A 56,477-nucleotide genomic window follows, 5' to 3' on the forward strand; every position below is an offset into this window, starting at 1 on the left:
CCTCCAGCGCGCGGCGATCCTCGGCATCGGCGTGCATTTCGGGCGAATAGAAGCGATGCACGCCCCGGCCATCGCCCTTGGCGGCATAAAGCGCGAGATCGGCGTTGCGGATCAGCGCATCGGACGTCACGCCATCCTGCGGACAGGCCGAAATGCCGATCGATACGCCGATGACGACGGCATTGCCCTCGATCGAATAGGGCTGGGCGAGCGACGCGATGATGGTCTGCGCCAACTGGCCCAGCACCGCCTGATCATGACGGCCGGGCAGGATCACCTTGAATTCGTCGCCGCCCTGACGACCGACAAGCCCCTTGTCGCCGATCACGCGCTGGAGCCGCTGGCTCACCTGCCGCAGCAGCGCGTCGCCCGCCGGATGGCCCATCGTGTCGTTGACGCTCTTGAACCGGTCCAGATCAAGCATCATCAGCGCGCAATCGCCAGGCTGGCCGCGCGTGCCGGCGACCGCCTGTTCCAGCGAACTGAGCATCTGGACGCGGTTAGCGAGGCCGGTCAGCGAGTCATATTGGGCCAGGCGCGCCACCTCCGCCTGGCTGCGGCGCATTTCCGTCAGGTCGGTGCCAGACCCTCTAAACCCGTGGAACTGGCCATATTCGGTAAAGACGGGCTGGCCGGAGATCGACCACCAGCGTTCGTCCCGGGCCATGGCGGCGCGCACGGCGATGTCGGAAAAGCCGGTGCGGGCCGACAGGTGAAAGCCCAGCGTGCGCTCACCGTCGCCCTGTTGACGGTCGCCGGGCCTGATGATCTCGGTGATCGGCAGGCCCACCAGCCTGTCGCCCGGGACATTCAGCGTTTCCGCCAGCGTTTGGGAAATATAGACCAGGCACCCCTGACGATCGGTTTCCCAGAACCAGCCCCGGCCCGATTGTTCATATTCCTGAAGCAGCCGGTCCGACCGCTGCGCCTGCGAATCTAGCTTGTGCCGTTCCACCGCGCGCTCGCGATCGGCCTTCGCCTGCCGCAGCGTCGTGATCATCATCACGCCCAGGCAGCTTATCAGCAGGCCGGTCTGGCCGAAACTGGCATGTTGCGTCACGGCGATCAGCACGGCGCCGAAGAAATAGCCGGTGCTTAGCAGACGGCGATTGCCGAACACGCAGATCGCAAGCACCGTGATCGCCATATTGGGAACGGTAAAGGGGCCAGAGGGCTGCGATGCGTAACCCAGCCAGCAGCTGAAGCTGAGCCCCGACAGAAAAACGGCGGGCAGGATCAGCCAATGCTGGTTATGGGGCCGTTGTCGTTGAAAAACCGATGTCCGTGGCGCAATCATCAGCAAGCCGTCCGCCAGCAGCATCAGGGCCAGAAGGGCCAGCGCGGCGGGATGGCCAGGGGCCAGAAGCTGCGCGCCCTCCAGCGTGGCGATGCACAGTTTCGCCAGCAGCATCAGCGGCCAGAGATTCGCCACCTGAATGAAGTCGCGGGCGATCCAGCTGGGCGATGCATCCGCGCCGCCTTCCGCCAGACCTAGCAGGGCCAGCAGCCCCAAAGGTCGCCCCTGCGGACCGGAAATAACTGTGCGCGAAACCGTCATGCGGCCGATGCTAAGCGCAACTTCTTGAAGGAAGATTACCCCACTGGCTCAAATGAACCATCTTCGACCGATTTGCGCCGGACTGGCGTAATCCACGTTAGTTCAGACGCGCATCGGCATCAGGACGTAGAGCGCCGAACTATGGTCGTTTTCGCGAATCAGCGTGGGCGCCGCCGCGTCGGCGAGATGCAGCTCGATCAGATCGCCATTCAGCTGCCCCAATATGTCGAGCAGATAGCGAGCGTTGAAGCCGATATCGAACCCCTCACCCTGAAACGCGCCGGGCACTTCTTCGGCCGCCGTGCCATTTTCGGGGCTGGTGACCGACAGCGTGATCTTGTCCCGGTCGAGCGACATCTTGACGGCGCGCGTCTTTTCGGTGGCGATCGTCGCGACCCGGTCCACACCCTCTTCAAAGCCGCGCGGGTCGATCTTGAGCAGCTTGTCGTTCGCCGTGGGAATGACGCGGCTGTAATCGGGGAAGGTCCCGTCGATCAGCTTACTGGTCAGGATCGCGCTGCCGAGGCCGAACCGGATCTTGCTGGCCGACAGCGATATCGCGACCGATCCGTCGACCTCGTCCAGCAGCTTGCGCAGTTCGGCGATGCATTTGCGCGGCACGATGATGCCGGGCATGCCGTCCGCGCCATCGGGGCGCGGGACGGTGACGCGGGCGAGCCGGTGCCCGTCGGTCGCCGCCGCCTTGAGCACCGGCTGACCATCATCGGACACGTGAAAATAAATGCCGTTCAGATAATAGCGGGTCTCTTCGGTCGAGATCGCGAAGCGCGTCTTGTCGATGATCTGCTTCAACGTATCGGCGGGCAGTTCGAAACTGGTCGGCAGGTCGCCTTCGGCAATCACCGGAAAATCATCGCGCGGCAGGGTCGACAGGTTGAAGCGGGCACGGCCGGCCTGGATCAGCATCTTGCCTTCGGCCGCCTGCAAGGATACCTGGCTGCCCTCGGGCAGCTTGCGGGCGATATCGAACAGGGTGTGCGCCGAAATCGTCGTCGCGCCCGCCTGTTCCACCTGCGCCGATACGCTTTCGACGATCTGAAGATCGAGGTCGGTGGCCATCAGCTTGATCGCGCCATCGGCGGACGCTTCGATCAGGACGTTGGACAAGATGGGGATAGTATTGCGCCGCTCGACCACCGACTGGACATGGCTCAGGCTCTTGAGCAGCGTTGCGCGTTCGATGGTGGCCTTCATATCCCTGGTCTGTCCGTTTCTTTTCTGCTTCGGCCGGGCAAGCGACGCTGGGTCGAATCCCGCCGACAATGAGGATGATTCTTCATAGCCGCTATGGCGGCGGCGGCAAGCTTTCCTCGCAGATGACTGGCGGGCGGGGGTTGCAAAAGGGCACGGACTGGGCTTTGCCGGGGCAATGAAACGCCATGGCATCCCGCTGCTGCTTGTAATGCTATGCTCCGGCGCGGCGCAGGCGCGTGATTCCCTCGGCATGTTCGACAATTGGGGCGCATTCCGCGATTCCGCCGTGCCGCGCTGCTATGCGATCGCCCAGCCATTGCCCATGCGTGGGTTGAAGGCCAGACCACCGGGGTTCGCTACGGTCGCGACCTGGCCGCGCGGGCATATCCGTGGGCAGGCGCATTTCCGACTGAGCCGGCCCCGCGCGCCGACCGCCCCCGTCGTCCTGAACGTCGACGACCGGCGATTCACCCTGGTGGCGGGACAAGCCGATGCCTGGGCGGCCGATGCGCGCGGCGACGCCGCGATCGTGGCGGCGATGCGGTCGGGCAGCAGCATGAGCGTGCAGACGCGGGCGAGCGACGGGCGCGGCTTTGCCGATACCTATGCGTTGCGCGGCGCGGCGACCGCGATCGATGCGGCGGCGTTGGGATGCGCACGACTGCGGTGACGGCTTGGGCCTAGGAAAAAGCGGTAAAATCGCGTATTGGCGCGGGCATGCATTCAGCCGCCAATCCCCTGATGCCCATTGCGGGCCATTTCGACCCTGTGCCCGTGCCCCGCGCCGTCACCCCGCGCGAGGATGGCCGGACCGACCTGATGGGCCTGTCGCGCCTTCAGATCAAAGATGTGCTCGATGAGGCGGGGCTTGACAGCAAGGCCGCGAAGTTGCGCTCCAAACAGTTGTTCCACTGGCTCTATCATCGTGGCGAGACCCAGTTCGACGCGATGACCGATCTCGCCAAGCCGATGCGGCTGTGGATGGCGGAGCGGTTCGTCGTCGGGCGGCCGCAGGTCGTGGAGGCGCAGCTTTCGAGCGATGGCACGCGCAAATGGCTGCTGCGATCGGACGACGGGCAGGATTATGAGATGGTGTTCATCCCGGACGCGGGCCGGGGCACGCTGTGCGTATCGAGCCAGGTGGGCTGCACGCTCAATTGCCGATTCTGCCACACCGGCACGATGCGGCTCGTGCGCAACCTGACGCCGGGCGAAATTGTGGGGCAGGTCATGCTGGCGCGCGATGCGCTGGGCGAATGGCCCAAGGGCAATATGGCCGCCAATGATATCGAGTCCGACGAGGATGACGATTCGCCACACTATTCGCCGGACGGGCGGATGCTGACCAACATCGTGATGATGGGCATGGGCGAGCCGCTCTATAATTTCGAGCATGTGCGCGACGCTCTGAAGGTCGTGATGGACGGCGAGGGCCTTGCCCTGTCGCGCCGTCGCATCACGCTGTCGACCAGCGGCGTCATCCCGATGATGGCGCGAGCGAGCGCGGAGATCGGCGTCAATCTCGCGGTGTCGCTCCATGCCGTGACCAAGGAGGTCCGCGACGAACTGGTGCCGCTCAACAAGAAATATGGCATCGAGGAGTTGCTTCAGGCCTGCGCCGACTATCCCAAGGCAAGCAACGCCCGGCGCATCACCTTTGAATATGTGATGATCCGCGACAAGAATGACAGCGATGACGATGCGCGCGAACTGGTCCGGCTGATCCGCAAATATAAGCTGCCGGCCAAGGTCAATCTGATCCCGTTCAATCCCTGGCCCGGCACCGATTATGAATGTTCGACCCCCGAACGCATCCGTGCGTTCAGCAGCATCGTGTTCGAAGGCGGGATTTCCGCGCCGGTGCGCACGCCGCGCGGGCGGGACATCATGGCCGCCTGCGGGCAGCTTAAATCAGCCTCTGAAAAGAAGAGCCGCGCCGAACTGGACCGGCTCGCGGCGGAAAAGCAGGCCGCGCTCGGCTGATCCGATAGCATGGAACAGACCGGACACCGCCATGACCGATGATGAGATCGATGAAATTGCGCGCGGCTTTTGCGCGCTGACGCTTCCCAAATCGCGGTGGACACATGGCGCGCATTTCGCAACCGCCTTGTGGCTGTTGCGCAAGCGGCCCGATCTGTCACCCGAACAGGCCATGCCCGACATGATCCGGCGCTATAATGAAAGCGTGGGCGGCGTAAACAGTGACAGCATGGGCTATCACGAGACGATCACGCAGGCGTCGCTTCGCGCGGCACGGGCGTTGCTGGCGACGTTGCCGGCGGACGTGACCCCCGGCGAGGCTTTCGCGGCGCTGATGGCCTCGCCGCTCGGTGACAAGGACTGGCTGTTCACGCACTGGTCGCGCGAGCGGTTGCTGTCCGCGCAGGCGCGCAGGCGTTGGGTGGAACCCGATATCGCACCCTTACCGGCATAGGAAAGGGCGGCCCCGTCGGGACCGCCCTTCTCATTCGAACCGATCGGAAAGGATCAGAAACGGATGCCGAGGCCGCCGACGATCTGCTGACGCTCGATATCGCCTTCATAGTTGGAATAGCGATACTCGCCCTTCACGAAGAGCTGGCCACCAACCTTATATTCGACGCCCGCGCCGACGCGCACGCCGTCGCCATTGTCGCCGCCGAAGCCTTCGGTCTTGATACGCGCATTGGTGTAGCCGGCCTTCACATAGACCAGCGCCTTGTCACCGGCGAGGAAGCCGGCGCGCGCGCCGACATAAAGGTCGCGTGCCGCTTCGACATCGGTGCCGAAGAAATTGCGCTTCGTGGTCGAATCGGCGACTTCGCCTTCGACACCCAGGACAGCGTTGCCGACCTGCATGTCATAGCCAAGGCCGATGCCGTACAGGAAGCCGTCGGGGTTGCCGAGGCCGCTGCCATTGGTGTCGAGCTTGTCGTAACCGACGATCACTTCGGCGCGCGGGCCGGTGAAGGGCGCGGCTTCCTGAGCGAAGGCAGGAGCGGACACGGCAAGAGCAGCAGCAGAAACAGCTGCGAAAATCACAGTCTTCATGAAAACCTCAATGTATAGTATATGCGCGGTGGAATACCGCGTTACAGGTCATAAATAATGCGCGGGAATCATAACGACCTAATATAATCAATCCCAAGCCTCACCCCGATTTTTATGGTGGTGAAACCAACGGTTGCATCAAACCGTCTGCGGCGCATTTAGGTTTGCTCGCACCGTTTGCAAAGAGGCAGATCGGCTATCTACCGCATATTTTGCACTTTTGTTGCAATGTGGCCACAGCGAGGGGCGTTGCCTATACTCTTTTCTCGCTCAAGCTCATCAGCGCCGCTCGTAAAAGGCTCTGGCAAAAATCGGTTAAAATTCTATTGTCGCCCGGTGAAGAGTTCACCCCCTTCCGATCCCCGGGACGTGAAGCGCCACAGGCTGTCGACGCGACTGTGGCACTGGATGAATGCGATCCTCCTCTATATTCTGTTCACCAGCGGCCTTGGCATCTTCAACGCGCATCCGCATCTCTATTGGGGGCAATATGGCGCGAATTTCGATTATCCCTGGCTGACGCTAGAGCGGTTCGGCGGATGGCTCACCTTGCCGGCCCATTATAATCTCGCCATGTCGCGGCACTGGCATCTGACGGCTGCCCCGCTCTTCGCCTTCGCCCTGCTGGGCTATATGATCTGGAGCCTGCGTAACGGGCATATCATGCGCGACCTGGCCTTCCGACGTGGCGAGATCGCGCCCGGCCACATCTGGCAGGATATCAGGGACCATGTCCGGCTGCGCTTTCCCACGGGCGTTGCGGCGCTGCGCTACAATGTCCTGCAAAAGGGCAGCTATATCGCGGTGATCTTCCTTCTGCTGCCCGTCCTCATCCTGACCGGCCTTACCATGTCACCGGGCATGAACGCGGCATGGCCCTGGCTGATCGACCTGTTCGGCGGGCGGCAATCGGCGCGGTCGATCCATTTTCTCGCCGCCTTCGGCCTCGTCGCCTTCTTCCTCGTGCATATCGCGATGGTCTTGCTGGCGGGGCCGGTGAACGAGGTGCGGGCGATGGTCACCGGCCGGTATCGCGTGCCCGGGGCACGGAAGTGATCATCACGCGCCGCGCATTGTTGATCGGCGCGGGCGCGACGCTCGCTGGATGCGACCGGCTGGCGCGCAATGACCTGGTGCGCGAAGCGCTCTTTTCCTCGGAGAATTTCCATAAATGGGCGCAGCGACGCTTGCTCGCCCGCGATGCGCTTGCGCACGAATTCCGCGCCGACCAGATTTCGCCGGTCTTTCGGGCCAACGGCACCGCCAATCCCAATACCGATGCTTATAAAATGCTTTGGCGCGGCGGGTTCGCCGACTGGCGATTGCGCGTGTCTGGCATGGTCGCCCGTCCGCTGTCCCTGTCGCTGCCCCAGTTGCACGCTTTGCCCCATCGCGAGCAGATAACGCGCCATGATTGCGTGGAAGGATGGAGCGCGATCGGCAAATGGCGCGGGGTGCCGCTCAAGCGCGTTCTCGACGCCGCGGGCCTGCGGGATCGCGTCCGCTATATCGTCTTTCGCTGTGCCGACCACATGGGTGACGGCCGGCCCTATTATGAAAGTATCGACCTGACCGATGCCTTCCATCCCCAGACGATCCTGGCTTTCGCGCTCAACGACCGGCCTTTGTCCGTCGCCAATGGCGCGCCGTTGCGGCTGCGAGTCGAACGGCAGCTTGGATATAAACATGCCAAATATCTGATGGAAATCAGCGCGGTCGAGAGCCTCGCCGGGATCGGCAAAGGCAAGGGCGGCTTCTGGGAGGATCATGCAGGCTATGACTGGTATGCCGGGATTTGACCGGTTCAAAGTGACCTGACAGGGTAGCGTCATGAATATGTTCGAGCGAATATTGAAGCGGCTGGTCACCCAGGGGCAGTTGACCGTCATCTATCATGACGGCTCCAGCACGACGGTGGGCGAGCCGGCGCCCGGCTTTCCGGCGCTGGCGCTGAAATTCCATGACCGGCGCGTGCCGTTCGACATCATGCGCGATCCGCGCCTGGGCATGGCGGAGGCCTATATCGACGGCCGCGTCAGCATCGAGGGCGGCGGGCCGATGGAGCTTGTCTCGCTGATCCGCGCCAACAATGCCTGGGAAAAAGGCCGGTCGATCAGCGCGAGGAACCCGTTCAAGCGCGGCTTCAAAAAAGTCCGGCAAAAATTGTGGCGCGCCAATCACCGCCACCGCGCCAAGGCCAATGTCGCGCATCATTACGACCTGTCGGCGGCGCTTTACGCGCTGTTTCTGGACAGGGATCGCCAGTATAGTTGCGCATATTGGCCCGACGCCGACAATGAGGCCGGCATCGGCCTCGAACAGGCACAGGAGGACAAGAAAGCGCATATCACCGCCAAGCTGGCGCTCAAACCTGGCATGCGCGTGCTAGACATCGGTTGCGGCTGGGGCGGAATGGCGCTGTATCTGCACCGCACCTGCGGCGTCGACGTGACCGGCATCACCCTGTCTGAAGAACAGCTCAAGATCGCGCGCGCGCGCGCCTTGGAGGCTGGCGTCGCCGATCATGTGCGCTTCGAACTGATCGATTATCGCGACATCGAAGGGCCGTTCGACCGGATCGTGTCGGTCGGCATGTTCGAACATGTCGGAACGGCCCATTACCGCGCCTTTTTCAATAAATGCCGCGACCTTTTGACGCCCGATGGCGTCATGCTGATCCACACGATCGGCAGGATCGAGGGTCCCGGCATCACCGACGCCTTCACCCAGAAATATGTCTTTCCCGGCGGCTATATACCAGCGCTGAGCGAGATGATCCAGGGCAGCGAAGGCACCAAGCTGATCGTCACCGATGTCGAGGTTCTGCGGCTGCATTACGCCCTCACCATCCGCGAATGGTACAAGCGCACGCTGGCGCACAAGGCCGAGATCGTGGCGCTGTACGACGAGCGCTTTTTCCGGCTGTGGACATTCTATCTTGCCGGCGCGGCCACCGTTTTCCAACATGGCGGCATGGTCAATTATCAGGTCCAATATACGCGGGACCGGCGCACCCTGCCCATTACCCGCGACTATATGCTGGATGCCGAAGCAGCGCTCAAGGGGCGCTAGCCGCTGAACCATTGCTGACAATGTTGTTCGCTGCCGGTTCAGTCGGGCAAGCGCATTCTCTTTTCATGGCCCGATCGGTGGAGCGCGGGCAGGATGAGGAGAAATATCATGAACCTGTTTTGGAAAGGTGCTGCGGTGCTGGGACTGGCCCTGACCGGCATCGGCGCGACGGCGGTCCCCGCTCAAGCGCAATATTATGGTGGCCGTGATGGCTGGCGCGGCGATCGCGATGGCGGGCGCGATAGCCGCTGGGAGCGCGAGCGTCGCTGGGATCATCGCCGCAACTGGCGCGACGAGCGGCGCTGGCGCGGCCATGGCGGCGGCTATTATCGCGGTCATGCCAGCTATCGTCAGCGCTGCTGGAGCGAATGGCGCTATGATCGCTATGCCGATCGGCGCGTACGCGTGCGCATCTGCCGCTGATTTAACCCCGCGATCCGCATCATGCGTGCGGGTCGCGGGGCCGCTCTTTGCGGGCGGCGGTTGACGCCGGGCGGGCCAAAAGGCTAGGCGGCGGCGGACAGCACAGGATCTTGCCAGCTATGAGCGATACGCCCCCCGACCGCCTTTCGACCAATCCCCGCAGTCCCCATTTCGATATGGATGTGCTGGAACGCGGCATCGGCATCCGCTTCAAGGAGCGCGAGCGCAAGGATGTCGAGGAATATTGCATTTCCGAAAACTGGATCCGCGTCGCCGCCGGCAAAAGCCGTGACCGGCATGGCAACCCGCTGACGATTAAACTCAGCGGTCCGGTCGAGGCCTGGTTCGAAAGGCCCGCAGAGGGTACGGACGAAGCTGCAGCCGAACCCGACGCCTGAGTCCGCTCAACGCAGCAGCCTGTCCCGTTTAACGTCTGCGATGATATCGCCGAGCGACCTTTTGGCAGGCGTATTTTCGGCATATTCAACGATGAAGGGGTCACTCGCGACCGTCGGTGTCGGCGCGGGGCGCGGCGGCGATCGCCGCGTGGACGTCCGAACTGGCATGGGTTCGCGCGGGCCGGCGCTGCGTGACGACGCCCAAATCGCATTAGTCTGCTGCGTGCTCGATCGGTAAGACGAGTCGCCCTCTTCTTTGCTATCTCGCCACTGGTCCGGGTCCACGCTGGCGAAGCGAACGCTGGTGCCCAGTGCCGGGTCGGCATCGAATTTATGAAGCTTCGCCCGGGCGGGGTAGATGAATCCGAAGGTCGGGTTGGTGCGTGCGCCCATCTGCGCGGTCGGGCTGTGCCAGACGCGGACCTGGCTCCAGTCGCCATCGGGCGACACGTCGAGCGCCAGCACATCTTCCTCGATCGCGCCGGGGGCCGACCAGTTCGCGTGGCGAATGAGAACCCGGCGATCGTCCAGCACCTTGCTGACAACGGCGACATGGCCCAGCGTCATAGGTCCCACGGGACGAAAAGCGAGGACCGCACCCTTTTTAGGCTTATGGCCGCGCTTGAAGCGATCTTGCGCCTGATCCCACCAGTTGAGCGCATCGCCATAGATATCGACGCCCGAAACGATGCGCGCGTAAGGCACGCATTGCAACGCCGTGGCGCCCAGCGCAGGCGCAGCGGTCAGACAGGCCAGCAGCAAGGCAGCCGGCCAGCGAAAAAATCGAGACATTAATGCGACCCCGACTGGAAGAATCGCCCCACCGGGAGCGACCCTAGGGCCCCAACTTTTAGGAAGAGGTTAACGCGTCAGAAAGCGCCGTGCGCGGCCGTGAGGGCAGCCATCGCGCCATCGGCAGAAGCGATGCGGACCGGTTCGGCCGGGGCCTGCGGCGCGTTGGCGTAGATGAATCCGCGAGCGTGATTGGAGCGCAGCCCAAGGTCGCCGATCGGCGCATACCATACCCGCACGTCGGTCCAGTCGTTGTTCGGGGACACGTCGACGGCGCGAACATTGCGCTCGATTCCGCCCCGGAACGACCAGTTGGCGTGGGTCAGCAGGACTTCGCGATCGCCCAATATCTTGCTGACCATCGCGACATGGCCGACGCGCATCGAACGGCTGGCGGCAAAGGCGAGGACGGCGCCAACGCGCGGCTGATGGCCCCGCTCATAGCGTCCCTCGGCCTGTCCCCACCAGGTATCGGCATTGCCGCGAAGATCGATGCCCGACACCTGCCGCGCAAAGGGCACACATTGCAGGACACCGGCAGAAGCAGGAGAAACCAGGAAAGCAGAGAGCGCAAGAACAGCCGTTGCGAACAAAGCGCGGAAACCACCGATCATGCGTTGCAAACCCCACTCTTATTTCAATTGTCGTTTCCCCGACGCGGGTTCTTAGGACAGAGCGAAGCGCGATTGGGAACCTTCGAGCGATAAAGCGTTGCAGCAATGCGTCATGTTGTGGAACGAAATATCTGCCCCGCTGTTATGGTCAACCGCGTCGCGACAGCCAACGCGTTGAAAAGGCTATCTTCCGTCCCGGTCATCCATATCTGGCTGCCCGTTTGTTCGAGACGCGCGAACAGCGCGGTGCGACGGGACGGGTCGAGATGAGCGGCAACTTCGTCAAGCAAAAGCACCGGGGGATGCCCCCGGTCGTCGCGGACCAGCGCCGCATGGGCCAGCAGGATCGATAGCAGCAGCGCCTTTTGTTCACCCGTGGAGCACAGTGCGGCGGGCTGGCTCCGGGCGATGTGGGTGACGATCAGGTCATCGCGGTGCGGACCAGCCAGCGTCCGCCCCGCCACGGCATCGCGCCGCCGACCCCGTGCCAGCCGCAACGGCAACGGATCATCGCCCCCCTCATCAGGGCCGTCGATCGCCATATGGGGCCGCGCGAAGGGCGTGTCGGGCTGATCGCGAAGCGCGTGGTTCAGCCTGGCGACGAGATCGACGCGGGCGCCCGCGAGCGCCGCGCCATGTTCCCCCATCTGCGCTTCCAGCGCGTCCAGCCACACTGGATCGGCCGAGCGCAGATCGTTCAGCAACCGGTTACGCGCCCGCATCGCCGCATCATAGCGGGCGCTGTGCACCGCGTGACCCGGATGCAGCGCGAGCGTCAGTCGATCCAGAAACCGGCGGCGGCCGCCCGGGCTGTCGAGGAACAGCCGGTCCATCGCCGGGGTCAGCCACATGATCGACAGATGGTCGGCCAGCGCATTGGCGGAGGCGGACGCGCCGCCGATCCTCACCTGTCGCCGGTCCGGCGTACCCGACAAGACGCCCGTGCCGAGCACGACGCCATCGACTTCCGCCGCGATGCCAAAGCCCCCCGCTCCGTCCTGCCGCCGCATTTCGCGCAGCGCCGCGCCGCGCAATCCGCGCCCCGGCGCCAGCAGCGAGACCGCTTCCAATATGTTGGTCTTTCCCGCCCCATTATCGCCCGTCAGGACGATGAACCTGTGTTCCGGCACGATAAGCGCGTCCGCATGATTGCGGAAATCGCTGAGAGTGAGACGGCCGAGCATGGCCCCCTCTAGCCGCGCGGGCCTGCGGGGGGAAGCATTCAGGGCGCGTCGCAGCGCTGGCGGATGTCAGCCGTCCCGTCGTTGGTGATGGTCAGCCGCCGGCCATCCGGGGAGACCTGTAACAGCAGCCGACGAGTCCAGCTTGCCCCCTCGCCGGTAAAATCGGCGTTAAGCTCCACGCTGCCGTCGCTCTTTGATCGGGCCGCCGTCACGATGCCGACACTTTCGTGGAAAATCAGGCGCGCGGGGGTAATTTCGAGTTCCATTGCAGCCGCCTTGTCCGAGCAATCGTCCCGAACGCCTGTCCAGCGGCCCTGAAGCGTGGCCGGGACGAGGTCCGGCGAAGGGGCGCTCGCATGCGGGTGATTCAGGGGTCTCGCCGGTACAATGGCATTGTCGGGCGGCGGCTGCACCGCGACGGGTGCGGGGTCAGGCGGATCGTCCTGATGATCCGGTTCGGCCCGACACGCGGCGAGCAGAAAAAGCAGAAGGGCCGAGCGAAAGCGCATGGGAAGGAAACCGGCCTGGCCAAGCGGGGTTCCGCATGGATGGACTTGCGGACGTCGAGCGTTCGGGTCATCACGTCAGTCTTAAGGAGTTTCGCCCATGAAAATGCTGAAGACCGTCCTTGCCCTGACCGCTGCGTGCCTGGGTGCGACTGGCGGCATGGCCGCGCTCGCGATCGGCGCGAAGGCGCCCGATTTCACCACGCGCGGCGCGCTCGCGGGCAAGCCCTTCACTCTGACGCTCAAGCATCAGTTGCGCCACGGGCCAGTGGTGCTGTATTTCTTCCCCAAGGCCTTTACGCCCGGCTGTTCGGCGGAGGCGCGCGAATTTGCCGACCATATCGCCGATTTCAAGAAGGCGGGGGCAACCGTAATCGGCATGTCGGCCGACCCCGTCGACGATCTTATCTCTTTTTCGACCAAGGAGTGCGCCGGCAAATTCCCCGTAGCATCGGCCGGGCCAGCGATCATCTCGGGCTATGACGTTGCGCTGAAAATGAAGCCGGGGCTGACCGACCGAACCTCCTATGTCATCGCGCCGTCGGGCCGGATCGCCTTCGTCCACAGCGAAATGAACTATGCCGGCCATGTGAAGAGCACGCTGGCGGCGGTGGAAGCGATGAAGCGATAGGCCCTGGCCGGCCGGCTCTACCCGGCTGGTTCCACCCGGTTAATTTTACTGGGCCTGTTTCACATAGCGCGCGAACCAGTCGAGCGTCGCATCCCAGGCGGCGGTCGCGGCCTGCCGATTATAACTCGGGCGATAATCCGCCATGAAGCCATGGTCCGCCTCCGGATAGACGGTGATGGCGTCGGGCGGCGACTTGCCCGCTTTTGCTAGGGCAGCGCGCATCGCTTCGACATCGGCCAGCGGAATGCCCTTGTCGAGCCCGCCATATTGGCCAAGCACAGGCGCCTTTAGCAGGCCCGCCTGTTCGACGGCGCTCAGCGGCTGGAGCGGCGTCTTCTGGCTGACGATCCGGCCATAATAGGCGACGCCGGCGTCCAGCTTCGCGCTATGGGCAGCGTAGAGCCAGACCGTCCGGCCGCCCCAGCAAAAGCCGGTTATGCCGCGCCGCGCGGCATCGCCGCCATGGCGGCCCGCCCAGCCATAGGTCGCGTCGATATCGGACAGCACTTGCGCGTCCGGGGCCTTGGACACGATGGTGTCGATAAGCAGTTTGAAGTCGGCGATCTTCGTCGCATCGCCATGGCGGGCGAACAGATCGGGCGCGATCGCATAATAGCCCGCTTTGGCTAAGCGGCGGCAAATGTCGCGTATCCATTCGTGGACGCCGAAAATTTCGTGAACGATACAGATGATTGGCGCGGCTTTCCCGCCGGCCGGGCGGGCGACGAAGGCGGGCATGGCGAAACCGTCGGCCGCCCTGATGGTCACCAATTCCTCCGCCAGCCCGTCGGCCGGAGTCTGGATCGCGCTGCTGGCAACGGGCCGGCAGGCCGCGGCGAACCCGGCGGCGAACGCGCCGCCAGCAAGAACATGGCGGCGATCGAGCCCGGTGGTGGCAAGCCAGTTGCGGTCCTCGGGCAGCCGGTGTGGCACCGCGCCGGAGGTTTTGGGTCGGTCGATGGTCATTGGCGCTATCCTATGGCTTGGCTCCATGGAACAGATTAGCCGACACACCACCCGGCGCAACCGGTGATCAGGCCAGGAAATCCCCGCCGGCGATCGGCTCAAGGCCCGACACATCCCAGGCGTAGACATAGACCCAGGCTGTGGCTGACCCAACTGGCGTGATTACGGTCCGCAATTCGCGGCGATATTCATGCGGCGTCGGGAAGCGATCGGAACATTCTTCATGATCGTCCAGGCGCGCAAGAATGGCGGCCGGATCGGGAAGCGCGAACAGATCGCCGATGACGTCGCCATAAGGGCCGGGGACGAAGCCGGGATAATCCGCGATTCGGTAGAGCAGCCCATGTGCGACCGCCGGGCCGACATGACGGGCGGCGGCGCGCAGCCATCTCGCCACCGGCCCGCTATGGTCTGGCCGCAGGGTGCCATAAACGAAGAGCAGCGGCTCCATCATGGCCTCACCGATAGACGCGCGGACGGGCATTGTACAAATTCGGGCGATGGTCTGGCGCCGATGCGCGGATGCGGTTCACATCCCTCGTGACCGGCATGATAGATTTGAGATGAGCGCAACTTAGAATAAAAGAGCCGCCCTGACACAAGCCGGGCGGCCTTTTTATCGATCGCCATATTAGAGGCGAGAATGGGTGCTTACGCGTTCAGGCGTAGAGCACTGAATAGAAGGTCAGCAACTGTGCGCTGACGGCAACTACCAGCGCGACACCTTGGATTGTGTGACGCATGACTTACTCCTCGGGTCGTTCCAACTGCCGCTGTTTGCGGTAAGCACGCCTATGCGCTCGACATAAAAGCGTAACAATCGCAAAGAGCGCCTTCGCAGTTGCACCAAATGCAACAGCTTGTTGCATCGATGACACAAAGCACGGGAATCAGCCGCCCAGGCAGAAGTCGCGCAGCGCCCGGGCGTCATACAGGGCGTTGTGCGGCACCCGACTGTTCACCGCAGCGCTGAACCCCGCCGCGTTGATGAGTTCGAGCCGCAAGCCGTTGATATCCACCATCCGCGCGGGCTCGGTTACGAGCAGGGCACAGAAATGGGCCAGATCCTCGGGCCAGTCGGCAACGATCACCGCATCGGCGTCCCCCTCCAGATAGGCGGCGATATGCTCTGCCGTCTGGCGACGATCGAGCTGATGATCGATGCCCGGCGGGACATGGCGCAGATAGGGCACGACATGCTGCTGCACCCAGCTATGGACATGATCGGGCAATGGCAGCGACGCGTAAAATTCCTGATCGCCATATTCGGGCACCAGCGCGACGCTGATGAGGGCGCCGCCGAAGCCGTTAAATTCGGTGTCGAGAAAATAGCGCATGCCGGGAAGTGCCTGTATATCTTTGGGGCGGGTATGATGGACGTGCCGGGCCGCAATGACGATCCGGTCACCTGCCCCTAATCATTTGCACCCGCCTGGCCAAGCTGTCATGCGCCGGGCGCTGCGCGATGCGGGAGGATAGCAGGTGACACCACGCGAACTGATCGGAACGGCGCAGGTGCCGGGCGGCGAGGAATTGCGGCTGTACCGGCGCGGCGGCGACTTCATGATCGTGCTCGACCGCAACGAGTTGATGAGCAGCCGGATGAGCGGATCGGAAAAGGCGCTGGCGGTCATGACGCTGGAACGGCTCACCGGCGTCAGGGGGCCGCATCTGCTGATCGGCGGCTATGGCATGGGGTTCACGCTGCGCGCGGCGCTGGCGATGCTCGACGAGTCCGCCAGTGTGACGGTCGCCGAACTAGTGCCGGAGATCATCGCGTGGGCACGCGGACCGATGGCGGAACTGGCCGACGGGTGCCTGGACGATCCGCGCGTGCATCTGGTCGGTCAGGATGTGGCCTATGTGATCGCGACGGCTGGCGCCTCCTATGATGCCATCCTGCTTGATGTGGACAATGGCCCGGACGGGCTTGTGCGCGCGGCCAATGACCGTCTCTATTCGGCGCAGGGGCTGGGGATCGCCCTGGCGGCGCTGAAGCCGGGCGGCATTCTCGCCATCTGGTCGGCGGCGCCCGACGAGCCGTTCGCGCGGCGCTTGCGCAACGCCGGCTTTGCGGTCGACGAAGTCGCGGTGAAGGCGCGCGACAATGGCAAGGGCCCGCGCCATGTCATCTGGTTCGCCGCAAAGCGTGCATGACTAAGCCTTGAGGCGCGCGATCAAATCCATCGCTGCGGCCGGATTGCGGACCTTCGCACCGCTGATGAAGAAGGCGAAGACATCCCCCCGCTCCGCGAGACCCTGGGTCGTTTTCGCCCAGCCCGTCAGATCGGCTGAGGGATAGCCGGCCACTTCCTCTTCCTGCGCGCGCATCAGCCGCAGATAGGAAAAACCGACATCGGCGCCGTGAATCGCCGGATAGGCTTCATGATCGGCCAGCACGACAGCCGCGCCGGCATCCCGGGCCATGGCGATAAAGGCGGGATCGTCGAAGCTTTCATGCCGCGCCTCCAGCGCATGGCGCAGCGGCACGCCATCGACGCTCGATGGCAGCAATTGCAGGAATGCGGCGAAGTCTTGCGGATCGAAAATCTTCGTCGGCATGAATTGCCACAGGATCGGACCGAGCCGGTCTCCCAATTCGACGATCCCCTGATGGACGAACTTGCCGATGGACTCGCCGGCGTCCGCCAGAACTTTCCGGTTGGTGCAATAGCGTGATGCCTTGACCGCGAAGCTGAAGCCGTCGGGTACGGCTTTCGCCCAATTGGCAAAGGTCGCGGGCTTTTGCGTGCTGTAATAGGTGGCGTTGATCTCGGTCGCGGTCAGATGTTCGCCGACATAGTGTAATTCGTCCTTCTGGCGCAGGCCCTCAGGATAAAAGACGCCGCGCCACGGCTCATAGACCCACCCGCCGATGCCGACCCTGATCCGCCCGCTCATGCCCTTCTCCTTCCGCGTCATCATGATGGCGGGAGGTGATCAGGGCAACCGGTCAACGCGCTGGCGGGCGGTTAAGGCCAATCAGCCACGGCTTGACCGTACCGGTCGGCCGGGGCGTCCCATCCAGCCGGTGCACGCGCCGGATCATGATCGGCTTGACGATCATCTGGCCGCGCATCGCGCCCGATCCACAGCATGTCGGCAAAGCGAGGATGCGGCGCACCACATCCATGCCAGCGACGACATGACCAAAAGCCGCATAGCCGATATAGTCGCCGCGCGCGTCCATATTGGGCGTCGGGCCAGCGGTGATGAAGAAATTCCCCATCGCCGAATTGGGTCTGTCGGGCCGGGCCATCGACACGGTCGCGTCGAGATGGCGGATGCCGGTCTTCGTCGTGGCTTCGTGCGGGATCGGCGGCAGCGCACGGCGCAGGTCGGTGTCGATGCCGCCCTGGATAAGCCCCAGCCTGGTATCAGCCTTGCGGCGAGCCGCCCGGTAGAAGGTCACCCCGTCGAATCGCTCGTCATCGACATAGGCGAGAAAATTGCCGGCCGTGCGCGGCGCCCGTTTCTGATCCACCGCGACGATGATGCGACCGAGCGATGTCTCGATCGCGACGCGGGTATAGCCCGGTGTGGGGCGATTGACGGGAAGCGCCAGCGCCACGCCTGGGCAAAGGGTCATCAGGATGGCGAGGCAGCGCAGGACGACAGGGCGCATCGGCTACTCAATAAAAGCGGGCGAGACTTGAAGCTAGGAAGACCGCAGGACCGGTGAGACCTTTGTGGTGCTTCCATGCGCTTGTCAGTGGTGACCCCAACGGGAATCGAACCCGTGTTTCAGCCGTGAAAGGGCCGCGTCCTAACCGCTAGACGATGGGGCCATGCGCAGCGACCCGGCATCGGATGCAAGGGGCTACGAAGCGAGGGCGGCATTAGGGCGCGGCCGGGCGCTGGTCAACCCCTTTGGCGCATCAAAAAGGCTTCGCGCTTCAGTCCGCCCAGGCGGCATCCTCCAGATGCAGTTCGGCCGCCGGGCGGCTGCCCCAATCGTCGATCTTCGCGCGCCCTGCAACCCATAGACGACGGTCGCGCGGTGCGCCCAATATGGCCTGGCCGAGCGCGCTTTCCGCCTGGCGAAAGGCGATGGTCTTGATCGACCGGCCATCGTCGCCGGCGACGATCGCGCGCAGATGACCGTTGCCGACTATATCCGCCTTGACGACGCGTACCGGCCCGGCCGCGATCAGCGGGGCAGGCCAGCCAGCGCCATAGGGGCCTCCTGCCTCGATCGCGGCGACGAAATCCGGGTTGACCCCTGATGGCGCGAGTACGGCGTCGAGCAGCAGCGCCCGATCGTCGCGCGCGCGCGCCACAGCGGCCGCCAGGCGTTCGTCGAGGAAATCCGCGAGTGCATCGATCTTGCCCGCCGCGACGGTCAGCCCCGCCGCCATCGCATGGCCCCCGCCCGCGACGAGCAGGCCCATATCCCTGGCGGCCATGATCGCCGCGCCGAGATCCACGCCGGAAATGGACCGTCCCGATCCCTTGCCGACGCCATGTTCATCGAGCGCGACGACGATGGCGGGGCGGCCGGATTTTTCCTTGAGCCGGCCGGCGACGATGCCGATGACGCCGGGATGCCAGCCTTCGCCAGCCAGCAGCGCGACGGCGCGATTGCCCTGGGTCGCGAGCATGGCTTCGGCCTGTTCCTGCACCATCGCTTCGATCGTGCGGCGATCTTCGTTAAGCCGGTCGAGTTCGGCCGCGATCTGCGCGGCCTCAAGCGGGTCTTCCGTCGTTAATAAACGCACGCCTAGGTCGGCCCGACCCACGCGCCCTCCCGCGTTGATGCGCGGTCCCAGTGCGAAGCCGAGATCATGGCACATGGGCGCTCGGGTCAGGCGGCTGGCGTCGATCAGCGCGGCGAGGCCGATATTGCGGCGGCCGGCCATGACCTTGAGCCCCTGCGCCACGAAAGCGCGATTAAGGCCCTTCAACTGCGCAACATCCGCTACGGTGCCAAGCGCAACGATATCGAGCAGGTCCATCAACCGGGGTTCGGGCCGGGTCGCGAACCAGCCACGTCCCCGCAGCGTCCGAACCAGCGCCGCGCCCAGCAGAAAGGCCATGCCGACTGCGGCGAGATGACCGTGGGTCGCACCTTCCACACTCTCATCGAGCCGGTTGGGATTGACCAGCGCATGCGCCACCGGCAGCGCGGCGGAGCATTTATGATGATCGACCACGATGACGTCGACGCGCGCATCCTTCGCCATCGCCAGCGCCTCGAACGCCTGCGCGCCACAATCGACGGTAACGATCAGGCTCGCGCCCTCCCCCGCCAGGCGCACCAGCGCCTCGCCCGATGGGCCATAGCCTTCCATCAGGCGATCGGGGATATAGGGTTGCGCGGCGAGGCCGAGGTCTCGCAGCAAACGGATGAGCAGCGCGGCGCTCGTCGCGCCATCGACGTCATAATCGCCGAAGATGCGCACATCCTCGTTATGCTGGACCGCATCGGCGATGCGGTCTGCTGCGGCGTCCATATCCCGAAAAATGCTTGGGTCAGGCATGAATGCGCGGATCGTGGGCACGCGGTGCGCATCGAGCGCATCACGGGTGCAGCCGCGCGCGAGAAGTAATTGCGACACCAGGTCGTCAGGCTGGTAGCCGGGCGCACGCGCGTCGGCACCTTCCCCCCGCCAACGCCATGGCTGACCCAGAATGGAGCGGGAAATGTTGAGTGCAGCCGTCATCACGCGGCTCTAGACCGGACGGGCAGTGGATGGAAGCATTGCGCCGTCAGCCCTAATTATGAAATGGGAACCTTGGCAACAGCTTGAGCGTATGGTTGGTTCTGGCCGTATAATGTGGCGACGAAGGGGGCAGCGATAATTTGATGGGCAAGCGGCGGGCGAAATGTGTTCGGCATGTCCTCAGCTTCGCGTCGCTAACCGTGTCGCCGCTGGCTTTGTTCGCGCAAACGACGCCTGGTGCCGTCCCTGCGAGCGATGCGGCTCAAGCAGAAGGGCCGATCGTGCCCGACGACCAGTTCAAGGCCCGCATGCCTTCGTCAGGTGATTCCGTCGCGGATAAGGCCGGGACACCATTGCCCTCGATCGACAGCTGGATCGACAGCCAGATGCCGCAGACGACCGCAGCGACCATGCTCCCCCCGCCATCCGAACCCGCTGCGCAGCCGGAACTGGCGCAGCCGCTCCCGCCGCTCGACAGCGTGACCGTGCCCGAGCAGGTGGCGGGCGAGAGCAGCCCCGATGAGAAAACGCCCGTCATTCGCTATGCGGTCGAGATTGACGGCTTCGGCAAGACCGGCCTCGAAGATGAATTTCGCGGATCGTCCGCGCTGGTCGACGGCAAGGGCAAGGCCGAAACGGCGGCGATGGTGCAATCCCGCGCGCATGAGGATGAAGCGCTGGCCGTGCGGCTGCTATATTCGGAAGGCTATTATGACGGGACCGCGCTCGCCAGCCTGGAACAAGCGGATGGCGCGTTGAAGGCGATCATGTCGGTGACGCCGGGCAAGCGCTACAAGATCGGCGAGATCGTCATCCATGCGGGGCCGACCGTGCCCGCAACTCTGGTTCGCGACAGCCTGCCGCTCAAGACGGGCGATTATATCGTCGCCGCGACGATTGAGGGCGCTGAGGCCAATGTCGCATTGAAGCTGCCCGAAAATGGCTATGCCTTCGCCAAGGTGGGCGACCGCGACATATTGCTCGATCCCGCGACGGTCACGGGCGACTATACACTGCCCGTCGAGACCGGGCCGCGCGGCTCGTTCCGAAAAATCACGACATCGGGCGAGAAACAGGCATTCGACGCCGTCCATATGGAGGTCATCCGCCGCTATAAGCCTGGGCAAATCTATGACAGCCGCAAGGTCGACGATCTGCGCAAGGCGCTGGTCGCGACCGGGCTGTTCTCGTCGGTGGCGGTCGATCCGGTACGCACCGGCGAAGCGGGACCCGATGGCACCGAATATGTCGATCTTCATGTCGAGCAGGAAGCTGGCCCGCCCCGCACGCTGGCGGGCGAACTGGGCTATGGCACCGGTCAGGGCTTTCGCGCCGAGGGCACATGGACCCACCGCAACCTCTTCCCGCCCGAAGGCGCGCTGGTCGCGGGGGTGATTGCGGGCACGCAGGAGCAGGGCGTGTCAGGCACATTCCGCCGGTCCAACGCCGGCAAGCGCGACCGCACCTTTCAGGCGGGAATCAACCTCAACCACCAGAATTATGCCGCTTATGAGGCGTTCACCGCCGGGATCAATGCCTCGATATCGCGCGCGTCGACGCCGATCTTCCAGAAACGCTGGACCTACAGCTATGGGGTCGAGATATTGGGGACCAACGAGCAGGTGACGATCGATCCGGCAACCGCCGCCAAGGTGCGCCGCACCTATTTCATCGGCGGCTTGCCGATGCAGGTCGGCTATGACCGGTCGAATGACCTGCTGAACCCGACAAGGGGGTTCCGGGCCAATTTGCGAGCCGAGCCGGAGGGTTCGCTTCAGGGCAAATTTTCGCCCTATTTGCGCGCGACGTTCGACCTGACCGGCTATTATCCCGTGTCCGACAGCCTGGTGATCGCAGGGCGCACGCGGGTCGGCACGATCAGCGGGGTGAGCCGCGACGATGTCGCGCCGTCACGCCGCATCTATGCCGGCGGCGGCGGATCGGTCCGCGGCTTTGGCTATCAGGAACTTGGCCCCAAGGATGTGAACAACGACCCGATCGGCGGCCGGTCGGTCAATGAATTCGCGGTCGAGGGGCGCTATCGCTTCGGCAATTACGGCGTGGTCGCCTTTGTCGATGGCGGCCAGGTCTATGAAAGCGCGATCCCCAAATTTTCCGGCATGCGCTATGGCGTGGGCGTGGGCGGGCGCTTCTACACCAATTTCGGCCCCTTCCGCGCTGATATCGCCATGCCGATCGATCGCCAGCCGGGCGAATCCAAATTCGCGCTCTATATCGGCATAGGGCAGGCCTTCTGATGGCGAGCGAAGCGTCCTTCCCCGAACCGGTCGTAACCCGCGAAGAGCGGCCGTTGTGGCGGAAAGTCGCGATCGGCGTTGCCGGCCTCCTCACGGCGCTGCTGGTGCTGGCGGCCGGGCTGCTGCTGGGCCTCGACACCCAGCCGGGCAAGCGCTTCCTGATCAAGCAGATCGCGGCCCTGAAGCTCGAATCGGGCATGGCGATCGAGGTCGGCCGGATCGACGGGTCGATCTACAGCGACATGACCATCCACGATCTCGTGTTGCGCGATCCCAGGGGGCCTTTCGCGGTCAGCCCGAAGGTGCACGTCGTCTGGAAGCCGTTCCGATATATCAACAATCATATCGCGGTCAGCCTGCTCGAAAGCCCGCTGGTGGTGCTCGCGCGCAGCCCGCAGTTCAACGTCACGAAAACCGATCCCAACGCGCCGATCCTGCCCGACCTCGACATTGACGTCGACCGCATGAAGATCGCCAGATTCGTGCTGGCCAAACCAGTCATCGGCCAGAAGCGCGAAATCGCGATCGACGGCGTGACCCATATTGCCGATGGACGGGCGCAGCTTTCCGCCGATGCGATGGTGGACAGCGGCGACCGGCTCCAGGCGAAGCTCGACGCGGTGCCGTCGCAAAATCGCCTGGCCATGAGCGGAACGCTGACGGCCCCGAAAGGCGGGGTCATCGCAGCGATGTCCGGCCTGACCGATGGCGTCACCGCGACGCTGGACGGAAAAGGGACGTGGCAGGCCTGGAACGGGCGCATCGTTGCGACCTCGCCCAAAGGCGAACTCGCGAACATCGCGCTGGCGGCGCGCGACGGCAATTTCACGATGAAAGGCCCGGTGCGTCCGGGGCTGGTCCTAGCCGGGACGGTCGACCGGTTGACGGGGCCGCAACTCGATGTCGATTTGTTTGCCGGCCTCAACGAACGGCGCGTCAATATCAGGGGCACGCTGCGATCGCCGGCGATGGCGGCGGACGCGCGGGGGCTGATCGACCTTGGCACCAGCCGGTTCAGCGCGTTGAAGATCAACGCCGCGCTGCTGACCCCCGGCGCGATCATGGAAAAGATACGCGGCAAGGATGTCCGCGCCTCGGTCATTCTCGACGGGGCGATGGCGACGCCCTTCGTCGATTACGACATCAGCGCGACCTATCTGGCGTTCGACGCTACCGGGATCGAGGGACTTAAGGCTAGCGGCAGGGCAGTGATCGATGCCGACCGCATTCGCATTCCGGTGCAGGCTACGGCGCGGCGCGTGACGGGGCTCAATGCCGCAGCAGGAGGCTTGCTCCAGAATCTGCGTATGAAGGGTGACTTCGCCTATGCCGGGGGCAAGCTCATTAGCGATAATCTCAAGATCGACAGCGACAGGGTGGATGCGACCGCGATCATCCTCGCCGATCTCGACCATGCAATCTATCGCGGCGCGCTAAAGGGCCGGGTCAACGATTACAAGATTGACGGGGTCGGTATCGTCAACCTCGACACCGACGTGAAGCTGGTGCCCGGCCCCAAGGGCGGCTTTGGCCTGTCGGGCCGATTCGGCGTGCGCACGGCGCGCTGGGAAAATGCTTCGGTGCGCGATTTCCTGGGGGGCAATGCCGTCGCTTCGGGCCGCATCGGCATGACGCCGGAGGGTAAATTCACGCTCGCAGGCCTCAGGGGAGCGGCGCCGAATTTCGCGATCCATTCGGGATCGGGCAGCTATGACAGCGATGGCCAGATCATGTTCGACGCCGCCGCCTCTTCCCGGCAATATGGCCCGCTTTCTCTCGCTATACGGGGCACGGTCGACCGTCCGCAGGCGGTGCTGCGCGCGGCGCGCCCCAATGTCGGCGTTCAGCTCAATGACGTGGTGGCAAAGCTTAACGGCGAGGCCACCGGCTACCGGCTGGAGGCGACGGGCGGATCGCCCTATGGCCCCTTCTTCGCCAATATACTGGTACGCACGGCCAAAGGTCCCCTCACTATCGACATAGCCAGGGCGCGTTTCGCCGGTGTCGATATAGCGGGCACGGTGCAACAGACGAGCGCGGGGCCGTTTGCTGGGCGGCTCAGCCTGAACGGATCGGGCATTAGCGGCGCGGTACGGCTGGCAGCGGTCGGCAAGGCGCAGGGCGCAGACGTCGCCGCGACCGCCAGCAATGCCAAGCTCCCCGGCGATGCCGACGTGATCATCGGTCGCGCCATCATCAACGCATCGATGGTGCTGACCACCCAGCCCCGCATCCTCGCCGATATCCAGATCGCCAATGCCGCCTATGGCGATTATGTCGTGCGCAAAGCCCGCGCAAAGGTCGATTATCGGGGCGGGCGCGGCCGGGCGCAGCTGGTTGCGGACGGTTCGAGCGGGGTCCCCTTCTCGATCGCGGCCGATGCGGCCCTGCGCCCGAACCTCTACGCCGTCGCGCTGCAAGGCAAGGCGAGTAATGTCGATTTCCGCCTGGCCCGCCCCGCCATCATCCGGGTCGAGCGCGGCGGATATCGGCTGGAGCCGGCAACGCTCGTCCTGCCGCAGGGCCAGGTCGATCTGGCCGGGCGCTTCGGCGACCAGACCGCCTTGCAGGCGCGGTTCAAGGATTTCGATCTCGCCATCGCCAATATCGCCAAGCCGGGTCTGGGCATCGGCGGCAAGGCGACGGGCACACTCGATTTCGCGCAGACCGGCAACGGCTTCCCGACCGCGACCACCCGGATCGCGATCAGCGAATTCCGCCGATCGAGCCTGACGGCCGTATCCGACCCGGTGTCGATGAATGTCGAGGGGAAGCTTTCCGCAGCCGGCGGAGATCTGCGCGGCCTCGTCGGCCGGGGCAATGCGACGCTCGGTCGGTTCGTCGCCACGCTGGCGCCACCGGGGTCGGGCGCGGGCTGGTCGGAGCGGCTGATGAATGCCCCGCTCGGCGGCGGCATTCGCTACGCCGGACCGGCCGATGTGCTGTTTTCCTTTGCCGGGCTGGCCGACCAGCAATTGACCGGCGGGATAGCGGTCGCCGCCGACTTCAGCGGTCGCCTCACCGATCCGCGGATCAACGGCCTCGCCCGCGCCAATGCGCTGACTTACGAAAATGCGACCTTCGGCACGCGGGTAACCCAGATGCGGCTGGACGGGCGCTTTACCAATGATCGCCTCGACATTCGCGACTTTTCCGGGCGGGCGGGAAATGGAACGGTGCAGGCGCGCGGTTCGGTCGGGCTGGCGGCGGACAGCGGCTTTCCGATGGATATTGCGGTCAAGCTCGACAATGCGCGGCTGGCCCGTAGCGAGGCCATTACGAGCGTTGTCAGCGGGACTATCAACGTCACCAACAGTGCAGCGAACGGCGGCCTCATCAAGGGCGACCTGTCGTTGCCGGAAACGCGCTATCAGGTCGCGTGGCAGGGTGGCGCCGAAATTCGCGAACTGCGCGGCGTACGTCGCAAGGGTCAGGGTACGGACATTCTCGACCAGCGGCTTGCGGCGCGGCAGGCGACGGCCAAGCCCGCCAACTGGAAGCTCGATATCCGCGTTCGGGCCGATAATGAGATTTACGTGACCGGCATGGGTCTCGATTCCGAATGGAAAACCGACATGCGGGTCACCGGCACCAGCGCCAATCCCCGCGTCGTCGGCAGGCTGCAAGTCATTCGTGGCCGCTACAGCTTTTCGGGCCATCAGTTCGAGCTGGAACAGGGGGTCATTACCTTCAACGGCCCGATGCTGAACCCTATCCTTGCGATCAAGGCCGAGACCAAGATCGATGCGGTTACGGCCGGCATCCAGGTTACCGGCTCCGCGCAGCAACCCGATATCGCTTTCATCTCCACCCCCACTTTGCCGCAGGACGAGATTCTGTCCCGCATATTGTTCGGATCGAACGTCGCCAACCTGTCTCCAACGCAGGCGATCCAGCTTGCCGTGGCGCTTAATGGCCTGCGCGGTGGGGGTGGCGGGCTCAATCCGATGGGCAAGCTGCAAAACGCGTCGGGGCTCGACCGGATCGGCATCGTCGGCGGCGATGAAGCGACCGGGCGCGGCACCTCACTCGCGGTGGGGCAGCATATCTCCAACAATATCTATGTGGAGATCATCACCGATTCGAAGGGATTCACCGCGACCCAGCTGGAGATCGCATTGTCCAAGACGCTGAGCCTGTTGTCCAAGACGGGGACCAATGCGGGGTCGTCGGCCAATCTTCGCTATTCGAAGGATTATTGAAGCGTCAGCGCCGCCAGCGGGCCCAGATGGCGGTCGGCAGCAATATTCCCCGTGCTTCCTCGCGCACAGTAAGTTCGCCGGCCTCCACCGTACCGGGCAGGTCGGCGAACGCCTGACGCAGCAATTCGCCGATCGCCAGCGCCGACATGCGCACGGCATAGACGGTCAGGAACAGGAAGCGGCTATCCGCGTCGAGCAACTGACGGCAATTGCTGATCAGGGCGGGCAGATCCTCTTCGAGCCGCCAGACCTCGCCATCGGGGCCGCGACCATATTTGGGGGGATCGAGCAATATGCCGTCATAGCGCCGATTGCGGCGTACCTCGCGCGCGACGAACTTGGCCGCATCTTCGACGATCCAGCGCACCGGGCGGTCTTCCATACCCGACAGCGCTGCATTGGCGCGGGCCTGCGCGACCGATTTTTTCGACGCGTCGACATGGACCATTCTGGCGCCCGCCGCCGACATGGCGAGCGTGCCGACCCCGGTATAGCCGAACAGGTTCATCACCTCGGCATCGGGCTTGTCGGCTGTCCGTTCGCGCATCCAGTCCCACACCGGCGCCATGTCGGGGAAAAAGCCGAGATGGCGAAAGGGCGTGCAACTCGACTGGAAGGTCACCTCGTTCCACGCCAGCGGCCAGCCATCGGCAGGCACGGGGCGGTCATAATACCAGCGGCCGCCACCTTCATCGTCCGATCCGGGGATGAACTCGCCGTCGGCCTTCCAGTCTTGCGTCGCGGGCGCCCACATCGCCTGCGGTTCAGGACGGACGAAGCGGTATGAGCCATAGCGCTCCAGCTTGCGGCCATTGCCCGAATCGATCAAGCCATAGTCGGACCAGGGTTCGCCAATGAGGGTCTGAAGCTTCATGCGCGCGGCGTCGCATGCTCCGCGACATATCCGGTCACCGCATCGAACGTGCCGGGCAGCTTCACATAGCGTTCCTCGCGCGCGAACAGGTCGCCGACGCGCGAAGGGAGCGGCGGGCGCGTGCCGGTCGCGCGCTCCACCGCATCGCGGAACTTGGCCGGATGCGCCGTCGCCAATGTCACGATGGGGATGGCAGGATCGAGATCGACCTCGCGGGCCGCAGCCAGGCCGATTGCGCTGTGCGGATCGATCACCTGCCCCGCCGCGTCATAAGCCCAGCGCATCGCCATGGTCATTCCATCGGCATCGATCCGGGCGGAGCTGAACAGATGCGCGGATCCCTCGCGCTGGGCGTTGGTCAGCCGCATCGCACGGCTCTGCTCGAAGCCAGTCATCTGCGCGCCGAGCGCTACGCCGTCCCGCCCGCCGGCATCGAACAGCAGCCGCTCGAAATTCGAACTGACCTGAATGTCCATGCTGGGGGTGGCAGTAGCGACAACCTGTCCCTGACTGTAATCGCCCTCGCTCAGGGCACGGTGGAGGATATCGTTTACGTTGGTCGCGACGATCAGCTTAGCAACCGGCAAGCCCATGCGCGATGCGACATAGCCGGCGAACACGTCGCCGAAATTCCCGGTCGGCACGGAAAAGGCGACGCTGCGGTCGGGCGCGCCCAGACGCACGGCCGCGTAGAAATAATAGACGACCTGCGCCATCAGCCGCGCCCAGTTGATGCTGTTCACCGCCGACAAGTTGAATCGCTTCGAAAAAGCGGGGTCGTTGAACATGCGCTTCACCAGCGCCTGCGCGTCATCGAAGCTGCCGTCGATCGCGATATTGTGCACATTGGGCGCGCGCACCGTCGTCATCTGCCGCCGCTGCACATCCGACACGCGCCCTTCGGGGTGCAGCATGAAGATGTCGATCTGTTCACGGCCGGCGACGGCGTCGATCGCCGCCGATCCGGTGTCACCGGACGTGGCGCCGACGATGGTCAGATGATCGTCGCGGCGCGAGAGGAAACGCTCGAACAATTGTCCCAGCAGTTGCAGCGCTACATCCTTGAACGCGAGCGTTGGGCCGTGGAACAGCTCCAGCAACCACTGGCGATGGTCGAGCTGGACGAGCGGCGTAACCGCCTGATGGCTGAAGCGGCCATAGGCGGCTTCGCACAGGTCGCGCAGTCCCTCGGGCGACAGCGATCCGGCGACGAACGGCGTCATCACGCGCACTGCGGTTTCGACATAGGAAAGGCCGGCGAGCGCGCGGATGTCCGCGGCGGTAAATTGCGGCCAGCTCTCCGGCAGATACAGGCCGCCATCGGACGCCAGGCCAGCCAGCGTCACATCTTCAAACCCTAGCGCCGGTGCGCTGCCCCTGGTGCTGACATATTGCATGATGGGGTGGGCGGTAACGACGCGCGCAGCCGGGGGCAAGCCCTTACGACGGATCGCCGGTGCGGCGCCGCAGGGCGAGAGTGTAGATGATGATCGCGATTCCGGCGAAGAAGAACCATTGTACCGCATAGGCCAGATGGTTGTTGGGCACGTCGGCGACATTGGGCGGCGCCGCGGCCTTCATGCCGGGCGGCGCGGCGCGAGCGATCAGCATCGGACGCAGCGGCTGTGCCTTCCCCCCGATGCGCGTGAGCAGCGCCCGATGGTCTGGCTCCTGCGAAATCCATCCCGCCACCTGGCCGCCGGTCCATTGCGGCTTGTAATCGGGCTTTTGCGCGATACCCAACTCCACGAGCGCACCTGGCCCTTCCGCGCCGGTCGCGCACTCGGCGATCGACCGGAAACCCATCGAACCATCGGCGGCGCGCCCGGCCTCCGTCCGCCAGCCGACGACTCGCAGGCAGTGAATCGAGGAGGGGCGAAAGAGGATGCTGGGGTCCACCGGCGCCAGCGCGGGAAAGCTGATCGCCGGTCGGCCCGGATTGACCGCCGCGAGCGCCAGAGCCGCGTCCTTTTCCGCACGCCGCTCAAGCTGCCAGACGCCCAATGCGACCATGATGATGACGGCAACGCCCACGATAATCGTCGGGATGAGGGGGATTTTTCTCTTCACGGGTGTGGCTCCGCTGGCGTGATCCGGCCCTCGCGCGCCTTGTTGCGATATTCCAGGATCAGGAGCGCAGCCTTGGCGATCCGCAAGCTCCCGACGACGGCACCGACCGTCAACGGCGTCCATAGGAGGACATGCAGCCAGAGCGGCGGATGCACCTTCAATTCCAGCGTCAGCGCCATCACGACCATCACCGCGCCGACGATCAGGGTCAGGAAGGCTGCGGGACCGTCCCCGACATTGAACCGGGCAAGATCGAGTCCGCATGCCCGGCATGCCGGCGCGAACCGCACCGGCCCCGCGAAAAGCGTGAATCCGCCACATTGCGGACAGGCTCCACGCGCGGCGTCTCGCAGCAAGGTGGGCAAGGGAGCCGGAGAAACGGGTGGGACGGGCATGGCCGCTGGCATAGCCGCCGCAGCGTCAAAAGAAAACGGCCGGGGACGCCCCCGGCCGATATTCCTTATCAACGATCCAGAGAGCCTCAGCCGCCGTGCATGGGCGCGCCCCAACCGCCCCAGACATAGATGGCGACGAACAGGAACAGCCACACAACGTCGACGAAATGCCAGTACCAGGCGGCGGCTTCGAAGCCGAAATGCTGGCGCGGGGTGAAGTCGCCCTTATAGGTGCGGACCAGATTTACGATCAGGAAGATCGTGCCGATCATGACGTGAAAGCCATGGAAGCCGGTCGCCATGTAGAAGCCCGAGCTATAGGGCGTCTTGCCGAACGGGAAAGGCGCGTGGACATATTCATAGGCCTGGATCGACGAGAAGAGCAGGCCGAGGATGATGGTGCACCAAAGGCCTTTTTTCAGGCCTTCACGATCGCCGTGGATCAGCGCGTGATGCGCCCATGTCACCGTCGTTCCCGAACAGAGCAGGATCAGCGTGTTGAGCAGCGGCAGCTCGAACGCGTTCATGACCTCGATGCCCTTGGAAGGGAACATCCCCTCGATCGGCGCTAGAGCGCTGGGGAACAGCGAGAAGTCGAAAAAGGCCCAGAACCAGCCGACGAAGAACATGACTTCCGATGCGATGAACAGGATCATGCCATAGCGCAGGTGGAGCTGCACCACCGGCGTATGATCGCCGGCATGCGCCTCTACGATGACCTGCGCCCACCAGCTGTAGAAAGTGAACAATATACCGGCGAGTCCGATGAAGAAAACCCAGCCGCCATGGGCGGGAAGCGCATCGGGATGCATCCACATGATGGCGCCGAAGGCCATCACCAGCGCCGACATCGAGCCGAAGAGGGGCCAGATGCTGGGTGGCAGGATATGATAATCGTGGTTCTTGGCGCCGGCCATGACTTGCTCTTCCCTGTTCGCGGTTCGGGTTATCGATTTTGCCTTAGCTTGGCTTCTTGCCCTGCTCAACAGGGTAGAAGGTGTAGCTCAGCGTAATTTCCTGGGTGTCCCGGTTGTCGGGATCGTTCAATATCTTAGGATCGACATAATAGATCACCGGCATGCGCACTTCTTCACCGGGTTTCAGCGTCTGCTGGGTAAAGCAGAAGCACTGGATCTTGGTGAAATAGGCGCCCGCCTGAATCGGCGTCACGTTGAAGGCCGCCGTGCCGGTGACGGGCTTGTCCGACATGTTCTTCGCCAGGAAAATCGCCATCCGTTTTTCGCCGATGGTGATCGTCTGGGTCGGATGTTCGGGATGGAACTGCCACGGCATGCCGGGTGCGATGTTCGAATCGAAACGGATCGACAGATTATGTCCGGTCGCAACCTTAACGCCTGTAGCGTCGTAGGCGCGCTGGGGCGTTCCGCCAAAGCCCGTGCGCTCGCAGAAGATGCGGTAAAGCGGCACAGACGCAAACCCAAGGCTCAGCATCGTAAGGCCCACGATCGCCATCATAATCATCGTGCGTTGATTGCGACGGTTGCGGTCGAAAGGCGACGGCGGCAGGCTCGCCATCAGGCGTGGCCTGCGCTGATCTTCGCAATGGCGATCGCGAAGAAGAGGAGGACGAGCGCGCCGAGCAAGAGCCCGGTCACGAGCGATCGCGACTTCTGCCGCGCGCGGACCAGTTCGCGTTCCTCAGGGGTCATGCGAAAATCCAGCGATCGACGACCACCGCACCGAACAGCAGGAACAGATAGAGGATCGAATATTTGAACAAGCGCCGCTCCGGGGCCATGCGTGCGGGATCATTTTCCCGCCGACGATAGACCTGAAAAGCAAAGAGCGCGAATATGGCGGTGCCGATCAGGGCGACCGTTCCGTAAAACACGCCGGTAAGGCGCAGGAGTACCGGGGCCATCGCCGCGACCGCCATGACCGCCGTATAGAACCAGATCTGGCGCCGGGTCACGACTTCACCCGAAACCACCGGGAGCATGGGGATACCGGCTGCGGCATAATCGGTCTTCACGAACAGGGCGAGCGCCCAGAAATGCGGCGGGGTCCAGAAGAAGGTCAGCATGAACAGCGCGACGGGAAGCGCGGAGACGTCACCGGTCACGGCTGCCCAGCCGATGACCGGCGGGAAAGCCCCGGCCGCTCCGCCAATGACGATGTTCTGCGCCGTGCGGGGCTTGAGCCAGATGGTGTAGATCAGAATGTAGAAGAGGATCGAGACGGCCAGGATGGCGGCGGCCAGCCAGTTGGTGGCCGTACCCAGCAAAATCACCGAAAAGACGGAAATGCCCACGCCAAAATGCAGCGCCGATTGCCGGTCCATGCGGCCTGCGGGCAAAGGGCGGTTCGCCGTGCGCTTCATCTTGGCGTCGAGATCCGCCTCACACCATTGGTTGAGCGCGGCGGCGCCGCCGGCACCCAGCGCGATACACAGGATCGCGGTGAAGGCCAGCACCGGATGGATCGACCCAGGCGCGGCCAGCAGGCCCGCAAGGCCGGTATAGACGACCAGCGTCATCACCCGCGGTTTCGTCAGCGCGACGAAATCCCGCCAGTGGGCTGGTAGCGAGGGAGCGGCGCTCCCGGCCATGATCGGCGAACTTGCCATATGCTCCTCATGCGTCAGCCCGGCGCCTGATCGCGCCGGGACTGATCATCCGGGACTTGGCCCGGAGACATCCCGGACGGTCCGGAATGCCTGTTTAACGATCCGTCCTGTCAGTCGATGACTGGCAGGGTCTCGAACTGGTGGAACGGCGGCGGGCTGGGCAGCGTCCATTCCAGCGTCGTTGCGCCTTCACCCCACGGATTGCCCTCCGCCTTCTTGCCGAAGGCCAGCGACCAGATCAGGTTGACGAAGAATATGAGCATGCCGGCGGCCATGATTTCATATCCATGGCTCGCGACCATGTTCCAGTATGCGAACGCTTCGGGATAATCGGGATAGCGACGCGGCATACCCGACAGGCCCAGGAAGTGCATCGGGAAGAACAGTACGTTCACGCCGATGAAGAACACCCAGAAGTGAAGCTGGCCGAGGAACTCGTTGTACATCTTGCCGGACATTTTAGGGAACCAGTAGTAGAATCCCGCGAACAGGCCGAACACCGCGCCGAGCGAAAGCACGTAATGGAAATGCGCCACGACATAATAGGTGTCGTGCAGCACATCGTCGACGCCGCCATTGGCCAGCACGACGCCGGTGACGCCGCCCACGGTGAAGAGGAAGATGAAGCCGAGCGCCCAGACCATCGGCGTCTTGAAGCTGATCGAGCCGCCCCAGATCGTCGCGATCCACGAGAAGATCTTGATGCCGGTCGGCACCGCGATGATCATGGTCGCGGCGGTGAAGTACATCTTCACGTTCACGCTCATGCCGGTGGTGAACATGTGGTGCGCCCACACGACGAAACCGACGACGCCGATCGCGACCATGGCGTAGGCCATGCCGAGATAGCCGAAGACCGGCTTGCGACTGAAGGTCGACACGATCTGGCTGACGATGCCGAAGCCGGGCAGGATCATGATGTACACTTCGGGATGGCCGAAGAACCAGAACAGATGCTGGTAAAGTTCAGGATCGCCACCGCCGGCCGCGTCATAGAAGGTAGTGCCGAAATTACGGTCGGTGAGCAGCATGGTGATCGCGGCGGCGAGAACCGGCAGCGCAAGCAGCAGAAGGAAGGCGGTGACCAGCACCGACCAGACGAACAGCGGCATCTTGTGCAGGGTCATGCCCGGCGCGCGCATATTGAGGATGGTGGTGATGAAGTTGATCGCGCCGAGGATCGACGAAGCGCCCGCGATATGGAGCGAGAGAATCGCCATGTCGACGGCCGGGCCGGCGGAACCGCTGGTCGAAAGCGGCGCGTAGACCGTCCAGCCCGTGCCCGCGCCGTTGCCGGTACCGCCGGGGACGAAAGTGCTCCCGAGCAGCAGGACGAAAGCGGGGATCAGCAGCCAGAAGCTGACATTGTTCATGCGCGGAAACGCCATGTCGGGCGCGCCGATCATGATCGGGACGAACCAGTTGCCAAAGCCGCCGATCATCGCGGGCATCACCATGAAGAACACCATGATGAGGCCGTGCGCGGTAATGAGCACGTTCCACAGATGATAGGCCTGGTCGAGCGTGGCCGTCGGGCCGTCGCTCCACTGCGCCCAGGTCTGGAGATACTGGATGCCCGGCTGCGCCAGTTCGGCGCGCATCAGGCCCGAAATCCCGCCGCCGATGATGCCGGCGATGATCGCGAAGATCAGATACAGGGTGCCGATGTCCTTGTGGTTGGTCGACATGAACCAACGCTGGAAGAAAGCCGGCTTATGATCGGCGTCATGATGATCATGGGCATGGTCGCCATGATGGTCTGCGGTAATGGTGGTCATGGCGTATCTGCCCTTACATCAAAGCTTGGCGGCGGGGGCGGCGGCGGGGGCCGCGGCCTGTGCGACGGGCGCGGCCGCACCGGGCAGCTTGCCGCCCTGCGAGAGCACCCACTGGTCGAATTGGGCCGGCGGCAGCGCTTCGACCGCGATCGGCATGAAGCCGTGGCGCGCGCCGCACAGTTCCGAACATTGGCCGTAATAGACGCCCGGCTTTTCGATCGTGAAGCTCTTCTCGTTCAGGCGGCCCGGCACGGCGTCCATCTTCACCCACAGCGACGGCACGGCGAAGCTGTGAATCACGTCTGCGCCGGTGATAATCAGCTTGATCGGACGGCCCGCCGGCAGAACCAGGCGATTGTCGGGCGAGAGCAGGTAAGGCTCGCCATTAGCCGCGGCCTTTTCTTTGGTCTGCATGTTCGACACGAATTCGGGAATGCCCGCGTCGGGATATTCATAGCCCCAATACCATTGATAGCCGGTCACCTTGACGGTCAGCGCATCTTTGGGCGCGGGCTTATACTGGTCCGCGAGCAGGCCGATCGACGGGATTGCGATGAGCAGCAGGATCACCACCGGCACCACGGTCCAGATCACTTCGATCAGCGTGTTGTGGGATGTCTTGGACGGAATGGGATTGGCGCTGCGGCGGAATTTCCACATCGCATAGAGCATCAGGATCAGCACGAAGATCGAGATCGCGAAGATGATAGGCACCAGCATCACGTCGTGCAGCCAGCGGCCGGTGTGGCCGGTCGCCGTGAACTGCTTTTGAAGCGTATATTCGCCCGGCATCGGCATGCCGATGCCCAATGTCGGCTTCATCCGGGGTGGCGCGGCAACCTTGGCGGCGGGCGCAGGTGCGACTGCAACCGCGGCGGGCGCAGCCGCATTCGCGCTTGATTCGGCCGGCGCGGCAATATTGCCGGGAGCGGTCGCTACAGCCGCGTTGTCCTGCGCCAGCACCTGACTGCCCATCGCCATTGCCGGCGCAAAGGCCAGCAAGCCGGCGAGAACGAGCGATTTCACCATCTTCATAAGCGTCTTCTTACCCCGTAACCCCTTGGCGCCGCTGCAACGAAGACGCGCGTCTGCGCGTCGCCCCCGCCCGGTCGGTCTGTCGCGGCTTATAGGCATGGTTTTTCGATGCCTCAAGCATGCTGGAGCAGATTTTCTTCGCTGTTGCAACGCAGGGCCCGCCCGCCTATCTCGCTTCGCGCGCACAGGGGCGCGAACGGGGGTGCCGGACGGCCCGAACCCCTTATGGCAGACGATCTGCGGCGGAGACAGCGCCGGGGCGCGACTTGGATCAGAACAAGATGACCGACGAAGACGTATTGGCGGATTTCAGGGCGGCAGGGGCGCTGCTCGAAGGGCATTTCATTCTGTCGTCGGGCCGCCGCAGCGCCAATTATCTGCAATGCGCGCGCGTGCTGATGAACGCCGAGCGGGCCGGGCGACTGGCCCGCGCCACCGTGCAGAAGCTGCCCCGCGAACTGCGCGCCGAGATCGACCTGGTCGTGTCGCCCGCGATGGGCGGCCTCATCATCGGGCATGAGATCGGCCGCGCGCTGGACAAGGACGCCGTCTTCCTGGAACGCCCCGAAGGTGTTTTCGAATTGCGCCGGGGATTTTCGATCGCGCCGGGCCAAAAAGTGTTGATGGTGGAGGATGTGGTCACGACCGGCCTGTCGTCGCGCCAGGCGATCGACGCGGTCGCGCGCGAGGGTGGCATCGTCATCGCCGAAGCGGCCCTCGTCGATCGGTCGGCGGGCGAAGTCGATCTGGGCGTGCCCTTCTATCCGCTCGTCAGCATCAACTTCCCCGTTTATGATGCAGATGAACTACCGCTGGAACTAGCGGCGGTGCCCGCTGAAAAGCCGGGCAGCCGGAAGGCCTGATGACCGCTCCCCTGCGCCTTGGGGTCAATATCGACCATGTCGCCACTATCCGCAACGCGCGTGGGGGGAGTCATCCCGATCCGGTCAAGGCGGCGCTCCTTGCCGCGAAGGCCGGGGCGGATGGCATTACCGCCCATCTGCGCGAGGACCGTCGCCATATTGGCGACGAGGATATCGCGACGCTTATGGCGGCGCTCACCGTGCCGCTCAATCTGGAAATGGCGGCGACCGACGAAATGCTGGAGATCGCGCTTCGCCATCGCCCCCATGCCGTGTGCCTTGTGCCCGAAAAGCGGGAGGAGCGGACGACCGAGGGCGGGCTCGACGCCGCCGGACAGGATAGTCGCCTCGCGCCGCTCATCGCGCGGCTGAACGATGCGGGGATCAGAGTGAGCCTGTTCATCGAACCCGATGCCCGGCAGGTGGACGCCGCGATCCGGTTGAATGCCCCCGTCGTCGAATTCCACGCGGGTCTCTATTCCGAACTGAACGGCGCGGCGCGCGCGGAGGAATTGCGCCGCATCGCCGACGCCGCCGCGCTGGCGACGAAGAACGGGATCGAGCCGCATGCTGGGCATGGGCTGACCTATGACAATGTCGGCCCCGTCGCGGCCATCCCCCAGCTGGCGGAACTCAATATCGGCCATTTCCTGATCGGCGAGGCGATCTTTGACGGGCTGGAGGGCGCCATCCGCGAGATGCGGCGCCAGATGGATCTGGCGCGGTGATCATCGGCCTCGGCTCCGACCTCTGCAATATCGAGCGGATCCAGCATTCGCTCGAGCGCTTTGGCGAGCGGTTCGAGCAGCGCGTGTTCACCGAGGTGGAGCGCGCCAAGGGAAACCGCCGGCCATTTACCAAGGCGGGAACGCTGGCGAAGCGCTTCGCGGCCAAGGAAGCCTTTTCCAAGGCGGTCGGAACCGGGTTTAAGGCAGGGGTGTTCATGCGCGATATCGGCGTCGTCAATTCGGCATCGGGCGCACCCACGCTGTTGCTAACCGGCGGCGCGCTCGCGCGACTGAAAATGCTGGTTCCTGCGGGTCACCGGCCGGCCATTCACCTGACGCTCACCGACGATCATCCATGGGCGCAAGCGTTCGTCATCATCGAGGCGCTGCCGGAATGACGGCGCCCTTTTCCGCCCGCCCTTCGACAGCGGGCATTGGCCCATGGCAGCAGCCGATATGACCGATCATCCTGCCCCCGTCGAAAATCCGGATGCGCTCGCCGCCGCGCAACTCGCGAAGCAGCAGGTCAACTGGGTGCAGGAGACGAGGAGCATCGTCCTGCTGATCCTGGCGGTGCTGGCGTTCCACAGCTTCGTCGCCAAGCCATTCTATATCCCCAGCGAATCGATGATGCCGGTTTTGCTGAAAGGCGACCGGCTGGTCGTGAGCAAATTTCCCTATGGCTGGTCCTATGTGTCGCCCAGCTTTCACCCCCTGCCCTTCCTGAAGGGTCGGCTGTTCGGGCATCTGCCCGATCGGGGCGACATCGTCATCGTGTCGCCGCAGAACCGGCGCGAAGATTATATCAAGCGGGTGATCGGCCTGCCGGGAGACATAGTGGAAGTGCGCGCCGGCCAAGTCATTCTGAACGGCGTCGCGGTGCCGCAAAAGACCCTTAAGCCGCTTCGCATCCCGGTAGACGGCAACGCCCCCTGCCCGGCGACCCAATTTCCGGGCGCGCGCGTCACGGACGCGGACGGCAGGGAGGTGTGCGAACTGCCGATCAGGCAGGAGGTGCTGCCCAATGGCAAAACCTATCTGACGATCGACATGGGCCCGAGCCAGCTCGACTGGTATGGTCCGGTGCGCGTCCCTGAAAATCATGTCTTCCTGATGGGCGACAATCGCGACAACAGCGCCGACAGCCGCGCGCCGCTGGAGGAAAATGGCCTCGGCGGCCCGGTGCCCTGGGAAGCTATCGGCGGGCGGGCGGAATTCATCACCTTCTCGCTCGATGGCGATGCCGGCTGGAATCCGCTGAGCTGGTTCCATTCGCTGCGTGGCGCGCGCGCGGGGAACAGCCTGCGCCCGGCCAGCGTTACACCGCCGAAATAAATTTCCAAGCGAGGCACGGGTGAACGACAGGCAGACGCATATCGAGGAACCCGGCCCCAGCGAGTTGCACAGCGCGCTCGTAGCGCATGAGATGAAGCGCGCGGGCGTGTGGATCGCGCTCGGCATAGCCGTTGCGCTGGTGGTCCTGCTGGCTCAGCCGATCCTGCTGATCATGGCCGCGCTGGTGCTGGCGACGATGATGGATGGCGGCACGCGTCTGGTCGGGCGAATCGCGCCGATCGGCCGGGGATGGCGGCTGACGATCGTCCTGCTCGCGGTGCTCGCCTTCCTCGTCTACACATTCTACCTGACCGGATCGAGCCTCGCCGCGCAAGCCCAGGCGATGCGCGTCATCGTCGAGACTCAGGTGACCCGCATCGGTGGCTGGCTTCAGCGGCTGGGCGTCTCCACCACGCCGGAGGATTTCAAGAACCTCGCGACCCAGGCGATGAGTTCGCTCGGGCGGGTGACCGCCGCTGTCGGCACGGTCGTGGGCATCATCACGAGCAGCGTCATGATGCTGGTGCTGGCGATCTTCATCGCGGTCGAACCCAAGCTGTACGAACGCGGCGTTGCCTGGATGCTGCCGATGAACAAACGCGTCAGCTTCTATGCCGTCGCCGACCGCATGGGATGGACGCTGCGACGGCTGATGTTCGGCCGGCTGATCGGCATGGCGGTGGAGGGTGTCGGCGTCTGGCTGCTGCTCTGGGCAGGCGGCGTGCCGATGGCCGCGCTGCTCGGCATACTGACCGGACTCTTCGCCTTCCTGCCCAATATCGGGGCCATCATTTCGGGCGTGCTTATCATTCTGGTCGGCTTTTCAGGCGGCACCAGCATCGGCCTCTACGCGCTCGGCGTCTATCTGGTGGTACAGATCGTCGATGGCTATCTGATCGTGCCGATGGTGGCCAAGCGCGCGACCGATCTGGCGCCCGCGCTGGTGCTGGGCGCGCAGATCCTGTTCGGTGCGCTGTTCGGGATCATGGGATTGTTCCTCGCCGACCCGATCGTCGCAATGATCAAGGTCTATCTGGAGGAGCGCTCGAAAGCGCTTGAGGCAGAGCGCGGAAGCATAATTGTGACTCAATCGACCGGCTGACGGATAAAAAAAGGGCCCATCATCGGGCCCTTTTCATTTGCGACAACGAGAAGGCTTAGCGGCCGGGCATGGGTGCCGGCGCGCCGCCCTGTTGCTGTTGCATCATCTGCTGCATCCGCATGATATCCGCCTTCGACTTGAAATCGTGCAGCAGAACATCGAACACCAGCACCGCATTCGCCGGGATGGGGCCAGCGGCCTGTTCGCCATAGCCAAGCTGCGGCGGAATCCACAGGCGATATTTGCCGCCCTTCTTCATCTTTTGCAGACCTTCGGAAAAGCCGGGGACCACGCCGTCGATGGGCATGGCCGTCTGCGGATTTTCATCGAAGGTCGTGCCGTCGAGCAGCGTGCCCTTATACCCGACGAGCGCGACATCGCTGGACGTCGGATTGGGACCCGCGCCGTCCTGAAGCACCTTGTACTGAAGGCCCGACGCGGTCGTGACGACACCGGCTTCCCTGGCGTTATGCGCAAGGAAACTCGCCGGCGACGGCTCGACGCCGCGCTGTCCCGCCCAGGCCAGGCCGCCGGCGGCGAGCGCCACGGCGGCAACGCCGATCCAGAGGCGAGTCAGCGACCCCCTGGCGATGGGTCGAAGGGGAACGGCCGTCGTGGACATGGCTAGGCGCCTCGATTGGAAGGTCGGATAAGGTCAGCAGGCGGGACGATGACGTTCGCAAGCTCGACAGCCCGAGCGGCAAGCGCCCCGGCGCGCTTCTTAACGAACGCCGTCGCGCTCGGCGCGCTTGCGCTCCAGCTTGCGCGCGCGGCGGATAGCAGCCGCCTTTTCACGCGCGCGCTTTTCCGATGGCTTCTCGTAATGACGGCGCAGCTTCATTTCGCGATACACGCCTTCGCGCTGCAACTTCTTCTTGAGCGCGCGCAAGGCCTGGTCGACATTGTTGTCGCGAACGATGATCTGCATAAGCCAGTTAATCTCCAGTCGAAAACGGGCGGTTCGCCGGGAGATCAATACCCCTGCCCGACGGGTCACCCGACAATATAAAGATGAGTCGTCGCAGGTCACCCTACGCCGTGTGGGGCGCGCCCTACCAGCAGAGTCGGCCAAGTTCAACCCAAAAGCCGCAACGCGCACCGGCGAGCACGCGAAACGCTATCTGGCACAGTCGCCGCCATTCTGACCGAGCAGGTCCGCCTGTCTGCGCACTTCCTGCGCGGCGGTCTGCGCCAGCCAGGCGCGTCGTTCCGCCTTGTCGGCATTCTCTTCCGCCAGCTTGCGCGCCGCCTGCGCCTCGTTGCGCTGTTGCACCGCCATGCGCGCATAAGTGACCGCCGCGATCGACAGGCCGGTCAGGACAAGGATCAGGAAGAAAGCGAAGGCGCCCAGGGCCGCCGCGATTCGTCGCGCCCTTCGCTGGTCCCGGCGGAACAGGGCGGCATAGGATGTGCCCAGCAAGCCCGCGATCAGCTTGAGCTTGACGATTCGCCGGTCGTTTTTCTGAAGGTCGGGCGCGAGCGGTTCGAGCGGCTGGCCGAGATCGAGCTCGCCCGCCGAATCGAGCGCAAAGAGCAGCGGCCGGGGAAAACATTCCTGATCGACATCGCCGGGCTTCCCCGAGGTGATGACCGCAAAGACCGGCGCATCAGGATTGAGCCGTTTGAAGGTACGGATTTCCTTGTCGACCCAGACCGAGCGGGCCGAGGCGGGCGAACACAGCACGATCAGCGCATCCGATCGCGCCAGCGCCCCTTCGAGCTTGGGCCCAAGCTCGGACGCGCCGGGCAGTTCGTCTTCGTCGCGGAACACCGGGCGAAGCCGCGCGGGAACGGGGCCACGATCCCCGGTCGTTCCGACGAGCGCCTTGGGCACGCGATATGTCTCGATCGCGCGATGGAGCCAGCGCGCGAAGGCGATGTCCGAATGGCTGTAACTGATGAACGCGGCAAAGCGTCCGGTGCCCGCGCCGCCGACAAGGTTAGTCAATTGTTTTTGCGCGAATCCTGCCAGCTCCACGCCGCCAGACAGGACTGGCTTTCCCAACGCCGCGGCTGTATCCACAGGAGCGGAAAATATCTTGCCGAGAGGGTTTGACATGAAGCGCACTATCCTAGTCGCAAGCCTGATGGCCGGCATGGCAGCGGGCAGTCCCACCAGCGGCGTCGCGCAAGCCCAGACCGGCACGGCCGCCCCACCGCAACCCGCGGCGCTCACCCCCGGTTCGGCCGATCTCTTCGCGCAGGCGATCGCCGCGCGACAGGTCGCCGACTTCGCCCGGCGCGAGCGCGATCCCTATGCGATGCTGACCGCCGCGCGGATGCTCAAGCAGGTGCCGGTGACCGAGGGCGAAGGCAGTGCTTCCGGGGAGGCAAGTTTCTCGCCGGACGGGCTGTTCGCGGAGGCAAAGGCGCTTGCGCGCGATGACCAGACATTGCTGTTGCAGATCCGCCTGTCGCAATCGGCTTCGGGCCGGGGCGTGATGGCGTCGGCGTTCGGCAAGGGGCTGGTGCGCCGCGTGCTCGACGTCAATCCGCGCAATGCCTATCGCTTCAACGTCACGGCCAAGGGCGGCGAGCCGCTGCGCATCGGCGCGATCGGCGATATCGGCACGAGCATGTATATCCGCCTGACCGACGTGTCGGGCAAGCAGCTGTGCCTCGACGATAATGCCGATTATGCGCCGGTCTGCGCGGTGACGCCGCGTGCGTCGGGCAGTTACCGCGTCGACATCGGCAACAAGAGCGCGTCGAGGAGCCGGACGGTCATATTGAGCAATTAGCGCATGTGCCGCCGGCATCGGATCAGTTCCCCGTGTAGAGTTCGCCGATCGACAGGCTCGCCTGTCCCGGCGATGCCGCCAGCAAATCCTTGATCGGCGCGACGAGACGGCCGACCGAGCGTTGATTTTCCGCCGTGCGCAACATCAGCCGGAATTCTTCGGGAGGATGCGGGGTGATGAGCGCGATGACATGATCGGTGCCATAGGGCGCGATCACCTGACTTTCGAGGATCGGCAGCGTCTGCCCCGGCTGGAGCTTCCCGTTCCCATCCGCCGGGACGGTCGGATAAAGCCGTTGCACGGTTCCATCGGAAGCCACGTTGAATATGGTCGCGAACCGCTCCCTCCCTGGTCCAGCCGGGGCGGATGACGAACCGAGCGCCAATGTCACCGGTGCGCCCGAGGCGTAACGCGCGCCATTTTCCAGCGGCCCGATCATGACGCGCGCCTGCTGTTCGGACAAAAGCGGGCGCAACGCTTCCATCGCCGCCCAATTGTCCATCACGCCGCGCACCTGCGACAGGGTTTTGACATTTTGCGCGACCATGTCGCCCGTCCGACGCAGCATGACCTGCTTGCCCGCGTCCCAGACGAAATCGGCGCCCTTGCCGTCGGTCAGGACCCGCCAGGGAAAGTCGCCGGTCACGGCCGCGCGCGCCTTGATGTCAGCGACATAGAGACCGGGGAGAAGCGGTGGCGCGGGTGGCCGGGGGGATGGCAGCACGGTCGCGAAAATGCCTTGCCCATCGCGACCCGCCGGGATGACCAGATTGCTTTCCTGTCGCTGGCCGCTGAGCGCGCGCACCTGAACATTGAGATACGCGCCAAGTTCGCCCACCGAAACGACCCCGTCCCCATTCTGGTCGGCCGCCCACGTCTTTCCGTTCGCGCCTACCGTGGTCATCCCCTGCTCGAAGGACCATGTCAGGAAACCGCGCGAGGGCGCGCCTTCGGCCGGCAGCGCATTTTCCCAGGCCACCTGATCGTCCTTGGCGGCACTCAGGTAAAAGAGGTTAGGCAGGTCTTCGCGCGTTGCCGCGATGCCGGCATTGTCAGCGCTGGCCAGCACGCTGGCGAAACGCGGTGCGGGACGGGAGGTCAGGGCGACATTGCGGCCCGCGAGCGTCAGACGCGGTGTCATGCCCATGGCGCGCGGATCGACCGAGCGGTGCATCGTGCCCGAATGGCAGGCGTCAGCCATCATCAACACCTGAACGTCGCGTGGGACATAGCGCGCGAGCCAATTGTAGAAATCCTTGTCGACGATGTAACGTTCGGGATCCTCATGGTCCGGATCGAAGCCGGGAAGCGGAAGAAACTGGTCGGTATCGCCGTCGCGCGTTCCCTTGACCGTGGCCTCGGCAAGAGCGCCATGGCCGGTATAGTAGAGAAAGATCCAGTCCCCGGGCTTGGCGCGCAGGCCGAGGGCGTGCAGCGCGGTCTCGACAGCGGTGCGACTGACGCCGTCGTTGCGCAGGACGGTCACATCGGTCGCTCCCTGGCCGCGGATGAGCGTTTCCATGGCTGCGAGGTCGTTTTCCGGGCCCGCCAAATCCATGATGAGGCTGGAATGGAACTTCCACGACCCGACCAGCAACGCCCGCGTCTCCGCACGCGCATAACCTGGGTCAAGGAATATTGTGACAAACGCTGTCAATACTGTGACCCAGAGACCACGCTGCCACTTCGACATATGGTTCTCCCACGCTTTTTTGTTGCCTGAACAATCATCAACCCATAATCTGATAAGCCTTGGATGAGCAATAACTATATCGTGACTCGGGGCGGACAGATGACAATCCAGCGACACCTGCTAGCTATTGTATCCCTAACGTTTTTGATGGCGACCGCGCCGTGCGTCCGGGCGCAGTCAGGCACCGGTTCGCCCCCTGCCGGGGATCAGACCGGCGGCGCAAGCGGCCGCGGCGTACGAATTATAGCGGCTGAAACCCCTTCGCCCGATCCCGTTGCAAAGCAGCAACAGACGCCGGTCCCCGCGCCGTCGGCCAACGCAATCAGGCCTGTGCCGGCGCCTGCCGCCAAACCGGCCTTGATGCCCTCGGTTCTGAAACCCTGCGACCGGCCCATCGCGAAGCCGGCCCTGCGCTTCGCCGATCCTGCCGGTTTCGACCGGCTGATGCGGGGCAAGCTGCGGGGCGGACGCGCCGTGGCGATCGACCTGGAAACGCCCTATCCGGTCAGCAATGAAGCGCCGGCGCCGCTGGGTGCATGGCTGAACGAAATCCAGAAGAGCGGCGGCATGATCACCGTCGCGCCCTATTGTCAGAAAGGCCGTGGATTTGGCGATTTTCTGACTCGGATCTTTGGCGGCGGCCCGGCCGAGCCTTATAAGGCGGCGCGCAAATATGACGCAGTCCTGCATGTCGATTCGATCGACCAGGTGGTGACGCAGCTGGAGTTCATACCGCGCCAGGCCGGTCGATGAGCAGCGCCTTTGTGCATTTCAGGCGGAAGCCTGGCCGTGCCTTGACCCTTCGGCAATATGCGATCGCGCTGCTGCTGGCCCTGATACTGGCAATGAGCGGGAATCCGGCGCGGGCGGCAGAAGAGCCGCGCCTCGCGCTGGTTATCGTCAATGGCGGTTATCAGTCGTTCGACAAGCTGCCTTCGACCTATACCGATGGCGACAAGATCGCGACGGCGCTCAATGCGACCGGCTTCGTCGACGCTTCGGGCGCCGGGCCGGTGCAGGTACGGCGCGACCTGACGCGTACGGCCATGCTGGAGGCGATCGCGCGATTCCGCGAGAAGCTGGCGGCTGCGGGTCCCAAAGCATTTGGAACGCTCTATTTCTCGGGCCATGGGGCGGCGCTCGGCAGCTATGGCGATGTCATGCTGCTCCCCGTGGACGCGGGCCGCGACGTCACCGCCGAAAGCGCCACCCTTACGCGCGCCACGCTGACCCGCAACCTGCTGGGGTCGGGTGCGAAGACCGTGCTGATCGTGCTCGACATGTGCCGCAACATACTGTCCGCGCCGCCGCCTTCGCTGACCCAGGTCATCGCCGAACAGACCGGCGTTGCGCAAGCCGCCGTCGGCGAGCTGGCGGGCAGCAAGGGCCTGCGCCGCATGGTCCGCGCCCCTGCCGCCGCGATCCGGCCCGATCAGGGTTATCTGGTCGCCTTTTCGACCAGCGCAGACCAGTTCGCCTTCGATGACGGGATATTTTCCAAGGTGCTGGCCGAAGAAATCCGCCGGCCGCAGCAGAATATCGCCGACGCGCTCAAGCGCGTGTCCGATCGCGTCGCCCTGTCGTCGGGCAAGAATTTTCAGAAACCGACCTTCGACTATGGGCTGCAAGGCGCGCCGCCCTGCTTCATCTCCTGCGACCGGACGTCCGGGGATCGATTCTATGACTGCGCCAATTGCCCCTGGATGCGCCCCATCCCCGCCGGCGCGACCCCGTTCGGTTCGCCCCGCACCGAAGCCGGGCGGGGCGGCGACGAGCCGGTGCAGGCTGATGTTCGCATCGATCATCCCTTCGCCATGGGCGTATATGAAGTCACCATCGCCGAATGGAGCGCCTGTGTGCGCGACAATGCCTGTCCGAAACTGGGCAACTGGGCCAAGGAAAATCCCAACCCGCTGATCCCCGCTACCGATATCAGCTATGAGGACGCGCAGGCGTTTCTCGCATGGATTTCGGTTCAGTCGGGTCGCGCCTATCGCCTTCCCACCGATCAGGAATGGGAATATGCGAGCCGCGCGGGCGCGCAGACGGCGTTCCCGTGGGGCGACGACATCAGTCCCGCGCTCGCCAATTATGATCATACGGCAAGCTATCGCGGCTCTGAAACCGCGCCCTATCGTGGCTATCCCGAAGTGGTGAACGGCTATCCGGCCAATGCCTTCGGCCTCAACCAGATGCAGGGCAATGTATGGGAATGGACGTCCGGCTGTACCGACACCTCCTGCCGGTCGCGGACCATTCGCGGCGGCTCCTTCCAGAGCGCGCCCGACGAATTGCGCTCGGCCAACCGGCTCACGATCGCGCCCAATAAAAGACGGCAGGACGCGGGCTTGCGGGTCGTGCGCGATCTGGAAGCGGACGAAATCGGCGGTGCGTCCTGACAAACAGGAGCGCCGGTCGAAATAAGCGATAAGTAGAAGACAGTAAAAGGGTGATATCATGAAGAGAATTTTTTCCGTTTCCGCGGTGCTGCTGGCGGCAGTGCCGTCCGTTGCCGGCGCCGCGCCTTATCTTGCGACCGTAGGCAGCCCCAACAGCCTGCAACATATCGCCGTCAACACCGCTCTCGACCTTAATCAGCTGGATGACGACGACGCCGACAGCGCCGAAGCGCCGGGCGATGCCGATACGATCGGCGGTGCGTTCAGCTATTGGGGATCGGCCGGCCAGGAAGGCCAGCGTTACGACCTGCGCTATCAAAAGGCGTTCCGTCCGTTCGAAGGCAGTCGCGCCCGCGTGCTGGTGGAGCCGGTGCTCAACTTCCTGCATGTCAATAATGGCAAGACGGCGACGATGGGCACGCTGTCGACCGGGGTCGAACTGCCGGTCCAGCCCAACTGGTTCATCACGCCGCGCGTCGCTTATGGCATCACCGATGCCGGCCCGTTTTTCGGTTCGACCAGCAGCGAAATCCTGACGGTATCGGCGACGAGCCGCTACAAGATCGCGCAGGTTGGCCGGGGCGACCTGACGATCGGCAACATGGTCGCATGGTCGACGACGACCGATATCGGGCTTGGCCGCAAGCCGGGCTTCTATCTCAAGGAAAATGTCTTCACCTTCCGCAACGGCCTTGCCTATCAGCTGCCGTTCAAGGGGCGGATGTTCGGCGGCCGCCAGGGTTCGCTGCGCATGAGCTATGTGTGGACCAAGCTGACCGACGACCCGCAGTCATACGAGAATGTGCATGAGGCGGGGATCAGCGTCGGCGTTCGCACGCGCGAGGCAGAGCAAAAGAACCGTTTCGAACAGATGCGGATCGGCCTGCTCTACACCCATGGGACGAGCAGTTTTTCGCATGACTTCGATTATGACGCAGTAACGCTGACGCTGGGCTATCGGTTCTAAAAAGATCAAAGCACAGACTATTTGAGGGGAAACGGGCATGGCGCGTCGCTTGGTCATATGGGCTTTCCCGTTGCTGCTGGCGCTGCCGGCGGCGCTGGTCGCGCAATCGCAAATGACGCAGGAGCCGGTTTTCATGACCGGCGCCGAGCCCGTTTCACCCCAGGATTATGCCAAACTGCCCAAACAGGGGCGGTTCCGCGCCTATCTGCCCAAGCGCATCGATCTGTCCGGCACCTATCCCCCGCCCGGATCGCAAGGCCCGCAGCCCAATTGCGTCGCCTGGGCCACGACCTATGCGGCGCGCACCTTCCTCAATTTCCGCGACAAGAATGTGCAGCCCGACAAGCCGTCGGAGCAGATGAGCCCCGCCTATGTCTATAACCGGCTGCGCAAGCCCGGGACGCCCTGCGCGGGGACGATCACCATCGTCCAGGCGCTCAATCTGCTGAAGAATGAGGGCTCCGTCACGCTCGCCGATTTCCCCGACGACATGACCAAATGTGCGATCCCCGCCGCCGACGCGTTGCGCGCGAAGGCGGGCGACTATCGCCTGCTCGACTGGCGCGCGATCGACCGGGAGACCAAGGACGACTGGCGCACGCCGATCATCCTCGATGACATCAAGGGCGCGCTCGCACGCGGCGCACCGGTGATCTTTGCCATGCCGGTGGCGGCCGACTTCAAGGCCTTCCGCGGCGATGGCGTCTATCATCGCGCCGAAAAGCCAGCCGCCAATTTTCACGCCATGGCGATCGTCGGTTATGATGAAGACCGTCAGGCGCTGCGCATCATGAACAGCTGGGGGCCTATCTGGGGCGACAAGGGCTATGCCTGGATCGACTATCCTACCTTCAAGCTGCTGGCAGGCGAAGCCTATTCGCTCGAAGCGCCGCTGGCGCCCGCGCCGACCGCCGGTCCGCCCTCGCCGCCCAAAACGGATGCGCAGCGCTTCACCGAAGCCCTGGCGACGCTGCCCTGCGGCGCGGTGACGGTGACGCCCTCGCGCAGCGGACAGACCATTACGGGCTTTTCCGGCGACAGCAATGCCGTCGCCGCGCTTCGCGATCTGGCGCTGAAAGCCGATCCGGCGACCCGATGGGACGTCAAATATCTGCCCTGGCCGCAATGCGAGGCGGCGCTGACACTGGCGGGTCCGCTCGCGCGGCCGGGCACGAAAATCGCGGCGCTGACGCAAACGGGCGAGGTCCGGCCGGGCGACCCGGTCGAAATGAAGGATAATGACATATTCGGCGTCACGGCGACCACCACCGCCGATCGCCCCTATATGAGCATCATCTATCTTCAAGCGGATGGCAGTGCGGTAGAGTTGCACCGCAGTAAGCCCGACAAGGATGGTAAAGGCCCGCGCAAGATCAGCATCGGGCTTAACAAGACGGAGCAGCGCTATGCGGTCGCCCCGCCCTATGGGCATGAACTGATCCTGGCTCTGGCGTCGCAGCGCCCGCTGTTCGCTGACGGCGAAGTGATCAACGGGACCGAACGGCAATTCCTGACGCGACTGCGGGCAAAGCTGGCAGCCAGCCCGGACGGCGTGTCGGCAGCCTTCGTCCGCCTGCACACCAGCAACTGACGGCGACGTCATGGTCAGCCATCCCGGCAAGGGGCGCAGGGGCCGCCTGAGACTGCCGCCGGTCGCGCCGATCGTGCGGTTCGGGGCAATGGCGATAGCGTTTCTGCTCGGCGTCGTCGGCTTCGCGCAGGCCTTTGCCGATGCGCATATCCCCATGACGCTGGCACAAAGCGCGTTGCGCGCCATTCGCCTGATCGTCGGCAATTTCCCCGAGGCGCTGGAGGGGCGCGACCTGCCGCTGACGTTGCAGATCGCCCGCTGGGCACTGCCCTTGCTGACATTCTGGTCGACGGTGGCGCTGGCATGGGAGCAATTGCGCAATCCGTTCCGCCTCGCCCTGATCCGCGCGCGCGGCGAGCATGTGGTGATCGCTGGTGACGAAGGAGATGCAGGCGGCTTAGCCGGGCGAGCCGCCATGAGCGAGCTTTCCGGGGGTCGGCGCGTGCTGCTGTGGCCGCAGGATCGCCGCGCTACCTGGGTGACCGACGCGCTCGAAGAGGGTGCGGCCGAGGTCGAACAGGGGGAGGTCGGTGCCACCGCCGACCAGATCGCGCTCGACAAGGCACGCGCGGTCCTGTTGCTGAGCCGGGACGCACGCACGAATATCGCGCTGGCCTCCGCCGTGTCCGCGCAGGCGGCAGCGAGGCGCCCGGCGGGCGATCCGATCGACATATTGCTGCGCGTCGACGATCTGGATCTTCGGCGCAGCGTCGAACAGCGGTTTGATCAGGGTGACCGCAAGACTGCGCGGGTCCGGCTGGTGTCCTTGCCGGACATCGCGGCGCGGCAATTGTCGCTCGCGCGGCCGATCGATGCGTTCGGCCGCAGCGGCGTGACCAGGCGGACGATATTGGTCCTGGGTTTTGCGCCGGTGGTCGAACGGTTCATCCTGCGGTCGCTGGCGGGCGGCCATTATCGCGATGGCGGCAAGCCGGATTTCTTCATTCTTGCCACGGGTGCGCGCGAGATCGAGGCAGGCTTTCGTTCGCGCCACCCGGCGGCGGACTCGCTGGCGCCGATATCGTTCGAGGAAGCCCGCAGCGAGCCGGCACTGGCCCCCGGCCTGATCGACGCATTCGTCGCCCGGCATGGCGAGCCGGTCGCCATCCTGATCGATCACCCCGACGATGATCGCGCGCTCGCGACCGCTCTGGCGATCGACGCGCATTATCGGGCGCTTGCGCGACCCGCACCGCCGATTCATGTGCGGATGGACGGCGTATATGACCGGCGGCTGGGCGCTGGAATCTTCAACTTCGGCGATCTGGCGGGCATGGCCGGCACCGACATGCTGTTGCAGGACCGCCACGATGCGCTCGCGCGGTCCATCCATGATTTTTATCTGGAGGGCCGTTTTGCCGAGGGTGAGCGGATCGGCGCGCGCGCTTCGATGCAGGAATGGGAGGATCTGGCCGAAAGTTTTCGCGACGACAACCGGCTGGTCGCCGACTGTTATCAGCTGAAATTGCGCGATATAGGCGCGCGGCTGGTGGACGGGTCGGGGCCGACGCTGACGCTGGACGCGGCCGAACTGGAGGAGATGTCGCGCGCCGAGCATGACCGCTGGATGGCGGCGAAGCTCGTGCAGGGGTGGAGCTATGGCCCGGTGCGCGACGATGGGCGGCGGATTCACCCGGACATCGTGCCCTATGACGATCTGAGCGAGGCGATCAAGGATCTGGATCGCGAGCAGGTGCGGATCATGACGCGGTTGCTCGCCGCCACCGGCAGGCGGGCGCTGCGTACGCTCACCCTCGCGCTTCGGCCGGGCGGCGACGCTTTGTCGCCGGACATGGCGCCCTTGCTGTCGGCGCTGGCAACCCACTATCCCGATCGCGTAGCGATCTTTCAGGGAGATTTCGCCGATTCGATGGCGCGGGCCGCACTGACCATCCTGCATGCGCAGGGGCAACTGATCCGGCTGACGCTCAGCGGCCATGCGCAATCGATCATCGATGCGCTGCCGGCGAACGAACAGGCCGCCGCCGTCGACCTGTTCCGCGACGCGGACCGGGTTCTGGCCATCGGTAATGAGGCCGAACCCGACACCGACCTGATGGTCATGCACGCTACAAGCGACGATCCCCGCGCCATAGTGCTGGACGCCGACGGGACGATCCGGCGCGCGCCGTGGGCGCGATGAGCGCCGCCCGGCGCGCGCTGGCCGGTGTGGGTGCGGGCACGTGGCTGATCGTTCGGGCGTTGCGGGGCATGGCCCGGCGAATCGTGGCCGGAGACATGCTGGCCGCGCGGCAACTGGGCGCGGCGGTGCCACTCTATATATGGGGGCCTTTATACACTTTGCTGCCGCTCGCCGCGCTGGCGGGCGTGATCGCGGGGATTGGCGCGGGCCGCCTGCTTGCAGTCTATAATGCCGAGATTCCGATATTGACGATGCTCGCCGGCACATTGGTGCGTGATGTCGTGCCGCTGCTGGTCGGGCTGTTCGCATCGGGCAGCATTTCGGTCGAACTGTCGTCAAGGCTCGGCGCGATGTCGCTCAACCGGGAGATCGACGCGCTGGAGGCGTTGGGACGCGATCCGGTGGAACATGCGCTGGGTCCATCGGTCGTCGCGGTCATGCTCTCGACGCCGATCCACATGCTGCTTGCCGGGCTGGTGGCGCTGACCGCCTGTGGCCTGCCGCTGCGCCTGTCGGCCAATATCGCCTGGCGCGCCTGGATGGGCTTCGCCTTTTCTCATGCCGCCGCCAGCGCGATGCTGACGGGCATGGCGAAAGTGCTGCTTTACACGCTGATCGCCTTTGCGGTCGGCAGCGCGATCGGCGCGAAACCGGTGCGATCACCGGGCGATATCGGAAGGCGCGCGACCACCGCCTTCACCGCCGGGCTGCTCGGCATATTCACCGCCGCCGCGCTGTGGACGGCGCTGCTGTGAGCGCGCTGCTCCGCTTCGAGGCGGTCAGCCTCGTGGTCGGCGGGGTGCGGCTGTTCGACGCGCTCGATCTGACGCTGGAAACGGGAGCGCGCACCGCGATCGTCGGCGACAGCGGATCGGGCAAGAGCTGGGTCCAGCGCCTCGCGATCGGGCTGACCGCGCCGACCAGCGGGAGGGTACAGCTGATGGATCAGGCGCTGGATATACTCGATCAGGAGGAGCGCCGCCTGCTGCGCGCGCGCTGCGGCCTCGTCATGCAGGGCGGCTCCCTGCTCGGCGATCTGAGCATCGAGGATAATATGCGCCTCGCCATGGGCGCCACATCCGTGCGCAACACGCGGTCTGCGCGGCGGATCGACCGGCTGTTGATGGAGTTCGGGCTGGAGCAGAATGCATCTGTCCTGGCCGGCGCGCTGTCGGTGGGCGAGCGGCGGCGCGCCGAACTGGCGCGCGCCTTTGCGCGCGATCCGGACCTGCTGATCCTGGACGAGCCGTTCGAGGGCGCGTTCGCCCGGTCGGAGGGGCTGGAGGCACAGGTCAGGCGACGCATCATACCCCAGGGCCGGTCGCTGCTTTTGCTGACGCAGGATGCCGGCCTCGCCCGCCGGTTGTGCGAAAGCGTCTATCGGCTGGAGCGCGGACGGCTCGTTCAGCAGGGCGCGGGGGTGACGGCGCCGGTCGCGGCATCCTGAACGAAGGCGGCGACAGCCTGCTCGACGGCTTCGCGGAAGGCCGTAGCGCGCACCGATCCGCTGGCCGACCCGATCGGGCGGGTCGCGCAGTAGCGGCCGGCCCAGATCGCTTTACCCTGCGCCACCTGCGTCACGTCGAAGGCGACGATGGCGCGCGCCGCTCCGCCCCCCGTCTCCTCTTCGAAGCGGTCGAGTACCGCGACCACGCGCCGGTCGGCCGCCAGCGCGAGATCGGGTCCGGCCACTGTGGCGAACCGGCCGCGCAGCCCGGCGACGAGTGCGCGGGCCAGCACCGCCGGGGGCGGTTCTTCCCAGAACAAGGTTGCCGCCTGCCGGATTTCGCCAGGCGCGGCGGCGTCGACATAGGCATAGCGCAAGGCGCCGGTCATCCCGCGCGCCTGCACCGGCGCAACCACCAGGGACGGCGCCGGCGACGGGCGAACGGTGGCAATGCCAAAATGCGGCGAAAGGCGCATTGTGACTGGCTGATCGCCACCCTTCAGGGCCGCGCAACCGGGCAGCGCGAGCAGGATCATCAACCAGATATGCTTCATTTCGACTCTCCGGGCGCGGGCGGATCGGCATAACGCTGTCCCCGGATCGCATAAGTGGGATCGCCGGCGAGGCGCTCGCTGAGCGATCCCAGGCTGGCGCTCGTGCGTTCCAGATTGGCGCTCGTCGCGACCAGCGAAGCCGATGCGCCCTCCAGTATCATGCGCACTTCGCCCGCGCTGGTCTTGCCCTCGGCAAGAAGGCCTGAAATGCTCGCCTGATTCTGCGCCACCAGCGCCTGCGTCTCGCGCAATATGCCGTTGAGCGAGGCGACGTCGACCTCGGAAGCGCGGCCCGTCACCTTGCGCACATTGGCGAGGGTCAGCGCGATGTCGCCCTTGCCCGGCACGAAGCTGCGGTCGAGCTGGCCACTGAGCGAATTGAGCGCGGCGAGCGTTTGAGTAGCGTTGCGCGCGACCTGCGCCATGTCGACGGCGCTCGCGCCCTTGCCACCGCCGCCCTGAAGCATCGCCTGCAATCGCTGGGCCATGCCATTGGCCGCCTTGGCCACGGCAGCGGCTTCGCCAACGGCGGCCGACGCCGTTTCGAACAGGTCGGCGGGGCGGCGGCACCCCGCTATGGTCTGCGCATCGGCCGCCCCCGCCACGCCTGGCACGGACTCGCAGCCATAGGCGCGGCGCGCGAGCATGCACTGCGCCGCCGGGGTTTCGAGCGCGACCAGCTCAATATGCGGTGACGTAAAGGGGTTGGCCGAAGACACGGTCGCGAAGGAGCAGGCCGAGGGCAGCCATTTGCGCTGAACGCCAAGGCGCACGGCAAAGGTGCGACTGGGGGCATCGAGATCGATCGACCGGACCTCGCCGATCGGCGCGCCCCTGAAATAGACCTGAACCCCCGGCGATACCCCGGCGACGTCATCGAATGTCGTAGCGATGACGCGCTGCTGGAAAAAGGGATCGGGCACGAGCGCCAGCACCGCGACGACCGCGACGGCCACGATCGCGGTTCCTACTCCCCATCTGATCTGCGTCTTCGGATCCGGCGTCATGGCCTGTTCCCCCGGCCATGACCACAGCCCCGACGGCCGCACTTGTCAAGAGCCTTGGCCTTGATGAAGATCAGCTTCTGTCCCAGGCACCGAAATGCGCGTGAAAACCGATGCATAAGAGGCTTGCCCGACGCCGAACTTTTGCTCATTAGGCCATCATGTACCGGCTTCGTCCCGAACGATCGCTGCTGATGCTCCTGCTTGCTTTCGGGGTGGTGATCGCCGCCGTGGGCGGCACCGTCTGGCTATATGTCAGCCAGCAGAACGGCATCCGCTGGGTCAATCACACCTTGCAGGTCGAAAGCCGTCTGTCAGGCATTCTGTCTAGCGTCCAAGCCGCCGAGAGCGGTCAGCGCGGTTATATGCTGACCCGGCAGCAGCCGTTTCTCGCGCCGTTCGAAGACACGAAATCGAGGTGGCGCGCCGATCTGGCCCGGCTGCATGCGGATGTGAGCGACAATGATGTGCAGCGGCGCGCCGTCGAACGGCTCGGGCAGATGATCGACCGCCGCCTCGCCCTGCTGCAAGCCGGCGTCGATCGCCGCGCGCGGGGCGAAACCATCGCGCCGGAAGGATTTCGTCCCGGCCTGGTCGCGATGGCGCAGTTGCGCGCCCATGTCGCGGCGATGAAGGCGCGCGAGGAACAATTGCTGCGCGACCGCAGCCTGACCGCAAGCAGGCTGAGCAACATGGTGTCGATCGGCCTTGCGATCAGTACCGCGCTTATCATCCTTCTGGGCCTTATGGCCTTGCAGACCGCACGGCGGCGCATGGCGGAGGCGATCGCCAGTCAGCAGGCACTGGCCGAAGCCAATAGCCGGCTGCTAACCGAGGCGACCGAGCGCGAAGCCGCCGAGGCGCAAATGCGCCAGATGCAGAAGATGGAATCGATCGGCCAGCTGACCGGCGGCATTGCCCATGATTTCAACAATATGCTGGCGATCGTCATTGGCTCGCTCGACATGGCGCGCCGGAGACTGACTCCGGGCGGCGACCCGCGGATCGTGACCGGTATCGACAATGCGGCGGAAGGCGCGCAGCGGGCGGCGCAACTGACGGCCCGATTACTCGCCTTTTCCCGGCAGCAGCCGCTCGATCCGCAGCCGACCGACGTGAATAAGCTGGTCGGCGGCATGTCCGAACTGCTGCGCCGGACCATCGGCGAAGGGGTTCGGGTCGAGACCGTGCTCGCAGGTGGCCTGTGGCGTGCCAGCATCGATGCGGGGCAGCTGGAAAGCGCGATCATCAACCTGTGCGTCAACGCGCGGGACGCGATGCCTGGCGGCGGCAGGCTGACGATCGAGACCGCCAACGCCCATCTCGACGACGCCTATGCCGCTACGCATAATGAAGTGTCGGCCGGGCAATATGTCGTCGTTTCCGTTTCGGACAGCGGCACCGGCATGCCCCCCGATGTCGTCGATCGCGCATTCGATCCATTTTTCACTACCAAGGGCGTGGGCAAGGGCACGGGCCTAGGCCTGAGCCAGGTGTTCGGCTTCGTCAAACAGTCGAACGGCCATGTGAAAATCTATTCGGAGCCCGGACAGGGCACGATCATCAAAGTCTATCTGCCGCGCCATTATGGCGAAGAGGCCGGCATCGGCTATAGCACGCCGACGGTCGCCAGCCTGCCCCGTGCGCAGGGCGAGGAAATCATCCTCGTCGTCGAGGATGAGGACCGGGTCCGTCACATGTCGGTCGATGCGCTGCGCGAGCTTGGCTATACGATTGTCCAGGCGTCGGACGGCGAACAGGCGCTGGGCCTGCTGACAATCCAGCCACGCATCGACCTGTTGTTCACCGACGTCATCATGCCCGGCATCACCGGCAAGGTTCTGGCGGACCGGGCGCGCGAGGGGCGGCCGGACCTCAAGGTGCTTTACACCACAGGCTATACGCGCAATGCGATCGTCCATAACGGGATGCTCGACCCGGGCGTCGCTTTCCTGGCCAAGCCGTTCACGCTGGACCAGCTGGCGATCAAGGTGCGGCAGGTGCTGGACGAGGCGCAGGTTTCCGACCCGCTATGATCGAAGTTGTAGACGAGTGGTCATGAAGATCATATCATGAACAAATGGCGTCCCTCTCTACTCGTGAAAAGCTGACCGTCCTCGCCGACGCGGCCAAATATGACGCATCCTGTGCGTCGTCCGGCACAACGAAGCGCGACAGCCGCAAGGGGGGGATCGGCTCGACAGAGGGGATGGGCATTTGCCATTCCTATGCGCCCGACGGACGATGCATATCCCTGCTCAAGATTCTGTTGACCAACAGCTGCATCTTCGATTGCCATTATTGCATCAATCGTCGGTCGAGCGATGTCCGCCGGGCGCGCTTTTCCGTGCGCGAAGTCGTGGACCTGACGCTCGATTTCTATCGCCGCAACTATATCGAGGGGCTGTTTCTGTCGTCCGGGATCATCCGGTCGTCCGATTATACGATGGAACAGATGGTCGCCGTGGCGCGCGCTCTGCGCGAAGACCATGGGTTTCGCGGCTATATCCACCTCAAGACCATTCCCGACGCCGACCCTGAACTGGCGCGGCAGGCGGGGCTGTTCGCAGATCGGCTGTCGATCAATGTCGAGCTGCCGACCGAACAGGGGCTCAAGACGCTGGCCCCGGAGAAGAATGGCGGGCGGATCGAAAGC

At 64.4% G+C, this 56,477-nt stretch carries 56 protein-coding genes and 1 tRNA gene (2 of these 57 running past the window's edge); 27 read left to right on the forward strand and 30 right to left on the reverse strand.

Translation table 11 applies throughout. The features are described 5' to 3' along the window. Together WG907_RS08650 and dnaN are read right to left on the reverse strand one after the other, a co-directional pair. Positions 1-1,558 carry the 5' portion of an EAL domain-containing protein gene (locus WG907_RS08650; RefSeq protein WP_340232343.1) on the reverse strand. The gene continues 1,046 nt to the left of window position 1, outside the view, so only the first 1,558 of its 2,604 coding nucleotides appear in the window; its start codon is at positions 1,556-1,558; its stop codon lies beyond the left edge, outside the window. A gap of 102 nt (positions 1,559-1,660) precedes the next feature. Continuing rightward, on the reverse strand, positions 1,661-2,773 hold the full coding sequence (gene dnaN, locus WG907_RS08655) for a DNA polymerase III subunit beta (RefSeq protein ID WP_340232344.1): 1,113 nt from the start codon (positions 2,771-2,773) through the stop codon (positions 1,661-1,663). Between the two features lie 175 nt (positions 2,774-2,948). Here dnaN and WG907_RS08660 point away from each other — a divergent pair, with 175 nt between their 5' ends. The 3 genes from WG907_RS08660 to WG907_RS08670 are packed head-to-tail and all read left to right on the forward strand — an operon-like array spanning position 2,949 to position 5,210. Beyond that, positions 2,949-3,443 carry an invasion associated locus B family protein gene (locus WG907_RS08660; RefSeq protein ID WP_340232345.1) on the forward strand — a complete coding sequence of 165 codons (495 nt, stop codon included), beginning with the start codon at positions 2,949-2,951 and terminating at the stop codon, positions 3,441-3,443. Positions 3,444-3,490: 47 nt separating this feature from the next. Continuing rightward, positions 3,491-4,756: a dual-specificity RNA methyltransferase RlmN gene (gene rlmN, locus WG907_RS08665; protein WP_340232346.1), complete on the forward strand. Its 1,266-nt coding sequence runs from the start codon at positions 3,491-3,493 to the stop codon at positions 4,754-4,756. A gap of 31 nt (positions 4,757-4,787) precedes the next feature. Beyond that, positions 4,788-5,210, forward strand: a complete 423-nt coding sequence (locus WG907_RS08670; RefSeq protein ID WP_340232347.1) for a hypothetical protein — start codon at positions 4,788-4,790, stop codon at positions 5,208-5,210. A 53-nt stretch (positions 5,211-5,263) separates the two neighbouring features. On the opposite strand, the gene WG907_RS08675 is transcribed toward WG907_RS08670, so the two are convergent. Next, entirely contained in the window at positions 5,264-5,806 is a 543-nt protein-coding gene (locus tag WG907_RS08675) for an outer membrane protein (protein ID WP_340232348.1), read from the reverse strand. Positions 5,807-6,175: 369 nt separating this feature from the next. On the opposite strand from WG907_RS08675, the gene WG907_RS08680 reads away from it, so the two are divergent. From WG907_RS08680 to WG907_RS08700, 5 genes are all read left to right on the forward strand, one after another. After that, entirely contained in the window at positions 6,176-6,862 is a 687-nt protein-coding gene (locus WG907_RS08680) for a cytochrome b/b6 domain-containing protein (protein ID WP_340232349.1), read from the forward strand. Further along, positions 6,859-7,605, forward strand: coding sequence for a molybdopterin-dependent oxidoreductase (locus tag WG907_RS08685; protein ID WP_340232350.1), 747 nt, complete (start codon positions 6,859-6,861; stop codon positions 7,603-7,605). The genes WG907_RS08680 and WG907_RS08685 overlap by 4 nt, the downstream gene beginning before the upstream one ends. A gap of 31 nt (positions 7,606-7,636) precedes the next feature. Further along, entirely contained in the window at positions 7,637-8,878 is a 1,242-nt protein-coding gene (locus tag WG907_RS08690) for a class I SAM-dependent methyltransferase (protein WP_340232351.1), read from the forward strand. Between the two features lie 108 nt (positions 8,879-8,986). Next, entirely contained in the window at positions 8,987-9,301 is a 315-nt protein-coding gene (locus WG907_RS08695) for a hypothetical protein (RefSeq protein WP_340232352.1), read from the forward strand. A 119-nt stretch (positions 9,302-9,420) separates the two neighbouring features. Beyond that, entirely contained in the window at positions 9,421-9,699 is a 279-nt protein-coding gene (locus tag WG907_RS08700) for a DUF3297 family protein (protein WP_340232353.1), read from the forward strand. 6 nt (positions 9,700-9,705) lie between these two features. On the opposite strand, the gene WG907_RS08705 is transcribed toward WG907_RS08700, so the two are convergent. The 4 genes from WG907_RS08705 to WG907_RS08720 form a co-directional block, all read right to left on the reverse strand. Then, positions 9,706-10,491, reverse strand: coding sequence for a CHAP domain-containing protein (locus tag WG907_RS08705; protein WP_340232354.1), 786 nt, complete (start codon positions 10,489-10,491; stop codon positions 9,706-9,708). A gap of 77 nt (positions 10,492-10,568) precedes the next feature. Continuing rightward, a complete protein-coding gene (locus tag WG907_RS08710; RefSeq protein ID WP_340232495.1) occupies positions 10,569-11,105 on the reverse strand; it encodes a CHAP domain-containing protein in 537 nt (178 codons plus the stop codon). 110 nt (positions 11,106-11,215) lie between these two features. Next, positions 11,216-12,289 carry a DNA replication/repair protein RecF gene (gene recF, locus WG907_RS08715; protein WP_340232355.1) on the reverse strand — a complete coding sequence of 358 codons (1,074 nt, stop codon included), beginning with the start codon at positions 12,287-12,289 and terminating at the stop codon, positions 11,216-11,218. 38 nt (positions 12,290-12,327) lie between these two features. Next, positions 12,328-12,798 carry a hypothetical protein gene (locus tag WG907_RS08720; RefSeq protein ID WP_340232356.1) on the reverse strand — a complete coding sequence of 157 codons (471 nt, stop codon included), beginning with the start codon at positions 12,796-12,798 and terminating at the stop codon, positions 12,328-12,330. A gap of 97 nt (positions 12,799-12,895) precedes the next feature. Here WG907_RS08720 and WG907_RS08725 point away from each other — a divergent pair, with 97 nt between their 5' ends. Continuing rightward, positions 12,896-13,426, forward strand: coding sequence for a peroxiredoxin (locus WG907_RS08725; RefSeq protein WP_340232357.1), 531 nt, complete (start codon positions 12,896-12,898; stop codon positions 13,424-13,426). A gap of 45 nt (positions 13,427-13,471) precedes the next feature. Here the strand turns inward: WG907_RS08725 and WG907_RS08730 are convergent, their stop codons facing one another. The 3 genes from WG907_RS08730 to WG907_RS08740 form a co-directional block, all read right to left on the reverse strand. Further along, complete coding sequence (locus WG907_RS08730; protein ID WP_340232358.1) at positions 13,472-14,392, reverse strand: dienelactone hydrolase family protein; 921 nt, start codon at positions 14,390-14,392, stop codon at positions 13,472-13,474. Positions 14,393-14,459: 67 nt separating this feature from the next. Next, on the reverse strand, positions 14,460-14,846 hold the full coding sequence (locus tag WG907_RS08735; protein WP_340232359.1) for a gamma-glutamylcyclotransferase family protein: 387 nt from the start codon (positions 14,844-14,846) through the stop codon (positions 14,460-14,462). 436 nt (positions 14,847-15,282) lie between these two features. Continuing rightward, complete coding sequence (locus tag WG907_RS08740) at positions 15,283-15,729, reverse strand: hypothetical protein (RefSeq protein WP_340232360.1); 447 nt, start codon at positions 15,727-15,729, stop codon at positions 15,283-15,285. Between the two features lie 145 nt (positions 15,730-15,874). Here WG907_RS08740 and WG907_RS08745 point away from each other — a divergent pair, with 145 nt between their 5' ends. Then, the gene (locus WG907_RS08745) at positions 15,875-16,549 is read left to right on the forward strand and encodes a spermidine synthase (protein ID WP_340232361.1); all 675 of its coding nucleotides are present in this window, start codon (positions 15,875-15,877) and stop codon (positions 16,547-16,549) included. On the opposite strand, the gene WG907_RS08750 is transcribed toward WG907_RS08745, so the two are convergent. The 4 genes from WG907_RS08750 to recJ all read right to left on the reverse strand — a co-directional run bounded on the left by WG907_RS08750 (position 16,550) and on the right by recJ (position 20,055). Beyond that, positions 16,550-17,293, reverse strand: coding sequence for a DUF72 domain-containing protein (locus WG907_RS08750; RefSeq protein ID WP_340232362.1), 744 nt, complete (start codon positions 17,291-17,293; stop codon positions 16,550-16,552). It lies immediately after the preceding gene. Positions 17,294-17,345: 52 nt separating this feature from the next. Further along, positions 17,346-18,017, reverse strand: coding sequence for a peptidylprolyl isomerase (locus tag WG907_RS08755; protein ID WP_340232363.1), 672 nt, complete (start codon positions 18,015-18,017; stop codon positions 17,346-17,348). 88 nt (positions 18,018-18,105) lie between these two features. Continuing rightward, positions 18,106-18,180, reverse strand: a tRNA-Glu gene (locus WG907_RS08760). A gap of 108 nt (positions 18,181-18,288) precedes the next feature. Continuing rightward, on the reverse strand, positions 18,289-20,055 hold the full coding sequence (gene recJ / locus WG907_RS08765; protein ID WP_340232364.1) for a single-stranded-DNA-specific exonuclease RecJ: 1,767 nt from the start codon (positions 20,053-20,055) through the stop codon (positions 18,289-18,291). A gap of 143 nt (positions 20,056-20,198) precedes the next feature. On the opposite strand from recJ, the gene WG907_RS08770 reads away from it, so the two are divergent. Both WG907_RS08770 and WG907_RS08775 read left to right on the forward strand, forming a co-directional pair. Continuing rightward, the gene (locus WG907_RS08770) at positions 20,199-22,313 is read left to right on the forward strand and encodes an autotransporter assembly complex protein TamA (RefSeq protein ID WP_340232496.1); all 2,115 of its coding nucleotides are present in this window, start codon (positions 20,199-20,201) and stop codon (positions 22,311-22,313) included. After that, the gene (locus tag WG907_RS08775; RefSeq protein WP_340232365.1) at positions 22,313-26,515 is read left to right on the forward strand and encodes a translocation/assembly module TamB domain-containing protein; all 4,203 of its coding nucleotides are present in this window, start codon (positions 22,313-22,315) and stop codon (positions 26,513-26,515) included. The genes WG907_RS08770 and WG907_RS08775 overlap by 1 nt, the downstream gene beginning before the upstream one ends. A gap of 4 nt (positions 26,516-26,519) precedes the next feature. Here WG907_RS08775 and WG907_RS08780 read toward each other — a convergent pair whose 3' ends face one another. The 10 genes from WG907_RS08780 to coxB form a co-directional block, all read right to left on the reverse strand. Then, positions 26,520-27,389, reverse strand: coding sequence for a class I SAM-dependent methyltransferase (locus WG907_RS08780; RefSeq protein ID WP_340232366.1), 870 nt, complete (start codon positions 27,387-27,389; stop codon positions 26,520-26,522). Then, positions 27,386-28,786 carry a threonine synthase gene (gene thrC / locus WG907_RS08785; protein WP_340232367.1) on the reverse strand — a complete coding sequence of 467 codons (1,401 nt, stop codon included), beginning with the start codon at positions 28,784-28,786 and terminating at the stop codon, positions 27,386-27,388. The genes WG907_RS08780 and thrC overlap by 4 nt, the downstream gene beginning before the upstream one ends. A 43-nt stretch (positions 28,787-28,829) precedes the next feature. Further along, a complete protein-coding gene (locus tag WG907_RS08790) occupies positions 28,830-29,459 on the reverse strand; it encodes an SURF1 family cytochrome oxidase biogenesis protein (protein WP_340232368.1) in 630 nt (209 codons plus the stop codon). Then, positions 29,456-29,866 (reverse strand): DUF983 domain-containing protein, encoded by a 411-nt coding sequence (locus WG907_RS08795; RefSeq protein WP_445326786.1) that lies wholly within the window; start codon positions 29,864-29,866, stop codon positions 29,456-29,458. Before WG907_RS08795 ends, WG907_RS08790 begins: the two co-directional genes overlap by 4 nt. A gap of 74 nt (positions 29,867-29,940) precedes the next feature. Beyond that, entirely contained in the window at positions 29,941-30,771 is an 831-nt protein-coding gene (locus WG907_RS08800; RefSeq protein WP_340232370.1) for a cytochrome c oxidase subunit 3, read from the reverse strand. Between the two features lie 43 nt (positions 30,772-30,814). Beyond that, on the reverse strand, positions 30,815-31,390 hold the full coding sequence (locus WG907_RS08805) for a cytochrome c oxidase assembly protein (protein WP_340232371.1): 576 nt from the start codon (positions 31,388-31,390) through the stop codon (positions 30,815-30,817). Beyond that, positions 31,390-31,524, reverse strand: a complete 135-nt coding sequence (locus tag WG907_RS08810) for a cytochrome c oxidase system small membrane protein (RefSeq protein WP_340232372.1) — start codon at positions 31,522-31,524, stop codon at positions 31,390-31,392. The genes WG907_RS08805 and WG907_RS08810 overlap by 1 nt, the downstream gene beginning before the upstream one ends. Further along, the gene (locus tag WG907_RS08815) at positions 31,521-32,441 is read right to left on the reverse strand and encodes a heme o synthase (RefSeq protein WP_340232373.1); all 921 of its coding nucleotides are present in this window, start codon (positions 32,439-32,441) and stop codon (positions 31,521-31,523) included. Before WG907_RS08815 ends, WG907_RS08810 begins: the two co-directional genes overlap by 4 nt. 110 nt (positions 32,442-32,551) lie before the next feature. Then, positions 32,552-34,219: a cytochrome c oxidase subunit I gene (gene ctaD / locus WG907_RS08820; protein WP_340232374.1), complete on the reverse strand. Its 1,668-nt coding sequence runs from the start codon at positions 34,217-34,219 to the stop codon at positions 32,552-32,554. Between the two features lie 18 nt (positions 34,220-34,237). After that, complete coding sequence (gene coxB, locus WG907_RS08825) at positions 34,238-35,254, reverse strand: cytochrome c oxidase subunit II (RefSeq protein WP_340232375.1); 1,017 nt, start codon at positions 35,252-35,254, stop codon at positions 34,238-34,240. Positions 35,255-35,535: 281 nt separating this feature from the next. Between coxB and pyrE the strand changes: the two genes are divergently transcribed. Genes pyrE through WG907_RS08850 form a run of 5 tightly spaced genes read left to right on the forward strand, consistent with a single transcriptional unit; the run spans position 35,536 to position 39,282 of the window. Then, positions 35,536-36,117 carry an orotate phosphoribosyltransferase gene (pyrE, locus tag WG907_RS08830; protein ID WP_340232376.1) on the forward strand — a complete coding sequence of 194 codons (582 nt, stop codon included), beginning with the start codon at positions 35,536-35,538 and terminating at the stop codon, positions 36,115-36,117. Further along, positions 36,117-36,845, forward strand: a complete 729-nt coding sequence (locus WG907_RS08835) for a pyridoxine 5'-phosphate synthase (RefSeq protein ID WP_340232377.1) — start codon at positions 36,117-36,119, stop codon at positions 36,843-36,845. The genes pyrE and WG907_RS08835 overlap by 1 nt, the downstream gene beginning before the upstream one ends. Then, entirely contained in the window at positions 36,842-37,243 is a 402-nt protein-coding gene (gene acpS / locus WG907_RS08840) for a holo-ACP synthase (RefSeq protein ID WP_340232378.1), read from the forward strand. The genes WG907_RS08835 and acpS overlap by 4 nt, the downstream gene beginning before the upstream one ends. A 43-nt stretch (positions 37,244-37,286) precedes the next feature. Beyond that, complete coding sequence (gene lepB / locus WG907_RS08845) at positions 37,287-38,180, forward strand: signal peptidase I (protein WP_340232379.1); 894 nt, start codon at positions 37,287-37,289, stop codon at positions 38,178-38,180. Positions 38,181-38,199: 19 nt separating this feature from the next. After that, positions 38,200-39,282 carry an AI-2E family transporter gene (locus WG907_RS08850; protein WP_340232380.1) on the forward strand — a complete coding sequence of 361 codons (1,083 nt, stop codon included), beginning with the start codon at positions 38,200-38,202 and terminating at the stop codon, positions 39,280-39,282. A 55-nt stretch (positions 39,283-39,337) separates the two neighbouring features. Here WG907_RS08850 and WG907_RS08855 read toward each other — a convergent pair whose 3' ends face one another. From WG907_RS08855 to WG907_RS08865, 3 genes are all read right to left on the reverse strand, one after another. After that, a complete protein-coding gene (locus WG907_RS08855) occupies positions 39,338-39,904 on the reverse strand; it encodes an FKBP-type peptidyl-prolyl cis-trans isomerase (RefSeq protein ID WP_340232381.1) in 567 nt (188 codons plus the stop codon). Positions 39,905-40,003: 99 nt separating this feature from the next. Then, positions 40,004-40,210 (reverse strand): 30S ribosomal protein S21, encoded by a 207-nt coding sequence (gene rpsU / locus WG907_RS08860; RefSeq protein ID WP_184069128.1) that lies wholly within the window; start codon positions 40,208-40,210, stop codon positions 40,004-40,006. A gap of 189 nt (positions 40,211-40,399) precedes the next feature. Further along, entirely contained in the window at positions 40,400-41,341 is a 942-nt protein-coding gene (locus tag WG907_RS08865) for a toll/interleukin-1 receptor domain-containing protein (RefSeq protein WP_340232382.1), read from the reverse strand. On the opposite strand from WG907_RS08865, the gene WG907_RS08870 reads away from it, so the two are divergent. Beyond that, positions 41,340-42,023, forward strand: a complete 684-nt coding sequence (locus tag WG907_RS08870; RefSeq protein WP_340232383.1) for a hypothetical protein — start codon at positions 41,340-41,342, stop codon at positions 42,021-42,023. The two genes, WG907_RS08865 and WG907_RS08870, sit on opposite strands and share 2 nt — an antisense overlap. Before the next feature lie 22 nt (positions 42,024-42,045). Here the strand turns inward: WG907_RS08870 and WG907_RS08875 are convergent, their stop codons facing one another. Then, positions 42,046-43,716, reverse strand: a complete 1,671-nt coding sequence (locus tag WG907_RS08875) for a caspase family protein (protein WP_340232384.1) — start codon at positions 43,714-43,716, stop codon at positions 42,046-42,048. Between the two features lie 360 nt (positions 43,717-44,076). Between WG907_RS08875 and WG907_RS08880 the strand changes: the two genes are divergently transcribed. Genes WG907_RS08880 through WG907_RS08910 form a run of 7 tightly spaced genes read left to right on the forward strand, consistent with a single transcriptional unit; the run spans position 44,077 to position 52,263 of the window. Next, a complete protein-coding gene (locus WG907_RS08880) occupies positions 44,077-44,469 on the forward strand; it encodes a hypothetical protein (protein WP_340232385.1) in 393 nt (130 codons plus the stop codon). Positions 44,470-44,510: 41 nt separating this feature from the next. After that, positions 44,511-46,115: an SUMF1/EgtB/PvdO family nonheme iron enzyme gene (locus WG907_RS08885; protein WP_340232386.1), complete on the forward strand. Its 1,605-nt coding sequence runs from the start codon at positions 44,511-44,513 to the stop codon at positions 46,113-46,115. 58 nt (positions 46,116-46,173) lie between these two features. Then, on the forward strand, positions 46,174-47,082 hold the full coding sequence (locus WG907_RS08890; protein WP_340232387.1) for a hypothetical protein: 909 nt from the start codon (positions 46,174-46,176) through the stop codon (positions 47,080-47,082). 37 nt (positions 47,083-47,119) lie between these two features. After that, complete coding sequence (locus tag WG907_RS08895) at positions 47,120-48,673, forward strand: C1 family peptidase (protein WP_340232388.1); 1,554 nt, start codon at positions 47,120-47,122, stop codon at positions 48,671-48,673. A 10-nt stretch (positions 48,674-48,683) separates the two neighbouring features. Then, complete coding sequence (locus tag WG907_RS08900; protein WP_340232389.1) at positions 48,684-50,816, forward strand: RyR domain-containing protein; 2,133 nt, start codon at positions 48,684-48,686, stop codon at positions 50,814-50,816. After that, positions 50,813-51,571, forward strand: a complete 759-nt coding sequence (locus WG907_RS08905) for an ABC transporter permease (protein WP_340232497.1) — start codon at positions 50,813-50,815, stop codon at positions 51,569-51,571. Before WG907_RS08900 ends, WG907_RS08905 begins: the two co-directional genes overlap by 4 nt. Continuing rightward, positions 51,568-52,263 (forward strand): ATP-binding cassette domain-containing protein, encoded by a 696-nt coding sequence (locus WG907_RS08910; RefSeq protein WP_340232390.1) that lies wholly within the window; start codon positions 51,568-51,570, stop codon positions 52,261-52,263. Before WG907_RS08905 ends, WG907_RS08910 begins: the two co-directional genes overlap by 4 nt. Here WG907_RS08910 and WG907_RS08915 read toward each other — a convergent pair. Both WG907_RS08915 and WG907_RS08920 read right to left on the reverse strand, forming a co-directional pair. After that, positions 52,221-52,817, reverse strand: coding sequence for an ABC-type transport auxiliary lipoprotein family protein (locus WG907_RS08915; protein WP_340232391.1), 597 nt, complete (start codon positions 52,815-52,817; stop codon positions 52,221-52,223). The two genes, WG907_RS08910 and WG907_RS08915, sit on opposite strands and share 43 nt — an antisense overlap. Next, the gene (locus WG907_RS08920; protein ID WP_340232392.1) at positions 52,814-53,824 is read right to left on the reverse strand and encodes an MlaD family protein; all 1,011 of its coding nucleotides are present in this window, start codon (positions 53,822-53,824) and stop codon (positions 52,814-52,816) included. The genes WG907_RS08915 and WG907_RS08920 overlap by 4 nt, the downstream gene beginning before the upstream one ends. 158 nt (positions 53,825-53,982) lie before the next feature. On the opposite strand from WG907_RS08920, the gene WG907_RS08925 reads away from it, so the two are divergent. Together WG907_RS08925 and WG907_RS08930 are read left to right on the forward strand one after the other, a co-directional pair. Beyond that, the gene (locus WG907_RS08925; RefSeq protein ID WP_340232393.1) at positions 53,983-55,857 is read left to right on the forward strand and encodes a CHASE3 domain-containing protein; all 1,875 of its coding nucleotides are present in this window, start codon (positions 53,983-53,985) and stop codon (positions 55,855-55,857) included. A gap of 44 nt (positions 55,858-55,901) precedes the next feature. After that, positions 55,902-56,477 carry the 5' portion of a putative DNA modification/repair radical SAM protein gene (locus tag WG907_RS08930; RefSeq protein ID WP_340232394.1) on the forward strand. Its footprint extends 666 nt past the window's final position, so 576 of the gene's 1,242 nt are visible here — the first part of the coding sequence; its start codon is at positions 55,902-55,904; its stop codon lies beyond the right edge, outside the window.

It is taken from the genome of Sphingobium fluminis, from assembly GCF_037723805.1.
Classification (GTDB): Bacteria; Pseudomonadota; Alphaproteobacteria; order Sphingomonadales; family Sphingomonadaceae; genus Sphingobium.

Coding starts and splice junctions, on each gene's coding strand:
- dnaN (WP_340232344.1), bottom strand. CDS start 2,773: ATGAAGGCCACCATCGAACGCGCAACGCTGCTCAAGAGCCTGAGCCAT.
- WG907_RS08660 (WP_340232345.1), top strand. CDS start 2,949: ATGAAACGCCATGGCATCCCGCTGCTGCTTGTAATGCTATGCTCCGGC.
- rlmN (WP_340232346.1), top strand. CDS start 3,491: ATGCATTCAGCCGCCAATCCCCTGATGCCCATTGCGGGCCATTTCGAC.
- WG907_RS08670 (WP_340232347.1), top strand. CDS start 4,788: ATGACCGATGATGAGATCGATGAAATTGCGCGCGGCTTTTGCGCGCTG.
- WG907_RS08675 (WP_340232348.1), bottom strand. CDS start 5,806: ATGAAGACTGTGATTTTCGCAGCTGTTTCTGCTGCTGCTCTTGCCGTG.
- WG907_RS08690 (WP_340232351.1), top strand. CDS start 7,637: ATGAATATGTTCGAGCGAATATTGAAGCGGCTGGTCACCCAGGGGCAG.
- WG907_RS08695 (WP_340232352.1), top strand. CDS start 8,987: ATGAACCTGTTTTGGAAAGGTGCTGCGGTGCTGGGACTGGCCCTGACC.
- WG907_RS08700 (WP_340232353.1), top strand. CDS start 9,421: ATGAGCGATACGCCCCCCGACCGCCTTTCGACCAATCCCCGCAGTCCC.
- WG907_RS08705 (WP_340232354.1), bottom strand. CDS start 10,491: ATGTCTCGATTTTTTCGCTGGCCGGCTGCCTTGCTGCTGGCCTGTCTG.
- WG907_RS08710 (WP_340232495.1), bottom strand. CDS start 11,105: ATGATCGGTGGTTTCCGCGCTTTGTTCGCAACGGCTGTTCTTGCGCTC.
- recF (WP_340232355.1), bottom strand. CDS start 12,289: ATGCTCGGCCGTCTCACTCTCAGCGATTTCCGCAATCATGCGGACGCG.
- WG907_RS08720 (WP_340232356.1), bottom strand. CDS start 12,798: ATGCGCTTTCGCTCGGCCCTTCTGCTTTTTCTGCTCGCCGCGTGTCGG.
- WG907_RS08725 (WP_340232357.1), top strand. CDS start 12,896: ATGAAAATGCTGAAGACCGTCCTTGCCCTGACCGCTGCGTGCCTGGGT.
- WG907_RS08730 (WP_340232358.1), bottom strand. CDS start 14,392: ATGACCATCGACCGACCCAAAACCTCCGGCGCGGTGCCACACCGGCTG.
- WG907_RS08735 (WP_340232359.1), bottom strand. CDS start 14,846: ATGATGGAGCCGCTGCTCTTCGTTTATGGCACCCTGCGGCCAGACCAT.
- WG907_RS08740 (WP_340232360.1), bottom strand. CDS start 15,729: ATGCGCTATTTTCTCGACACCGAATTTAACGGCTTCGGCGGCGCCCTC.
- WG907_RS08750 (WP_340232362.1), bottom strand. CDS start 17,293: ATGAGCGGGCGGATCAGGGTCGGCATCGGCGGGTGGGTCTATGAGCCG.
- WG907_RS08755 (WP_340232363.1), bottom strand. CDS start 18,017: ATGCGCCCTGTCGTCCTGCGCTGCCTCGCCATCCTGATGACCCTTTGC.
- recJ (WP_340232364.1), bottom strand. CDS start 20,055: ATGACGGCTGCACTCAACATTTCCCGCTCCATTCTGGGTCAGCCATGG.
- WG907_RS08770 (WP_340232496.1), top strand. CDS start 20,199: ATGGGCAAGCGGCGGGCGAAATGTGTTCGGCATGTCCTCAGCTTCGCG.
- WG907_RS08775 (WP_340232365.1), top strand. CDS start 22,313: ATGGCGAGCGAAGCGTCCTTCCCCGAACCGGTCGTAACCCGCGAAGAG.
- WG907_RS08780 (WP_340232366.1), bottom strand. CDS start 27,389: ATGAAGCTTCAGACCCTCATTGGCGAACCCTGGTCCGACTATGGCTTG.
- thrC (WP_340232367.1), bottom strand. CDS start 28,786: ATGCAATATGTCAGCACCAGGGGCAGCGCACCGGCGCTAGGGTTTGAA.
- WG907_RS08795 (WP_445326786.1), bottom strand. CDS start 29,866: ATGCCAGCGGCCATGCCCGTCCCACCCGTTTCTCCGGCTCCCTTGCCC.
- WG907_RS08800 (WP_340232370.1), bottom strand. CDS start 30,771: ATGGCCGGCGCCAAGAACCACGATTATCATATCCTGCCACCCAGCATC.
- WG907_RS08805 (WP_340232371.1), bottom strand. CDS start 31,390: ATGGCGAGCCTGCCGCCGTCGCCTTTCGACCGCAACCGTCGCAATCAA.
- WG907_RS08810 (WP_340232372.1), bottom strand. CDS start 31,524: ATGACCCCTGAGGAACGCGAACTGGTCCGCGCGCGGCAGAAGTCGCGA.
- WG907_RS08815 (WP_340232373.1), bottom strand. CDS start 32,441: ATGGCAAGTTCGCCGATCATGGCCGGGAGCGCCGCTCCCTCGCTACCA.
- ctaD (WP_340232374.1), bottom strand. CDS start 34,219: ATGACCACCATTACCGCAGACCATCATGGCGACCATGCCCATGATCAT.
- coxB (WP_340232375.1), bottom strand. CDS start 35,254: ATGAAGATGGTGAAATCGCTCGTTCTCGCCGGCTTGCTGGCCTTTGCG.
- pyrE (WP_340232376.1), top strand. CDS start 35,536: ATGACCGACGAAGACGTATTGGCGGATTTCAGGGCGGCAGGGGCGCTG.
- WG907_RS08835 (WP_340232377.1), top strand. CDS start 36,117: ATGACCGCTCCCCTGCGCCTTGGGGTCAATATCGACCATGTCGCCACT.
- lepB (WP_340232379.1), top strand. CDS start 37,287: ATGGCAGCAGCCGATATGACCGATCATCCTGCCCCCGTCGAAAATCCG.
- WG907_RS08855 (WP_340232381.1), bottom strand. CDS start 39,904: ATGTCCACGACGGCCGTTCCCCTTCGACCCATCGCCAGGGGGTCGCTG.
- rpsU (WP_184069128.1), bottom strand. CDS start 40,210: ATGCAGATCATCGTTCGCGACAACAATGTCGACCAGGCCTTGCGCGCG.
- WG907_RS08870 (WP_340232383.1), top strand. CDS start 41,340: ATGAAGCGCACTATCCTAGTCGCAAGCCTGATGGCCGGCATGGCAGCG.
- WG907_RS08865 (WP_340232382.1), bottom strand. CDS start 41,341: ATGTCAAACCCTCTCGGCAAGATATTTTCCGCTCCTGTGGATACAGCC.
- WG907_RS08875 (WP_340232384.1), bottom strand. CDS start 43,716: ATGTCGAAGTGGCAGCGTGGTCTCTGGGTCACAGTATTGACAGCGTTT.
- WG907_RS08880 (WP_340232385.1), top strand. CDS start 44,077: ATGCCCTCGGTTCTGAAACCCTGCGACCGGCCCATCGCGAAGCCGGCC.
- WG907_RS08890 (WP_340232387.1), top strand. CDS start 46,174: ATGAAGAGAATTTTTTCCGTTTCCGCGGTGCTGCTGGCGGCAGTGCCG.
- WG907_RS08895 (WP_340232388.1), top strand. CDS start 47,120: ATGGCGCGTCGCTTGGTCATATGGGCTTTCCCGTTGCTGCTGGCGCTG.
- WG907_RS08900 (WP_340232389.1), top strand. CDS start 48,684: ATGGTCAGCCATCCCGGCAAGGGGCGCAGGGGCCGCCTGAGACTGCCG.
- WG907_RS08905 (WP_340232497.1), top strand. CDS start 50,813: ATGAGCGCCGCCCGGCGCGCGCTGGCCGGTGTGGGTGCGGGCACGTGG.
- WG907_RS08915 (WP_340232391.1), bottom strand. CDS start 52,817: ATGAAGCATATCTGGTTGATGATCCTGCTCGCGCTGCCCGGTTGCGCG.
- WG907_RS08920 (WP_340232392.1), bottom strand. CDS start 53,824: ATGACGCCGGATCCGAAGACGCAGATCAGATGGGGAGTAGGAACCGCG.
- WG907_RS08925 (WP_340232393.1), top strand. CDS start 53,983: ATGTACCGGCTTCGTCCCGAACGATCGCTGCTGATGCTCCTGCTTGCT.